The sequence below is a fragment of the Kribbella sp. VKM Ac-2571 genome, from assembly GCF_004362255.1.
Lineage (GTDB): Bacteria > Actinomycetota > Actinomycetes > Propionibacteriales > Kribbellaceae > Kribbella > Kribbella pratensis.
This window is the reverse complement of sequence record NZ_SNWS01000016.1, coordinates 168175-223092: the sequence shown is the minus strand read 5'-3', so window position 1 is coordinate 223092 and position 54918 is coordinate 168175. Positions and strand designations below refer to the sequence as shown.

The window sequence follows — 54918 nt, the reverse complement described above, 5'->3', positions numbered from 1 at the left end:
AGATCTACCCACTCCTGCGACCAGTCCCCGGCAACGCCGAACACCAACTGCAAGCAGCCGCATGACCACTTGACAAACATAGGGGCATCCAGGCGCCCGCCATGTCACCGAACTCCGGCGTCGCGCTGGTCTCGAGCGCGACCTTCACCTCGCTGCCGGTGCCGTCGAGCAGCGCCGCCCAGTCCGCGTGCAGCACGGCCGGTGACTGCTCGACCAGGATGTCGATCGCGTCCGCGGGCGCCGAGGTCATCTGCTCGACCGCTTCCAGGTCCATGTGCAGTCCGCCGCCGGCGCCGTACCGCGAGAACCAGATGACCTCGACGTCGGGTACGCCGTTGCAGGCGGAGACCAGGCGGTCCGGGAGCACGCCCGGTGGCAGGTCGACCACGATGTCGTCGACGGCGGTGCCGTTCTCCCGCCGGTGCTCGACGATCTCGATCGCGTGGATGTCGGCGTCCACCTCACCGAGGGCCGTCGCCACCACGCCCAGCGAACCGGGCCGGTCGGGGATGATCAAGCGCAGCAGGAACACCGAACGATCATCTCCCAGCCGATCACCATGCGCGTAACGCCTTGTCGCGGCCCATGTTACAGAGCGGTAGGACACGACACGCCCGCCCGTCTCATCCGGCCTCGTCCACCGGGGAAACAAGACTGTCACGGCGGCCCACTAGGATGACTGGGGCGCGGCGGAAAACGCTGCGGAAGTCCTGCGAACCATTGGATCAGTTCATGCCATCGATTACCCGCGAAGAGGTCGCCCACCTGGCGCGACTGGCGCGGATCGAGCTCTCCGACGAAGAGCTCGACCACCTTGCGCCGCAGCTCGACCAGATCATCACCTTGGTCGGGCAGGTCAGCCAGGTGGCGGCGGACGACATCCCGCCGACCTCGCACGCCCTGCCGCTGACCAACGTGATGCGCCCGGACGAGAACGTCCCGTGCCTCACCCCCGAGCAGGCGCTGTCCGGCGCGCCCGCCGCGGAAGAGCAGCGATTCCGGGTGCCGCGGATCCTGGAGGAGGACTGATCATGTCGGATCTGACCAGGAAGACCGCCGCGGAGCTCGCGGAGCTGATGGCGGCCGGGCAGGCGAGCTCGGTGGAGATCACGCAGGCCCACCTCGACCGGATCGGCGCCGTCGACGGTGCCGTGCACGCGTTCCTGCACGTCGACACCGAGGGCGCATTGGCGCAGGCCAAGGCGGTCGACGACAAGCGCGCCGCGGGCGAGCAGCTGTCCCCGTTGGCCGGCGTACCGCTCGCGCTGAAGGACGTGCTCACCCAGGAGGGCGTGCCGACCACGGCCGGTTCGAAGATCCTCGAGGGCTGGAAGCCGCCGTACGACTCGACGGTCGTGAAGCGGCTGAAGGCGGCCGGGATCGTGATCCTCGGCAAGACCAACATGGACGAGTTCGCGATGGGCTCCTCCACCGAGAACTCGGCGTACGGCACCACCCACAACCCGTGGGACCTGGCCCGGATCCCGGGCGGTTCCGGCGGCGGTTCGTCGGCCGCGATCTCGGCGTACGAGGCGCCGCTCGCGATCGGCACCGACACCGGCGGCTCGATCCGGCAACCCGGCGCGTTCACCGGCACGGTCGGTGTGAAGCCGACGTACGGCGGCACCTCGCGGTACGGACTGATCGCGCTGGCGTCCTCGCTGGACACGCCCGGTCCGTGTGCGCGCACGACCCTGGACGCGGCGCTGCTGCACGAGGCGATCGCCGGTTACGACCCGATGGACTCGACCTCGATCAACCAGCCGGTCCCGGCTGTCGTCGATGCGGCCCGCAACGGTGATGTCGCCGGTCTGCGGATCGGTGTCGTGAAGGAGCTCGGCGGTGAGGGGTACCAGCCGGGGGTCGAGGCCCGCTTCCACGAGGCGGTCGAGCTGCTCACCAAGCTCGGCGCCGAGGTGGTCGAGGTCTCCTGCCCGCACTTCGAGTACGCGCTGCCGGCGTACTACCTGATCCTGCCGAGCGAGGCCTCGTCCAACCTGGCCAAGTTCGACGCGATGCGATACGGGCTGCGGGTCGGCGACGACGGCACCAACAGCGCGGAGACGGTGACGAGCCTGACCCGCGAGGCCGGTTTCGGCGCCGAGGTGAAGCGCCGCATCATCCTCGGCACGCACGCGCTCTCGAGCGGGTACTACGACGCGTACTACGGCCAGGCGCAGAAGGTGCGGACGCTGATCGCCCGCGACTTCGCCAAGGCCTACGAGCAGGTCGACGTCCTGGTCTCGCCGGCCACGCCGACGACCGCGTTCGCGATCGGCGACCGGATCGACGACCCGATCGCGATGTACAAGAACGACCTGTGCACGATTCCGTCCAACCTGGCCGGTAACGCGGCCGCGTCGTTCCCGTGCGGCCTCGCCGACGAGGACGGCCTGCCGGTCGGCTTCCACGTGATGGCGCCGGTGATGCGCGACGACCTGCTCTACACGGTCGGCGCCGCGCTGGAGTCCGCGCTGGCCGAGCAGTGGGGCGGCGTACTGATGACCAAGGCTCCGGAGCTGGAGGTGACCCGATGACCATCGCTGCCGAGATCATGCCGATCGACAAGGCGCTGGCGACCTACGACCCGGTGCTGGGCCTCGAGGTCCACGTCGAGCTGAACACGAAGTCGAAGATGTTCTGCGGCTGCCCGACCGAGTTCGGCGCGCCGCCGAACACTCAGACCTGCCCGGTCTGCCTCGGTCTGCCGGGCGCGCTGCCGGTGGTGAACGCGAAGGCCGTCGAGTCCGCGATCAAGATCGGCCTGGCGCTGAACTGCGAGATCGCCGAGTGGTGCCGGTTCGCCCGGAAGAACTACTTCTACCCGGACATGCCGAAGAACTTCCAGACCTCGCAGTACGACGAGCCGATCGCGTTCAACGGGTGGACCGAGGTCGTCGTCGACGGCGAGACGTACCGGATCGAGATCGAGCGCGCGCACATGGAGGAGGACACCGGCAAGTCGACGCACGTCGGTGGTGCCACCGGCCGGATCCACGGCGCCTCGCACTCGCTGGTCGACTACAACCGGGCCGGGATCCCGCTGATCGAGATCGTCACCAAGACGATCGAGGTGCCGGGGGAGAAGGCCGCCGCGGTGGCGCGGGCGTACGTGAGCATGCTGCGCGACCTGCTGCTCGCGCTCGGCGTGTCCGACGTCCGGATGGACCAGGGTTCGCTGCGGTGTGACGCCAACGTGTCGCTGAAGCCGCACGGCTCGACTGTCCTCGGCACGCGGACCGAGACCAAGAACGTGAACTCGTTCCGCTCGGTCGAGCGCGCCGTGACGTACGAGATCACCCGGCAGGCGGCTGTCCTGGCGTCCGGCGGCAAGGTCCTGCAAGAGACCCGGCACTGGCACGAGGACACCGGCATCACCACGTCCGGCCGGGAGAAGTCCGACGCCGACGACTACCGGTACTTCCCGGAGCCCGACCTGGTCCCGGTTGCGCCGTCGCGCGAGTGGGTCGAGGAGCTGCGCGCGACGCTGCCCGAGGCTCCTTCGGTACGTCGGGTGCGGCTGCAGCAGGACTGGGGTTTCACCGACCTCGAGATGCGCGACGTCATCAACGGGAACGCGCTCGAGCCGATCGTGGCGACCGTTGAGCTCGGCGTCACGCCGGCCGCCGCGAAGAAGTGGTGGTTGGGTGAGCTCGCCCGTTCGGCGAACGAGTCCGGTCAGGACCTGGATGCCCTGGGGGTCGGTCCGGCCGAGGTCGCCGAGGTGCAGAAGCTCGTCGACGACGGCACGCTGAACGACAAGCTCGCGCGGCAGGTGTTCGAGGGTCTGCTCGCCGGTGAGGGTACGCCGGCGGAGATCATCGAGAAGCGCGGTCTGGCGCTGGTGTCGGACGACTCGGCGCTGCTCGAGGCGATCGACCGCGCGATCGCGGCGAACCCGGACGTGGTCGAGAAGGTCAACTCCGGGAAGCCGGCCGCGGCCGGTGCACTGATCGGCGCGGTGATGAAGGACATGCGCGGCCAGGCCGACGCCGCCAAGGTCCGCCAACTCCTGAACGAGAAGCTGGGTATCTGACTGATCGAGGGGGTGCGGGTCGCCGCACCCCCTCGCTGTCAGGCTGCGTCCTTCTCCGGACGCGCGTGCCGTTCGGGGTGCGGGGCGTCGGCGATTACTCCGCGGTCTACTCGGCCGTCGTCCACGTCCGCGGCGTCGGCGAGCAGGGTTTGGGCAACGGTCAGCTCCTCGGCCGGGCAGCGGACCTCGTAGTGGGTCGGCAGGATCTCGGTGCTGACCAGGTCGGGACGATTACGCACGAGTCCGCGGAACAAACCCCACAAGCCTCCGACGAGTACGCCGTACACGAAGCCCCAGACCACGACCGCCAGACCGGTCAGCGTGGTTTCCGCGACCAGGGTGATGAAGACGGCCGCGAGCACACCGAACAAGGCGCCCCGCACCGCGCTCGTCGCGGTCAGCCGGGCGACCGGGATCGCTCTGCGTCTGGTGGCCTGCCGGAGCCCGGCGCCGACGATCTCCAGGTTCGCCGCGTTCATCCCGTAGCTACTGAGATATTCGACTGTGCGCTGAGCATCGTCGAATCTGCTCACCGCTGCGATCACACTGCTGGGGACGCCAGACACCTGGCCGGTCGGCATACCGATCTCCTCCTCAGGTCATTGTTCTTCAACAAGTACCAGACGACCGAAGAGCGCAAACCGTTGACAGTTCACGAAGTGCTGATCGTCACCCGGAGAATCCGGTCGTCGCCGTCGCGGGTGCCGCCGCGGCCGTCGGTGTTCGACGTCGTGACCCACAACGAGCCGTCCGGTGCGAGTTCGACCGTGCGCAGCCGTCCGTACTTGTTGGTGAAGAACGCCTGCGGCTCGCCAACTCGTTTGCCTCCGGCAACGGGAATGGCCCAGAGCCGCTGGCCGCGCAGCGACGCCATGAAGATGTACCCCTTGGCGAACGCGATCCCGGACGGCGACGCCTCGGCCGTGTGCCATTGCGCGATCGGGTCGGTCATCCCGTCCAGCTGGCTGATTCCTTCGGCGGCCGGCCAGCCGTAGTTCGAGCCGGGGGTGATGGCGTTGAGCTCGTCCCAGGTGTTCTGCCCGAACTCGGAGGCGTACAACTGGTTCCCGTCGAACGCGAGGCCCTGGACGTTGCGATGGCCCTTGGTGATCCAGACCCGGCCGTCCGGATTGCCCGGGGCGGCCTTGCCCTCGGTGGTGATCCGCAGGATCTTCCCGCCCAGCGAGTCGTCGTCCTGCGAGTTGGGCCGGTCCGACCCGTCGCCGGTCCCGGCGTACAGGAACCCGTCCGGCCCGAACCGCAGCCGCCCGCCGTTGTGGATCGCCGCCGCCGGAATCCCGTCCAGGATCACCTGCTGGTCCGACAACTTCTCGTCCTGGTAGGTGATCCGCGCGATCCGGTTGTCGTCCCCGCCCGAGTAGTAGGCGTAGATGTACGGCTTCCCCGGATACCCCGGATCCACTGCCAGCCCGAGCAGCCCACCCTCTGACGAGTTCTTCACCCCCTCGACCGTCCCGACCTCGGACACCTGCCCGCCGGCGATTCGCTGGATCTTCCCCGAGTCCCGCTCGGCCACCAACGCGCTCTTGTCCGGCAGGAACGCCAACCCCCAAGGCACCTCGATCCCCGTCGCCACGGTCGAGGCCACCGTCAGCTTGAGCGCGGCGGCCCCCGGCGGCACGGACGCCGTACCCGAGCTGGCCGGCGCAGGCGCCGTACTCGCGCCCGTCGGCGAGTCGTCCGAGCACCCCGTCACCAACGCCAACGCCGCAACCGCCACCACAGCCCGACCGCGCACGCCCGTCTCCTCCGCTAGCCCTGCCCCCAAGCTACTGCGCGGTCCAACCTGAGCTCAGCTTCCCCAGTCGGGGCGGAGAGGGAAGTGGGCGTTGGCGTCGTCGTCGAGTTTTACGGCGAGGACCTGGTGGAGTTGGGTGTTGTTGCGTTCGAAGCCGACGCGGCAGGCGGCCAGGTAGAGGCCCCAGATCTTGGCGGTCGGGTAGCCGACCTCGGCCACGGCCTCGTCCCAGTTCGCGACCAGGTTGGCGGACCAGCCGGCCAGGGTGAGGGCGTAGTGCTCGCGGAGGTTCTCCTCGTGGCGGACCTCGAAGCCGGCGTCCTGGGCCTCGGCGATGATCCGGCCGGAGCCGATCAGCTCGCCGTCGGGGAAGATGTAGCGGTCGATGAACGCGCCGGTCGAGCGGAACCGGTTGTCCGGCCGCGTGATGCTGTGGTTGAGCAGCCGGCCGCCCGGCTTCAGCCGGTCGAGCAGGAAACCGAAGTACGACGGGTAGTTGCGGACGCCGATGTGTTCGGTCAGGCCGATCGAGCTGATCGCGTCGAAGTCGCGCTCGGCGACGTCGCGGTAGTCGAGGAACCGCACCTCGGCGCGGTCCTCCAGGCCGTCCCGCTTGATCGCCTGGGTCGCCCACTCCGCCTGGGCCGCGGACAACGTGACGCCGAGCACCTGGACGCCGTACTCGCGGGCCGCGTGCCGGACCATGCCTCCCCAGCCGCAGCCGACGTCGAGGAGCCGCTGCCCCGCTCGCAGGTCGAGTTTGCGGGCGACAAGGTCGTACTTCTCGGCCTGCGCCTCGTCGAGCGTGGCATCGGCCGCCGGGTAGACCGCACACGTGTAGGTCATCGACGGTCCGAGGATCAACTCGTAGAACCGGTTCGACACGTCGTAGTGGTGGTGGATCGCTGCCTTGTCCCGCGCCTTCGAGTGCCGCAGTCCCTCGAAGGTACGACGCCATTTCGGCAGGTGTTCCTGCGGCGGCGGAGGCGGCGGCTTCAGGTGACTCCAGCCGAGCCCGCGGACGATGCGCAGCGCTTCGCTGGGGCTCGGACGCTGGAAATGGACGTGGTTCAGCATCATCCGCATCAGGTCGTACGGGTTGCCCGGATGCACACCGGTGATCTCCAGATCACCCATCACGTAGGCCCGAACCAGACCGAGGTCGCCGGGCGCGGTCAGCACGTACGACAGTCCCCGCTCGGAAGCGAGGTGCATGTGCACGGGTGAATCTTCCGGTCCGGTCGCGCTGCCGTCGTACGCCGTGAACCGGAACGGCAGCCCGTCCGGAGTCACCGCCGTGAGGGCTTCGGCGATCGATACGTGGGTCGCTAGCGTCGTCATCGGCGCGTCACCGCCTTTTCGTAGAGCCCGGTGAGCCGGGCGTCCGGGTCGTAGCGTTTCTTCACCTTGTCCAGCGCTGCGACGTTGTAGAGCCGGTTGAAGGTGTCACGGTCGTAATAGGCGTCGGAGTACAGGGACTTGTGGCCGCCGAAGTCGGTGACGGCTTGCTCGATCCGCCGGTTGACGTCGCCGTCGGCCGCGCCGGGGGCGATCGGGACGGTGCCCCAGAAGCCGACGTTCACGTAGGTCTCGCCGGGCTGCAGCGGATAGAGCGGCCAGGACTGGGATCCCCTGAGGCGGAGCGGGCACAGCCACACCGGCCGCATGCCCACCTGAGTGTCGAACCAACGCAGGAAGTCAGCCAGCCGGGCGACCGGGATCTCCACGTCCTGCACCACGCGTTCGCGGTCCGGTTGGCCGCGGCGGCGGTTCAGCCGGGCGGCGACGTGGTGCCGGTTCTCGAACCCGACGATCTTGTGGAACACGTCGCTGCGGCGCCAGCGCTTCGGCCACAACCGGCGTACGACGGGATGCTGTGCACCGAACGCCGCGGAACACCAGAACCAGTCGGTGTCCCAGCGCCAGAGGTAGTCGTGCGCGGTGAGGAAGTCCTTCGGGCGCTGCTGGATCGAGCGGTAGTAGATCTGCTGACCGGTGTAGTCGCTGGTCCGCACCGCGGCGTCGCTGTTCCGGCCGAGGGTCAGGTACGCCTCCGAGGGGCTGAACGCGACACCGTCGACGAAGTGCACCGGCTCACCGTCGTATGTGCCGGAGGCAACGATCTCGTCGATCGCCGGGGCCAGCGCGTCGAGGCCGAGCCGGACGTGCCGGAGGGCGACGTACGGCGAGATGCGGTCGAGCTCGATGCGCAACCGGGTCGCGTACCCGAGCGTGCCGTACGAGTTCGGGAACATCCGGAACAGATCGGCGTGCTCGCCCTCGGGACGTGCCGTGACCAACGAGCCGGCGCCGGTGAGGATGTCCAGTTCGAGCACGGACTCGTGCGGGAGGCCGGCGCGGAACGACGACGACTCGATACCGAGCCCGGTCACCGCGCCGCCGAGCGTGATCGTCTTGAGCTGCGGCACGACCATCGGCGTCAGCCCGAGCGGGAGGGTGGCCGCGACCAGGTTCTCGTACGTGCACATGCCCTGCACGTCGGCCGTCCGCGCGACCGGGTCCACGCTGATCACGCCGGTCAGCTTCGACACGTCCAGCCCCGGACGCTGGATCTCGGTGCGCGGCCGGAAGAGGTTCGAGCTGCGCTTCGCCAGCCGGACGGGCTCGCCCGGTGGGATCAGCTCGTACGACTCCCGAAGGCGCCCGACGGCCTGATCATGCGCGACCACCACCGCCGTGTCCGATGTCGAAGGCACCAAACCAGAGTACGACGGTGCCGCCTCCTCAGGCACGGGAGTTCAAAGTGTCCACGACCCCGAGTAGGTTCTGGTGCATGGCTGACGTGGTGAAGGCATGGCTCCCGTGGGAGGATCCGGACGGGTTCCTCGGCGGGGTGCCCAAGGGGTACGACGTGGATTTCTACTCCGGCGCCGAGCGGCCGCGGTCGCTCGACGAGGTGGAGTTCTACGTGCCCAGCTACATGGGCGGGGGCGACGTGTTCGACGTCATCCGGGACATGCCGGCGCTGAAGGTCGTGCAGCTGCAGACGGCCGGGTTCGAGCATGCGCAGTCGCGGATCGCCGACGGCGTCACCTTGTGCAACGCACGCGGCGTGCACGACGCGTCCACGGCCGAGCTGGCGGTCGGTCTGATCCTGGCGTCGTACCGGAATCTGCCGCGGGCCGTCCGTGACCAGGAGCAGCAGGTCTGGCCGGGGTCGTACGACGAGGTCGACGACTCGCTCGCCGACCGGACGGTGCTGATCCTCGGGTACGGCGCGATCGGCGAGGCGCTCGAGCGCCGGCTGACCGGATTCGAGTGCGACGTGATCCGGGTCGCCCGGCGGGCCCGCGACGGTGTGCATCCGACGAGTGAGCTGCCGGAGCTGTTGCCGCGCGCGGACGTCGTCGTACTGCTGACGCCGGCGACGCCGGAGACCGAGCGGATGGTCGACGCGAAGTTCCTGGCGAGCATGAAGGACGGTGCGCTGCTGGTGAACGTCGCGCGCGGTGTCGTCGTGGACACCGACGCGTTGCTGACCGAGCTCGGGACGCGGCGGATCCGGGCCGCGCTGGACGTCACGGATCCCGAGCCGTTGCCCGCCGGACATCCGCTGTGGTCTGCTCCGAACGTACTGATCAATCCGCATCGCGGCGGCGCGTCGACGGCGTTCGCGCCGCGGGTGGCCAGGCTGGTGCGCGCGCAACTGGAGCGCTACGCGTCCGGGGAACCGTTGATCAATGTGGTGGCGGGTCCGCCACGCTGAGCAGGCTGAAAGAGGAGGACAACGATGTCCGAGGCCGTACTGCTGATCGGAACCAAGAAAGGTCTCTGGATCGGCCGTAGTGACGCTGCCCGCGAGGAGTGGCGGCTCGACGGACCGGTGCCGGAGTTCGAGATGCAGGGCGTGTACGCCGTGGGCATCGACACCCGCGGCGACAGTGCCCACGGTGCCCACGGGGTCCGGCTGTTCGTCGGCGGCACGAGTGAGCACTGGGGCCCGGCGGTCTTCCACTCCGACGACCTCGGCGCGACCTGGGCCGAGCCGCCGGAGGGTTCGATCGGGTTCCCGGCCGACGCCGACGCCTCCCTCGAGCGGGTCTGGCAGATCCAGCCGGCACCCGCCGGCCAACCGGGCGTCGTGTACGCCGGGACGCAGCCGTCGGCGCTGTGGAAGTCGACCGACGGCGGCGTGACGTTCGAGCTGGTCACCGGCCTGTGGGACCACCCGCACCGCAAGGAGTGGGGCGCCGGATTCGGCGGCCAGGCGGTGCACACCGTGCTGCCGCATCCGACCGACGCCGACCGCGTGAGTGTCGCGATGTCGACCGGCGGGGTGTACCAGACCGCCGACGGCGGGAAGACCTGGTCGCCGCGGAACCAGGGCATCCAGGCGAGGTTCTTCCCGGACCCGTATCCGGAGTTCGGTCAGTGCGTCCACAAGCTGGCCGCGCACCCCGACGTCCCGGAGCGGATGTTCGCGCAGAACCACCACGGCGTGTACCGGTCCGACGACACCGGCGCGGTCTGGAAGTCGATCGCCGACGGCCTCCCCTCGGACTTCGGGTTCCCGATCGTGGTGCACCCGCACGAGCCCGAGACCGTGTACGTCTTCCCGCTGGTCGCGGACGCGAACCGGATTCCGACCGAGGCGCAGTGCCGGGTCTACCGCTCCCGCGACGCCGGCTCGACCTGGGAGCCGCTGGCCACCGGGTTGCCTGACGTCTCCTACGCCCCGGTGCTGCGGGACGCGATGACCGTCGACGCCGCCGATCCCGCCGGGGTGTACGTCGGCACGCGGGACGGCTGCGTCTATGCGAGCGCCGACGCCGGCGACAGCTGGACCGAGGTCGCGCGCCACCTTCCCGACGTACTGACAGTGCGTGCCGCGGTGGTCGGATGATCGCGGTCTGCCTACCCACCGTGCTACGCCCGTTCGCGGGCGGCGCCGAACGCGTGGAGGTCGAGGTGGACGGTTCGCCGACCGTCGCCTCGGTCTTCGCGGCGCTCGACTCCGACCACCCGGCGCTCCGCCGCCGCCTCACCGACGAGCAAGGCGCGGTCCGCCGGCACGTGAACATCTATCTCGGCAACGACAACATCCGCGACCTCTCCGGGCTCGAGACCAAGCTCACCGACGGGGACGAGCTCCTCATCCTCCCGAGCGTCGCCGGCGGCTGACGTCCGGCGCCGGCGAAAAGAAAAGACTGCCGTTCGGCGGCGGGCACGGTTAGCGTCGGGCGGCATGAGCAACGTCCTTCTCCTCACCGGCCCGTCGGGCTCGGGCAAGACGACCGTGGCCCGGATGGTCGCGACCGGCGCGCCGCGGCCGACGATGCACCTGACGACCGACGAGTTCTACCGCGGCATCCGCACCGGGTTCATCGCGCCGTACCTGCCGGGAGCGCACCGCCAGAACGAGGTCGTCGTTGACGCGATCGTCGCGACCGTGAGTGTGTACGCGCGCGGTGGGTACGACGTGGTCGTCGACGGCATCATCGGGCCGTGGTTCCTCGCCCCGTTCCGCGCGGCCGCCAAGGCGGGGGAGTGGACGATGTCGTACGTCGTCCTGCGTCCCGACCTCGGTACGACGTTGCAGCGCGGGCAGGACCGGCCCCACCCCGAGCTGACGGACGTCGACGCGCTCACCGGTCTGCACGGTGCGTTCGCGGACCTCGGCGCCCTCGAGTCGCACGCGATCGACACCAGTCGGCTCGATGTGGAGCGGACAGCTGCCAAGGTTCGCGAAGCCGTTGCCTCAGGTAACTATCTGCTCAGTGCCTGAACAGGCGGATCCCGGTTTCCGACCAGGTGATCCGGGCCGCCGCGCAGGCGGCCGCCACCTCGGGCGAGCGGATCGAACCGCCCGGTTCGGCAATGTGCGAAACGCCGTACCGCTGGGCCTCCACGACGTTGTCGGTGAACGGCAGCGCACCGTCGGAGACCATCGACACACCGGTGAGCGGATCGGCCGAACGGCGGGCCCACCAGAGCGCGGCCTTCTCACCGGCGAGCCGCGTACAGTCCACCCGCGACTGTTGCCCGGCGCCGATGCCGATCGTCATCCCGTCCTTCACCATCACGACCGTGTTCGACTGCGTGTAGCGGGCGACGATCATCCCCAGCACCACGTCGTCCGGAAGGTCGCGAGGCACCGGCAGCGCATCACGCTCCTGCGTCAGCCGCACACCGTAGAGTTCACGCACCTCCTCGGCCGGCGGCTCGAACTCCGGGTCCGCCTCCAGCACCAGGTAGGTCCCGCGCTTCTTCGCGGCGAGGATCTCCACCACGCCCTCGTCGTACCCGGGCGCGATGATCCCGTCCGACACCACCCGCTTCAGCACCATGGCCAACTCGAGATCCACCGGATGCGAGACCGCCACGAAATCGCCGTACGACGACTTCGGATCAGCGTCCCGCGCACGGGTGTACGCGGCTGCTACTGTCTCGCCGAGCGCGGCACCCGCCGGCGACACATGCTTGTACGACGCCGCAGCCGGTACGCCGAACCGCTCCGCAGCCTCCCGCACCAACTGCCATCCGGTCAGCGCATCGAGGACATTGATGTACGACGGCTCGCCGGCAACCACCGTGAACGGCGCATGGTCGATCGTGGCGGCTTGGTGCGGGTTCGTTCCATAGCGCAAACGCATGAGGACCTCCGACTAGATCGGAGGCGCCCAGGCGGACGACGCCCGTACGAACACTGTACGAACAGACCCGCTCCCCGGTGGTACTCCACCCTCGCCAGTCGCGGTGCGTCCAGCCTACTTCGTCGCGCGCACCACCAGCAGGCGTGATGCCTCGGTCAACGGTTCTCCGTGCCAGCCGCCCTCGATGACCACGTCCGAGAAGCCCGCTGCCAGCAGGTCAGCCGTGATCTCGTCGGCAGAGCGGAAGTACAGGACGTTGCGGTAGACCGCGTCGTGCCCGTCCTCGAAGACGTTGTGCGCGTCGAACGTCACGCGCCCGTTCGCGATCTCGATCAGCTCGAGCCACTCCTTCAGGTGCCCGGCCGCCGTGTCCCGTTCGCCGTACGTCGCCTCGCTCGTCCACTGCTCCCACGCCCGCGCCGCCGGATTGCGCGACTCGAAAGCGAGCACGCCACCGGGACGCAGCGCGGCCGCCAGCGCAGCGACCGCGGCCGCGTGCTCCGCGACGTGCATCATCGTGTTGCCGCTGCTGACCGCGAGATCCACATCACCGGTCGGCTCCACCGCCAGGTGGTCGCCGTCGATCCAGGTGACGGCGTCGGCGCCGGGCTGCCGGCGCGCGTACCCGAGCATGGTGGGACTCGGATCGATGCCGATCACGACGCGCCCGGGCGCGACCAGCGACCGGGTCAGCAGACCGGTTCCACAACCGAAGTCCAGGACCTTCGCGGTCCCCTCGGCCAAAGCACGGTAATAGTCGTGATCCTCACCGGACGGGTTGTCCAGGTCGTAGAGCTCCACCAACTGCTCGTCGCCGTACGGGTCATCGATCACCCACAGCACCTTACTGGGCGGCGGTCCAGGAATAGGGTGGGCGGCATGGTCGATGTGAAGCCCCGCAGCCGGACAGTCACCGACGGATTGGAAGCGACCGCCAGCAGAGGCATGCTGCGCGCGGTCGGAATGGGAGACGACGACTGGGCCAAGCCCCAGATCGGCGTCGCGTCGAGCTGGAACGAGATCACCCCGTGCAACCTGTCGCTGGACCGGCTCGCCAAGGCGGTCAAGGACGGCGTGCACGCGGCCGGCGGATACCCGCTCGAGTTCGGCACGATCAGCGTTTCGGACGGCATCTCGATGGGCCACGTCGGCATGCACTACTCGCTGGTCAGCCGCGAGATCATCGCGGACTCGGTCGAGACCGTGATGGAGGCCGAGCGGCTGGACGGTTCGGTCCTGCTGGCGGGCTGCGACAAGTCGCTGCCGGGCATGCTGATGGCCGCGGCCCGGCTCGATCTGGCGTCGGTGTTCCTGTACGCCGGTTCGATCATGCCGGGCAAGCTCGGCGACAAGGACGTCACGATCATCGACGCCTTCGAGGCGGTCGGCGCCTGTGTCCGCGGCCTGATCACCAAGGAGGAGGTCGACGCGGTCGAGCGCGCGATCTGCCCCGGCGAAGGTGCCTGCGGCGGCATGTACACCGCCAACACCATGGCGGCGTCCGCCGAAGCCCTCGGCATGTCGCTCCCGGGCTCGGCCGCCCCGCCCGCGGTGGACCGCCGCCGCGACGGGTACGCCCGCAGGTCCGGCGAGGCCGTCGTCGGGCTGCTGCGGAAGGGCATCACGGCCCGCCAGATCCTCACCAAGGAAGCGTTCGAGAACGCGATCGCCGTGGTGATGGCACTCGGCGGCTCGACGAACGCCGTACTCCATCTCCTCGCGATCGCCCGTGAGGCCGAGGTCGATCTGAGCCTCGACGACTTCAACCGGATCGGCGACCGGGTCCCGCATCTGGGTGATCTCAAGCCGTTCGGCCGCTATGTGATGACCGACGTCGACCGCGTCGGCGGCATCCCGGTGATCATGCGCGCGCTGCTCGACGCCGGCTTGCTGCACGGCGACTGCCTGACGGTGACCGGCAAGACGATGGCCGAGAACCTCGCCGACATCGCGCCACCGGACGTCGACGGCACCATCATCCGCGCGCTGGACAAGCCGATCCACGGCACCGGCGGCATCACGATCCTGCACGGCTCGCTCGCGCCCGAAGGCGCGGTGGTGAAGAGCGCCGGCTTCGACTCCGACGTCTTCGAAGGTACGGCGCGGGTGTTCGACGGCGAGCGTGGTGCGATGGACGCGGTCGGCTCGCTGAATCCCGGTGACGTGGTGGTGATCCGCTACGAAGGCCCGAAGGGCGGCCCCGGCATGCGCGAGATGCTCGCGGTCACCGGCGCCATCAAGGGTGCGGGCCTCGGCAAGGACGTCCTGCTGCTCACCGACGGCCGTTTCTCCGGCGGTACGACGGGACTCTGCGTGGGGCACGTGGCGCCGGAAGCCGTCGACGGCGGGCCGATCGCCTTCGTCCAGGACGGCGACCGGATCACCCTCGACGTGCAGCACCGCACCCTCGAACTCCACGTCGACCCCGAGGAACTCGAACGCCGCCGCGTGGGCTGGACCCCGAAGACCCCAGCCATCACCAAAGGCGTCCTCGGCAAGTACACCCGCCTGGTCCGCTCCGCCTCCGAAGGCGCTGTCTGCATCTAGGGACGGTCGTACCAAATGATGAGACACCGCGGCGTCCAACTTGACCGGGTCGCGGTCCGCGGGCGAATAATGCCTACATGCGATCGATTCTCCTCGTACTTGTGCGGCGCGCCGACTGACGCGACCACAGAGTCGAGCGCGCCCCCTTCAGCCCACCCGGCGGAGGGGGTTTTTTGTTGCCAATGCGACTATCTGCGACCCAGTAGTGCACCGGCGACAACCACGAGCGAGGATGGATCGGTCGCGAAGCAGTATCTGTTTCTTGGCATAACGTGACAGGACAAGGAAGGCACTCATGAGTGAGCAGCTGACCGGGGCACAGGCTCTGATCCGCGCACTGGAACATGCCGGAGTCGACACCGTCTTCGGCATCCCGGGCGGCGCGATCCTCCCGGCGTACGACCCGATGCTCGACTCGACCCAGATCCGCCACATCCTGGTACGTCACGAGCAGGGCGCCGGCCACGCCGCCCAGGGATACGCCGCCGCGTCCGGTAAGACCGGCGTGTGTATGGCGACCTCCGGGCCGGGCGCGACCAACCTGGTGACGCCGATCGCCGACGCGTACATGGACTCGGTGCCGATGGTCGCGATCACCGGTCAGGTGGCCGGGGCCGCGATCGGTACGGACGCCTTCCAGGAGGCGGACATCCGCGGCATCACGATGCCGATCACCAAGCACAACTTCCTGGTGACCGACCCCAACGACATCGCCACCACGATCGCCGAGGCGTTCCACATCGCCTCCACCGGCCGGCCGGGCCCGGTGCTGGTCGACGTGACCAAGGACGCGATGCAGACCACCGGCGTCGACTTCCAGTGGCCCACCGAGCTGTCGCTGCCCGGCTACCGGCCGGTGACCCGCCCGCACCCCAAGCAGGTGCGCGAGGCGGCCCGCCTGATCGTCGCCGCCGAGAAGCCCGTCCTGTACGTCGGCGGCGGCGTGATCCGCGCTCGGGCCAGCGCCGAGCTGAAGGAGCTCGCCGAGCTGCTCGGCATCCCGGTGGTGACCACGCTGATGGCCCGCGGCGCGCTCCCCGACACCCATGACCTGCACTTCGGCATGCCGGGGATGCACGGCTCCGTCTCGGCCGTCGGCGCCCTGCAGCGCTCCGACCTGCTGATCACCCTGGGCGCCCGCTTCGACGACCGCGTGACCGGCCGGCTCGACTCGTTCGCGCCGGACGCCAAGGTCATCCACGCCGACATCGACCCGGCCGAGATCGGCAAGAACCGGGCCGCCGACGTGCCGATCGTGGGTGACTGCAAGGAGGTCATCACCGACCTGATCGCGGCGCTCAGGACCGAGATCGCGAGCGCCGGCCGCACCCCGTCGTACGACGCCTGGCGCGGGCTGCTCGAATCGGTCCGCGCGAAGTACCCGGTGGCCTACGACGAACCCGAGGACGGCACGCTGTCCCCGCAGTACGTGATCGAGCGGATCGGCAAGATCGCCGGCCCGGACGCCGTCTACACCGCGGGCGTCGGCCAGCACCAGATGTGGTCCGCGCACTACCTGCCGTTCGAGAAGCCCGGCCACTGGCTGAACTCCGGCGGCCTCGGCACGATGGGGTACGCCGTGCCGGCCGCGATGGGCGCCAAGGTCGCGCGGCCGGACAAGACCGTGTGGGCGATCGACGGCGACGGCTGCTTCCAGATGACCAACCAGGAGCTCGTCACCTGCGCGCTCGAAGGCATCCCGATCAAGGTCGCCGTGATCAACAACCAGTCGCTGGGCATGGTCCGTCAGTGGCAGACGCTGTTCTACGACAAGCGCTACTCCAACACCGACCTGCACTCGGCCCGGATCCCGGACTTCGCGAAGCTCGCCGAGGCGATGGGCGGCGTCGGGCTGCGCTGCTCCGACAAGGACTCGGTCGACGCCACCATCGACAAGGCGATGTCGGTCACCGACCAGCCGGTCGTGGTCGACTTCGTCGTGCACCGCGACGCGATGGTGTGGCCGATGGTCGCCGCCGGCACCAGCAACGACGACATCCAGATCGCCCGCGACATGGCGCCGAAGTGGGACGGGGAGGAACTCTGATGAGTAAGCACACCCTGAGCATCCTGGTGGAGAACAAGCACGGTGTGCTGGCCCGCGTGGCTGCCCTGATCTCGCGGCGCGGGTTCAACATCGATTCCCTCGCGGTCGGTCCGACCGAGCATCCCGAGGTGTCCCGGATGACCATCGCGGTCAGCGTGGACGAGCAGCCTTTGGAGCAGATCACCAAGCAGCTCAACAAGCTGGTGAACGTGATCAAGATCGTCGAACTCGAACCCACGCAGACGGTTCAGCGTGAACTCCTGCTGGTGAAGGTCAAGGCGGACACCCTGACCCGCGGACAGGTGCTGGAGACCGTCCAGCTGTTCCGTGCGAAGGTGGTGGACGTGGCACCGGACGCGATCACGATCGAGGCGACCGGCAATCCCGAGAAACTCGAGGCCATGCTCCGGGTGCTGGAACCCTTCGGCGTCCGCGAGCTGGTGCAGTCCGGCATGGTGGCGATCGGCCGGGGCGGCCGCTCCATCTCCGACCGCACCCTGCGACCGGTCCCGGTGCCGCCGCCGCACGTGCAGACCGGACCCCCGAACGTGCAGGCGCGACCCGCCAACACCAGTGCCAGTACCAGTGCCAGTACCAGTGCCAGTAGCAGTGCCAGTGCCCAGGCCAGTACCCAGGCCGGTGCCGGCTCCGCGCACCACCCGGTGCCGGCCCCGCCGCCGGGCCGTACCGCCGCCGCCGTACCGAATCAACACTAAGGAGAAGTGCCCGAAGTGGCTGCTGAAATGTTCTACGACGACAACGCCGACCTGTCGGTGATCCAGGGCCGGCACGTAGCAGTGCTCGGCTACGGCTCCCAGGGCCACGCCCACGCGCTCTCGCTGCGCGACTCCGGCGTCGACGTCCGGGTCGGTCTGCCGGAGGGCTCGAAGAGCCGGGCCAAGGCCGAGGCGCAGGGTCTGCGGGTCGTCACGCCGGCCGAGGCGGTCGAGGAAGCCGACGTGATCGTCGTACTCGCCCCGGACCCCGCGCAGCGCAAGCTCTACAAGGAGGCCATCGAGCCGAACCTGGTCGACGGCGACGCGCTGGTCTTCGGTCACGGCTTCAACATCCGGTTCGGCTACATCAAGCCGCCGGCGGGTGTCGACGTGTTCATGGTCGCGCCGAAGGGCCCGGGTCACCTGGTCCGGCGCGAGTACTCCGAGGGTCGCGGCGTACCCGTGCTGGTAGCGGTGGAGCAGGACGCCACCGGCAAGGCGTGGGACCTGGCGCTCTCGTACGCCAAGGGCATCGGCGGTCTGCGGGCCGGCGGTATCAAGACCACCTTCACCGAGGAGACCGAGACCGACCTGTTCGGTGAGCAGGCCGTCCTCTGCGGTGGCGTGTCGGCGCTGATCCAGTCCGGCTTCGAGGTGCTGACCGAGGCCGGCTACCAGCCCGAGGTCGCGTACTTCGAGTGCCTGCACGAGCTCAAGCTGATCGTCGACCTGATCTACGAAGGCGGCATCGCCAAGCAGCGCTGGTCGGTGTCCGACACCGCCGAGTACGGCGACTACGTGTCCGGCCCGCGGATCATCGACGCGTCGGTGAAGGCCCGGATGAAGGAGGTGCTCGCGGACATCACCGACGGCACCTTCGCGGCGCGGTTCATCGCCGACCAGGACGCCGGCGCGCCGGAGTTCGCGGAGTTCCGCAAGAAGAGCCAGGAGCACCCGATCGAGGCCGTCGGCAAGGAGCTGCGCGGTCTGATGGCGTGGGTCAAGTCGCACGACGACGACTACGTCGAGGGCAGCGCAGCCCGCTGACGGACGACCTCGTAGGTGACTCGAGGGCCCGGACCATCCAGGTGGGTGGTCCGGGCCCTTTTGTTTGACACAATGTGTGACGGTTGTGGTCTGTACTGGTGATTCAGTGCTGGTGATCTGGGGGAGGGCGAGCGGTGGAGGACGGCAGGAGCGGACTTCCGCGGCCGCCGCGGCGGGTTCCGGCGGGGGCCGGCACGCTGACCCAACTGGAGGCTCCGACCCGGCCGACCGGACCCACGCCGCCACCGCGGGGCCCATGGATCTTCGGCCGAATCCTGGCCGGCCTCCTCGTCCTGATCGTGATCGTCGCTGCCGGCGCGAGTGCAGGCTGGTATGTCCGGCAGCAGCTCCTGCAGATCGACACGGACGCGGTCCTGCAGTCGGTGAGGCCGGCCGTCGTGCGCGTGCTGGCCACGACCTGTGGGGGCAGCGGCGAGGGGACCGGCGTCCTGATCGACGGCGGCCAGATCCTCACCGCCGCGTCGGTGGTCGGACAGCCGCTGGGCATGGTCGTGGTGCTGCCGGACGGCCGGATCCGCCGAGCCAACCTGATCGGCACCAGCACCGACGGTGTCGCCGTACTGCAGCCGATCGGGCAGCTCGAGGCCACGCCCGTGCAGCTCGCCGCCGCGAACTCCGACCCGAAGGCCGAGCGCGCCCTGGTCGGCTACACGGCGACCGGCAAACAGGTGATCAACCCGATCGGTTCGACGGCCGATCCCGAACCGCTCAGCACCGTGATGAACGCGGAGAAGCTCGGCGGCCCGGTCGTCGACAGGTCCGGGCGGCTCGACGGGCTCATCGTGGGTGACACAGTCCAGGCCAGCGCGATCGTCGATCTCGACACGCTGCGTCGGTACGTCGCGCCGACGCCGACCGGGCTCACGATCGACAGCACTGATGCGTGTGACCAGCAGTCCCGCGGCCCGCAACGCGCGGTCGTCCCCGAGTTACAGGTCGGACGCACGCCGCTGGCGAGCGAGGTCCAGAAGCTGCTCGGCGAGTACCTGACCCTCGAGAACAAGCGCGACTTCCCGGCGTTGCAGGCGCTCTACTCGAAACAGCTGGCCAAGACCTACACGGTGAAGAAGGATCAGCACAGCCACCAGACGACGTACTTCTTCGCCCCGAAGCTCAGCGAGGTCAGTTCGGACGGCAGCGGCGGCGCGTACGCCCGGCTGACGTTCAACGCCCTCTTCTCGCCGACGGCCACTGGTGCCGAGGGCAGGAACTGCAACCACCTGGACTACCGCTACCGCCTGATCCGCGACGGCGCCAAGCTCGTCATCGACACCGCCGTCTCGATGACGCCCTCGGTGCCGTGCGACACCGACTGACGGTGAGTGACCGGCATTCGGGTCCCCGCACACAGCGTGCAGCGGACGGGGTACCATCGAGGCAGCGGGCACAGCGCGGTGCTCTGTTCTTGATGAGCCCCTACCGCTTCTGCAGGAGATTCCTCCATGACTGACGTAACCCGGCCCGTCGTCCTGATCGCCGAAGAGCTCAGCCCGGCCACCGTCGAGGCACTCGGCCCCGACTTCGAGATCCGCCAGACCAACGGCGCCGACCGCGCCGAACTGCTCCCGGCCATCGCCGACGTCGACGCCATCCTGATCCGCAGCGCCACCAAGGTGGACGCCGAGGCCCTGGCCGCCGCGAAGAAGCTGAAGGTCGTCGCCCGCGCCGGGGTCGGCCTGGACAACGTGGACGTGAAGGCCGCCACCCAGGCCGGTGTGATGGTCGTGAACGCCCCGACCTCCAACATCACCAGCGCCGCCGAGCTGGCCGTCGCGCTGCTGCTCGCGTCCGCGCGCCGGGTCCCGGCCGCGAACGAGTCGCTCAAGAAGGGCGAGTGGAAGCGCAGCAAGTACTCGGGCGTCGAGCTGTTCGAGAAGACCGTCGGCATCGTCGGCCTCGGCAAGATCGGTGTCCTGGTCGCGCAGCGGCTGGCCGCCTTCGGCATGAACGTGATCGCCTACGACCCGTACGTGCAGGCCGGCCGGGCCGCGCAGATGGGCGTTCGGCTCGCCACCCTGGACGAGCTGCTGGCGACCAGTGACTTCATCTCGGTGCACCTCCCGAAGACCCCGGAGACCATCGGTCTGATCGGCGACGAGCAGCTGCACAAGGTCAAGCCCGAGGTCATCATCGTGAACGCGGCCCGTGGCGGCATCGTCGACGAGCAGGCGCTGTACAGCGCGCTCAAGGAAGGCCGGGTGGCCGGCGCCGGCCTGGACGTGTTCGCGTCCGAGCCGTGCACCGACTCGCCGCTGTTCGAGTTCGAGAACGTCGTCGTCACGCCGCACCTCGGCGCGTCCACCGACGAGGCGCAGGAGAAGGCCGGTATCGCGGTCGCCAAGTCGGTCCGGCTGGCGCTGTCGGGTGAGCTGGTCCCGGACGCGGTCAACGTCCAGGGCGGCGTGATCGCCGAGGACGTCCGCCCGGGCATCGGGCTGACCGAGAAGCTCGGCCGGATCTTCACCGCGCTGGCCGGCGGCGTCGCGCAGCAGCTCGACGTCGAGGTCCGCGGCGAGATCACGCAGTACGACGTGAAGGTGCTCGAGCTCGCCGCGCTGAAGGGCGTCTTCGCGGATGTCGTCGAGGACAACGTCTCGTACGTGAACGCGCCGCTGCTGGCGGCCGAGCGTGGCCTCGAGGTTCGGCTCGTCACCGACCACGACAGCCCCGAGCACCGCAACCTGATCACGCTCCGCGGCACACTCGCCGACGGCGCGCAGGTGTCGGTGTCCGGCACGCTGGTCGGCGTCCGGCAGTCGGAGCGGCTGGTCGAGATCGACGGGTACGACCTCGAGATCGAGCTCGCCGCCCACCTGGCGTTCCTCACCTACGAGGACCGGCCCGGTGCGGTCGGCCAGATCGGCCGGATCCTCGGCGACGCCGACGTCAACATCGCCGGCATGCAGGTCAGCCGCGACCGCAAGGGCGGCAAGGCGCTCGTCGCGCTGTCGGTCGACTCGAAGATCGTCCCGACGGTTCTCGACGACATCGCGGTCGCGGTTCAGGCGGACACCGCCCGCACCGTGGACCTCGAGGCCTGATTCACCCGAACGACTGATTTACTGGAGGCGGTCAGCCGCCCGCAGGCGCATGGCGGCTGACAAGGGCCCGAGCTCCATAGCTCGGGCCCGCCTCATGTCTAGTGGCGGGTGGCGAGCAGGACGGCGGCGTCGGGGGCGACCATTACCTCGACGGTGGTGAAGCGCCTGTCCATCAGCCATTCCTGGCGGAGCGTGTCGACGCGCCCCTCGTACATCGGTGGCCAGACGGCCGACGGCGTGAAGTCGTCGAGTACGACGAAGCCGCCGGGCTCGACCACGTCCGCGATGATGTCGCGGGCGGACAGCTTCGCCTCGCGGGCGTCCACGAACAGCAGTGCGAACGGGCCGCGTTCGATCAGCGCGGTCCAGTCGGCGGAGACGACCTCGATCCGCTCGTCGTCGGCAAACAGTTCCGCGACCACCTTCGCGAGCTGCGGATCGCTCTCCGCGGTAACGATCGACGTACTCTCGCCGGCGCCGCTGCGCAGCCACGCCGAGCCGACGCCGCAGCCGGTCCCGAGCTCACCGAGCAGGCCGGTCTTCGAGGCCGCGAGGGTGGCGAGCAGGCGGCCGGTCTCGTTCCTGGTGGAGCTGACGAATCCGCGCCGGCCGGACAGGCTGAGGGCCGCTGAAACCAGCGGCGGCAGTTCTGGAGGAGCACTCACCGGCTGAGAGTCGCACAGGTCCGGTCCAGTGACCGCACCCGGATCTCATATTCCGGGACAAGCTGCCCGCATGGTGGAGAAATAGTCGGATGTGCGAGTAAATTCGTGCGCATCCTGCCGCCCACGACATATTTGGGAGCAGCTGCATGTACGACATGTATCCGGCCAACTGGCCCTCGATCGACGCGCGCGAACGGAAGGCGACCCGGCGTCGCCGCACCGCGCGCCCGGCGAACGACGAGGTCAAGGCTGTCCAAGAGGCCATGAACCGCCGTGACAATGGGGGAGAACCCAAGAAGTGAGCGAGACGAAGAACTTCACGCTGGCCGTCGTCCCCGGTGACGGGATCGGACCCGAGGTGACCACCGAGGCACTCAAGGTCCTCGACGCGGTAGCCGCACAGCACGGCGTGACGTTCGAGCGGACCGAGTACGACCTCGGCGCGAAGCGCTGGCACGCCACCGGCGAGACGCTGCCGGACGCCGAGCTGGAGGAGATCCGCAAGCACGACGCGATCCTGCTCGGCGCGGTCGGGGACCCGAGCGTGCCGTCGGGCGTCCTCGAGCGCGGTCTGCTGCTCAAGCTCCGGTTCACCCTCGACCACTACGTGAACCTGCGGCCGTCGAAGATCTACCCGTCCGTCGGCTCGCCGCTGGCGAACCCGGGCGAGGTCGACTTCGTCGTCGTCCGCGAAGGCACCGAGGGCCCGTACGTCGGCAACGGCGGCGCGCTCCGGGTCGGTACGCCGGCCGAGATCGCCACCGAGGTGTCGGTGAACACGGCGTACGGCGTCGAGCGGGTCGTGCGGGACGCCTTCGCCCGCGCGCAGGCCCGCCCGCGCAAGAAGCTGACGCTGGTGCACAAGAACAACGTGCTCGTGCACGCCGGCCACCTGTGGACGCGGACCGTCGACAAGGTCGCCGAGGAATTCCCGGAGATCACCGTCGACTACCTGCACGTGGACGCCGCGACGATCTTCCTGGTCACCGACCCGGCCCGGTTCGACGTGATCGTCACCGACAACCTGTTCGGCGACATCATCACCGACCTGGCGGCCGCGATCAGCGGCGGGATCGGGCTGGCCGCGAGCGGCAACATCAACCCGGACCGGACCGCGCCGAGCATGTTCGAGCCGGTGCACGGCTCCGCGCCGGACATCGCGGGCCAGCAGAAGGCCGACCCGACCGCGGCGATCCTGTCCGCGGCGCTGCTGCTCGAGCACCTCGGTCTGACCGAGGCCGCGCGCGCGATCGAGGACGCCGTCACGGCCGACATCGAGGAGCGCACGGGCGCTGCCCGCAGTACGGCGGAGATCGGTGACGCGATCGCCAAGCGCGCGGCCGGCTGAAGAAGGTGGACGCTCGCATGACCACTTGGTCGAGAGGTACGGTGCGGCTATGCGTGAGCGAAGCGAGCGCACAGAAAACACTGCCGCCCACGGCGCTCAGGCCGGGGCCGAGCGAAGCGAGGTTTCGGCATGAGCGCCGATCTGCAGTTCACCGTTGAGCCAAACACCCAACCGGCCAGCGACGACCAGCGCGCCCAGATCCTGGCGAACCCGGGATTCGGGCAGTACTTCTCCGACCACATGGCGATCGCCACCTGGACGGCCGAGAAGGGCTGGCACGACGCACGGATCACCGCCTTCGGACCGCTGGAGCTGTCTCCCGCGACCTCGGTGTTCCACTACGCCCAGACGATTTTCGAAGGGATGAAGGCCTACCGGCATCCCGACGACTCGATCCACCTGTTCCGCCCCGAGGCGAACGCGATCCGGTTCCAGCGGTCCGCGCACCGGCTCGCGCTGCCGGAGCTGCCGGTCGCGGCGTTCCTCGACTCGCTGCACAAGCTGGTCGAGATCGACCGGGCCTGGGTTCCGGGTGGCGGCGAGACGTCGCTGTACCTGCGGCCGTTCATGTTCGGCTCGGACCCGTTCCTCGGCGTCCGCCCGTCGGCCCAGGTCACGTACTGCGCGATCGCGTCGCCGGCCGGGTCGTACTTCGCGAACGGCGTGAAGCCGGTCCGGATCTGGCTGAGCGAGGAGTACACCCGCGCGGCCCCCGGCGGCACCGGCGCGGCGAAGACCGGTGGTAACTACGCCTCCTCGCTGCTGGCCCAGGCCGAGGCGATCGAGCAGGGCTGCGACCAGGTTGCGTTCCTGGACGCGGTCGACAAGAAGTGGGTCGAGGAGCTCGGCGGGATGAACCTGTACTTCGTCCTCGACGACAACTCCGTCGTCACACCGGAGCTGTCCGGCACGATCCTCGAGGGCGTCACCCGGGACTCGATCCTGAAGCTGGTCACCGACCTCGGCTACCACGTCACCGAGCGCAAGGTCTCGATCGACGAGTGGCGTGAGGGCGCGGTCTCCGGCAAGGTGCGCGAGGTGTTCGCCTGCGGCACCGCCGCGGTCGTCACCCCGGTCGCCTCGCTGAAGTGGAAGGGCGGCGAGACCCAGATCGGCGACGGCAACGGCGGCCCGGTCACCGCAGCCGTCCGCACCGCCCTCCTCGACGTCCAGTACGGCCGGGCGGCAGACCCGCACGGCTGGATGACCCGCATCTCCTGAAGCAGGTGACGAAGGCCCGACGATCTATCGCCGGGCCTTCGTCATGACCGGAGCCTGGTCTGGAACCAGCCGATGTGGTTGATGACGGCCAGCAGCAACCACAGTCCTAGCGCGAGGATCGGCGCCCCGGTCCAGCTGATGTCGGTGTGTCGACTCCCATCCGGCTTCAGCAGCATGATCACGATCGTGTCCACGAGCCCGGCGTACGCACAGATGAAGGCGGCAAGCCTCGTCGGCGTCGCCAGTGCGACCAGAACAAGGACGACGTACGCGATGAACAAGAGGTTGGCGGCGCTGCCGAGGATCGTGGCGTCGCGGGCCATGCCGAATCCGGTGTACAGGTGGGGGCTGCTGCGGCTGTACTCCCGGGTCAGCCAGGTCGGCGTGAGCGTGACCAGCACCGCAAGCGCGGTGGAGTAACCCAGCAGCTGGAACCGCAGCCGTTGCAGGGGATCCCGTTCGCCCTGCGGTGGCAACGGAGCCTTCAGGACGTTCAGGTCGACCTGGTCGTCGGGCTCACTCACTTGATGGTTCCTATCTCTCCGGCGGATGTTTCACAGGATCTTTTCAGGTCTGGGGGCTGGACCGGTGGTCGCTGTGCACAGGTTCGGTTCGGTAGGGTCTGGCGGCATGAGCGGCTTCCCGGATGACGTCGAGGGGTACTACGCGGAGCTGGCCGAGCGTCGGGGATGGTCCGCCGAGACGTCCGCCGCGATCCGGGCGACGGTCGAGCTGATTAGGGATCTGGACCGTGGGACGGCGTCGCGGACGTACGGCGCTGCTGTCGACGACTACGGCACCGACTGGCTCTACGAGGCGGTCTGGCACGAGCGGGAGTGGGTCGTCGTCCGCCAGCTGGGGATGGGGGAGGACGGCGAGGTACGACGGTACTGGTGGCAGCGCCTCGAGGACGACGAGGGGATGCTCACCGACCAGTCCCTCGACCGCGAGGAGTGGGGCCTGCGCCCGCTCACCCGCGAAGACTTCTACACCGCCTGGGACGATCCAGGCTGGTCCCTCAGTGCCTGATCTTTGGGCCTGAACTCCAGTACGCCTCCGCGTACTGAATGTTCGTGATGCGAGACGGGGGCGTCATGGTCCGGACATTGTGTGGCAGACTGCGAAACGTCATGAAGCACTATCGGGTGATTATTTCCTAGGCGCGCTCGGCAAGCTGTACCCGAGCGCGCAGACCTCTCGCACCTTGCGGGAGGTTTTTTGTTTGCCCGTATCGACGCCGCACATCCTCCGGAAGGCCGACCCCCATGACTATCTCGGACGATTTCCACGTGTACGACACCACTCTGCGCGACGGAGCGCAGCAGGAGGGTCTGGCGCTGTCCGTGGCCGACAAGATCGCCATCGCGCAGTACCTGGACGAGCTAGGGGTCGGCTTCATCGAGGGTGGCTGGCCGGGCGCCGTACCCAAGGACACCGAGTTCTTCGAGCGGGCGAAGACCGAGCTGCACCTGCGGCACGCGACGTTCGCGGCCTTCGGTGCGACCTGCAAGCCGGAGGCCGTGGCCGCCGACGACCCGCAGGTCGCGGCGCTGCGGGAGTCCGGCGCCGGCGTCGTCACACTCGTTGCCAAGAGCCACGACGCGCACGTCGAACGGGCTTTGCGGACGACGCTCGACGAGAACCTCCGGATGGTCGCCGACACCGTCCGGCACCTACGGGAGAACGGCCAGCGAGTCTTCCTCGACACCGAACATTTCTTCGACGGCTACCGGGCGAACCGCGCGTACGCGCTCGAGGTCGTACGAGTAGCCACCGAGGCCGGCGCCGACGTCGTCGCCCTGTGCGACACCAACGGCGGCACGTTGCCCCGGGAGCTCCAGGACGTCGTCCGCGACGTACTCGAATCGACCGGAGCCAGGCTCGGCATCCACTGTCACAACGACGCCGGCTGCGCGGTGGCGAACACGATCGCCGCCGTCGAGGCCGGCGTCACGCACGTCCAGGGCACGATCAACGGGTACGGCGAACGCACCGGTAACGCCGACCTGCTGGCGATCGTCGCCAACCTCGAACTCAAGCGTGACCTGAAGCTGCTCCCGGAGGGCAAGCTCGCCGAGTCGTTCCGGCTCGCGCACGCGATCGCCGAGGTGACGAACGTGCCGCCGTCGACCCGGCAGCCGTACGTCGGAGTGTCCGCGTTCGCCCACAAGGCGGGCCTGCACGCCAGCGCGATCAAGGTGGACCCGGATCTCTACCAGCACACGGATCCGGCGAAGGTCGGCAACGACATGCGGATGCTGGTGTCCGAGATGGCGGGCCGGGCGAGCGTCGAGCTGAAGGGTCGGGAGCTCGGGTTCGACCTCGGCAGGGACCGCGAGCTGGTCAGCCGGGTGACCGATCGAGTGAAGGAGATGGAGGCGCGCGGATACACGTTCGAGGCCGCGGACGCGTCGTTCTCGCTGCTGCTGACCGAAGAGGTGACCGGCGAGCGGGCGTCCTTCTTCGACGTCGAGTCCTGGCGCGTGATCACCGAGTCGCGCGCCGACGGCGAGGCCGTGTCGGAGTCGACGGTGAAGCTGGTCGCGGGCGGCGAGCGGGAGATCGTCACGGGCGAGGGCAACGGCCCGGTCAACGCGCTCGACCACGCACTGCGGACCGCGATCGAGCGCGCGTACCCGGTGGTGAACAAGTTCGAGCTGGTCGACTACAAGGTCCGCATCCTCGACCAGGGACACGGGACCGACGCGGTGATCAGAGTGCTGATCGAGACCGCTGACGGCGAGGGCTCGTGGGTGACGGTCGGGGTCGGCCACAACATCGTCGAGGCGTCCTGGGAGGCCCTGGTCGACGGCTACACGTTCGGCCTCCTGCGCCACAAGGAGGTCGTGCGATGAGTCTCCTCGCCGTCGAGCGAACGATGACGGTCTTCACCGCCGAGGTGGTCGAGACGACCGGTCTGCTGGCGCGGATCGCCGTACTGCTCAATCCGTACGACGTCCGCGAGCTCGCCCTGTCGCTGGACCGGGGCGAGCTGCGGGTCGTCGTCGAGGGCAACGGTTTCGACGCCGGGCGGGTCGCCGCCCGCCTGAACAAGGTGATCGGCGTCCTCGACGTCACGTACTCCTGAGCAGGTCGAGCGCCAGCGCGGCGGTCCACGAGAAGTCCCGGGCCCCGCGCGCTTGCCCGCCGAAGGGATCGACGTTCCTGACCCAACGCTCGTACGACGTTGTCGGTGAAGCCGATCGACAACCTGCTGCTCGACCCGGGCCGGATCCAGGCGATCGGGCGGTCCCAGCCGAAGGTGTTCATGCCCCAGTGGTTGACCACGCCGAGGTCCGGGCGACCAGCGTCGCCGGGAACGGGTACACGCCGAGGAACAGCGCGCTCACCTCGCGCCGCCCAGTGAACCTCAGCCGGCTCACGGCGTACGCGCCCGGGATGGCGACGCTGTCGCCCTACTGCCCGGTGCGCCGCATTCCACCGCGGACGTGATCGGCAAGACCGTCGAGCTCGCCGACGCCTTCCGTAAGCACGACCTTCCGGTTGTCCTCGTCCGGGTCAGCTTCGCCGCCGACGGTGGCGACCGGCTGCCCGGCCGGACTGAGCAGCCGGCCCGCTCCGGGGGAGGGACGCCGCCGGCCGGGGCGGACCAGATCGGGGATCAGTTGGCCGGTCATGCCGAGGACATCGTCGTGACGAAACGCAACTGGGGCGCGTTCCACGGCACCGACCTCGATGTGCAGCTGCGTCGGCGCGGCATCACGCAGATCGTGCTGACCGGCGTGGCCACCAGTATCGGCGTGGAGTCGACCGCGCGAGCGGCGTACGAGCACGGCTACCACGTCACCCTCGCCACCGACGCGATGACCGACCTGTCCGCCTCCGCCCACGAGAACTCGCTCAACTGGATCTTCCCGCGCCTGGGCGAGACCGCTCGGCAGCAGACATCCTCACGCTCCTCGGCTGAGCGCGGTTAGATTTCGGCGGACTTGCACGACCCAGGTCGCGGTCACGCAGTCGACTTCATCCGCAAGCACGACCCGACGAACTGACGGGTCTGATCGAGCTGGCGGGAGGCCCGCGGGGCGGCGAGTTGCGCCGCGGGCCTCCCGGTCGGTGATGGGCCTGTGGCGGGCCCGGATCGGGTCAGTCCCAGCTGAGGCCGCTGGAGGACTGGTACTCGATGACGCGGGTTTCGAAGAAGTTCTTCTCCTTCTTCAGGTCCATCACCTCTGACATCCATCCGAAGGGGTTCCGCGTTTCACCGAAAATCGGTTCGATACCGATTTGTTCTGCTCTGCGGTCCGTGACGAAGTGCATGTACTGCTCGCAGAGGTCTGCGGTCAGGCCGAGCATGCCGTTGGGCATGGTCGCACGGCCGTAGGCGACTTCGAGCTCGCACGCCTCGGTGAGCATCTGCCGGACCTCGGCCTGGAACGCCGTCGTCCACAGGTGCGGGTTCTCCTGTTTGATCTGGTTGATGCAGTCGATTCCGAAGTTCAGGTGGATCGACTCATCGCGCAGGATGTACTGGTACTGCTCGGCGATCCCGACCATCTTGTTCCGCCGGCCGAGCGACAGGATCTGGGCGAAGCCGGTGTAGAACCACATCCCCTCGAACACCACATAGAACGCGATGAGGTCGCGGAGGAACGCCGTGTCCGCTTCCGGCGTACCGGTGCGGAAATCCGGGTCTTCCAAATGTTGTGTGTACTTCAGGGCCCACGCGTCCTTGTCGGAGATCGACGGCACCTCGCGGTACATGTTGAACAGCTCGCCCTCGTCGAGACCGAGCGACGTGCAGATGTACTGGAAGGTGTGCGTGTGCACGGCCTCCTCGAACGCCTGGCGGAGCAGGTACTGCCGGCACTCAGGGTTGCTCAGCTGGCGGTAGACGGCGAGGACGATGTTGTTCGCGACCAGGGACTCCGCGGTGGCGAAGAACCCGAGGTTCCGCTTCAGCATCAGGCGCTCGTCGTCGGTCAGACCGTCACATGACTTCCACAGCGAGATATCGGCCTGCATCGAGACCTCGGTGGGCATCCAGTGGTTGTTGCAGGCGGCAAGGTATTTCTCCCAGGCCCACGTGTACTTCAAGGGCAGCAGTTGGTTCACGTCCGCGCGCGAGTTGATCATCGCCTTGTCGGCGACGTCGACGCGCGCGGCACCGATCGAAAGGGCGCTCACTGGCAGGCCTCGCAGTCAGGGTCGTCGATCGAGCAGACCGCTCCGGTAGGTTCAGGGACGGCTACGGGTACGGCGTTGAGCCGGCCGTCGGTGCCCTTCAGTGTGGATTTCTCGACATGGGTCGCTGACTGGGAACGCAGGTAATAAGTCGTCTTGAGGCCATAACGCCAAGCTGACCGGTAAAGCTCGTCGAGCGCCCGGCCGGACGGCTTCGCCATGTAGAGGTTCAGCGACTGCGCCTGGTCGATCCACTTCTGCCGCCGCGACGCGGCCTTCACCAGCCAGAGTGGGTCGATCTCGAACGCCGTCGCGTACAGCTCGCGCAGATCTGTGGGGATCCGCTCGATCCCCGCGACCACGCCGTCGTGGTACTTCAGGTCCGACACCATCACCTCGTCCCACAACCCGCGCGCCTTCAGATCGGCGACCAGGTACGGGTTGGCGACGGTGAACTCGCCCGACATGTTCGACTTCACGAACAGGTTGCTGTACGTCGGCTCGATCGACTGGCTCACGCCGCAGATGTTGGAGATCGTCGCGGTCGGCGCGATCGCCATCACGTTGGAGTTCCGCATGCCGTCACGCAGGACCTTCGCGCGCAGACCGTCCCAGTCGAGCTGGGTACCGCGGTCGACGATCATGTCACTGTCGCGCGCGGTGTGCAGCAGGTCGAGCGAGTCGATCGGCAGGATCCCGAGGCTCCACAGCGATCCGTCGTACGACGAGTACCGGCCGCGCTCGGCCGCGAGCTCACTGGACGCCTCGATCGCGTGGTAGCTGATCTGCTCCATCGAGCGGTCCGCGAACTCGACCGCGGCGTCGGACGCGTACGGGATCCGCAACGTGAACAACGCGTCGGCGAACCCCATCAGGCCGAGGCCGACCGGGCGGTGCCGCTGGTTGGCCCGCTCCGATTCCGGAGTGGTGTAGAAGTTCACGTCGATCACGTTGTCGAGCATTCGCACCGCGGTCTTCACGGTGTCGCGGAGCAGGTCCGCGTCCAGACCGTCATCGGTCAGATGGGCGACCAGGTTGACCGAGCCGAGGTTGCAGACCGCCGTCTCCTCGCTGGTCGTGTTCAGCGTGATCTCGGTGCACAGGTTCGACGAGTGGACGACGCCGTCGTGCTGCTGCGGCGAGCGCAGATTGCAGGCGTCCTTGAACGTGATCCACGGGTGCCCGGTCTCGAACAACACGGTCAGCATCCGCCGCCACAGGTCAACAGCCTTGACCCGCTTGAACACCCGGATCTCACCACGATCCGCAGCCGCCTCGTATTTCACGTACGCCTCGGCGAACGCAGCGCCGCACAGATCGTGCAGATCCGGCACCTCGTCGGGGGAGAACAACGTCCACTCCGCACCGGCCTCCACGCGCTGCAGAAACAGATCCGGCACCCAGTTGGCCGTGTTCATGTCATGCGTACGCCGCCGCTCGTCGCCGGTGTTCTTCCGCAGATCGAGAAACTCCTCGACGTCGATATGCCACGTCTCTAGATACGCACACACCGCACCTTTACGTTTTCCTCCGTTGTGAGCCAAGCCGGCGACAGTCATGTAGGACTCGTCGACGTCGACCTCGAGGTCATGGACGACCGGAACCGCCGGGATCGCGCGGACCTCGCGTACGCGAGAGAAGACCATGCCTTGGTGCGAGATCCAGTTGAGCTTCCGGATCGGGGTGACTCCGAACAGTTCGGCGATTCCCGGGACAGCGGGAATGCGGACATCGAATGTGTGTACAGGTTTCGAGAAGGCGATCTCCGATCCGTCCGAGCGTCGGCCAACGTGTTCGCCTTCCCGCAGTCGGTACTGTCCTGCCGTCGGAACTCCGAGCCGAAGCATCTGATAGCGCAGACCTGCGGCGAGACCTTTGGAGGTGCTGGTGAAGTAGATCTCCTTTCCGCATGAGATCCCGCCGTCGGTCTCGAGGAGACCGCGGACGAGTTCGCGCGTCTGACTTAGCGGAAGGTGCGCGAATCGAGGCGCGATGCGTTTCGAGTGGGCCTCGTCGTACAGATCGTCGCGTGTGAACGGAAGGGTTGCCTCGCCTGGCCCTGTTATGCGGCCGGTGATCGGGTCGCGCCGGGGACCGCGTCCGGAGGCCCAGCGGACCTGCGCGTATGTGTCTCCACGGCCCGTTTCCCAGAAGTGGATCCCTCGTGCTGCGAGGTAAGCGCGAACGAAGTGCAGATGCGTGTCACGCTCCGGATTGCCGGACACGCCCCACTCGCTACTGTCGTTAGATGCGTGGCCATCGCCGAGCAGGATGCCGTACAGGCGGGCGTCATCGTCGGTCAGCCCACGCACCGGCGCGATCTCCTCAGGCACCACCTGGCCTATGTAGTCACCCCGACTGAGCATCCCTGCTTCGACCCAGCCGGGCGTGACCTTCCCCTTGCTGATCCATTGGAGCGTGCGCTCGTTGCTCTGCTCCATCGGAACGCCCTGCATTGCATAGAACGGATGCCCGGAGGTGACGATTAGCGGGTCGATCGAGTGCTTGACGTCGACCTCCACCATCGGACCGTCTTGGTCGTACGTGAATGTCTTCGTTACTTCGCGATATCGACCACTCGCACCGAGAACCAGATCGCCGACCTTGACGTCACGGATTTGTGTGGGGCCTGTTGCGGTGTACAGGAGAGTCTCAGGTGCGAAGCACTGATTCACAGCAACGGCGGTGTCGTTGGCGATCTTCAGGAACGGTACGACGCCCTGGGACTCGCCGTTCGTGCCGCGGATGTGGGCGCCGATGCCGCGCACCGGGGTCCAGTCGTTGCCGAGGCCGCCGGAGTACTTGGCGAGCAGGGCGTTGTTGCGGATGCCGGTGAAGATGCCGGACAGGTCGTCCTCGACAGTGGTCAGGAAGCACGACGACAGCTGCGGCCGGGTGGTGCCGGAGTTGAACAGCGTCGGTGTCGACGACATGAAGCGAAACGAGCTGAGCAGTTCGTAGAACGCGATCGCCCGCGCCTCGCGGTCGTCCTCGCGCAGCGCCATGCCCATCGCGACCCGCAGGAAGAACGCCTGCGGCAACTCGTACCGCACCTTGTCGAGGTGCAGCAGGTACCGGTCGTAGAGCGTCTGCAGGCTGAGGAACGTGAAGCTCAGATCGGCCTCGGGCTTGATCGCCGCGGCGAGCCGGTCGAGATCGAAGCGGCCGAGCTCGGGGTCGAGCTGCCCGGCCTCGATGCCGAGTTGGATGTAGCGCGGGAAGTAGTCGAGGTACGCCGTGGTCATGTCGGCCTGACTCGCCTGCCGCGGCTCGCTGTGGACGCGGCCCAGCGCCTCGCGACGGATCTGGTCCAGCAGCAGGCGGGACGCGGCGAAGCTGTACTGCGGCTCGGTCTCGACGTACGACCGCGCGGCCATCACCAGCGCGAGCTCGACCTCGTGCTGCACGATGCCGTCGTAGCAGGCGCCGAGGGTTTCGTTCAGGATGAGTTCGGGGTCGACCGCGTCGAGACCGGTGGCGGCTTCGGCGACGATCACGCGGAGCCGGTCGACGTCGAGCGGGGACCGGCTGCCGTCGGCCGCGCGGACGGTCAGCGCCGGCTTCTCGGTGACGCCGGCCGGGTCGGCGGGGGTGCGGGCCTTGGTCCGCTCCTCGCGGTACAGCACGTAGGCGCGGGCGACCTGGTGCTCGCCGGCGCGCATCAGCGCCAGCTCGACCTGGTCCTGGATGTCCTCGACCTGCACGCTGCGGCGCGTGTCACCGCGGCTGGTCAGGGTCGTGACGACCCGGCCGGTCAGGTCGGCGACCAGGTCACGGACCCGGTGGGTGGTCCCCGCGTCGGCGCCCTCGACGGCGAGGAACGCCTTCGTCACGGCGACGGAGATCTTGGTGGCGTCGAACGGCGTACTGCTGCCGTCGCGGCGGATGACGGTGAGCTCGGTTCGAACCTCCCCCGTTGAGGAAGCAGGAGGTGAGGAAGCAACAGATGAGGAAGCAATGGTCACAGGTGTGCGCTCCAGAAGAGTTCGGGGACCCGGGACCACGCGAGCGGGCGCATGACGGGACCGGCGGCACCGGCCGGGAACACTGCCGTCACGCCCGGCGACCCACCCGCGAGATCTCGGACCGCGTGCACCGGCGGTACACGCGCCGGTGGCAGGCGACCACAACATGTTGTGTTGCCGATCGCTACGATCCACCAGTGGTAGTGATGCTAGGCGGATCGCTCTAGATCTTGTGGTAGCGCCACGCCGCGTGTCGCACATCTTGTGGTCCTCGCCCTCGAATCACGCGGCGACCGCATAGAGGTCCTGGAGCGTCATGATCTCCGAGCCGTGATGGATCAGCTCGCGATTCAGTCGCAGGACGACATGGCCGAACGGCTCGGCGGCGTCCAGTTCGTTGGCCTGACTGAGGCCGATCGTCATCGCGGCGTCCTCGTCCAGGCCGGCGATCGCGTCCTGCCAGGCCTCGACCCAGTAGGTCAGCCAGGCGACCGCGTCCCGGGCGTTGCCGTGCAGCGTGATGTCGGCCCGCCCCTGCCGGCTCTCGCCGAACGTCCACTCCCAGCGCTCGAAGAACATCTCGGTCAGATGTGCGATCAGCCAGGCGATCGTCCGCGGTCCGCGATGGTCCGGCTCGTCCGGCCACTGCGCGACCCACTCGCCCGATCCGAGCGGCCGGAATCGCCCCGTGTAGTGCCGCCGTACGACGGTGAGTGCCTCACTGCTCGGCCGCCAGAAGTACTGCTCGTCGGTCAACTGGGCGAGCCGCCCGGACAGCACCATCCAGCTGAAACCGAGCTGGCCGCGGACCATCGCCATCGCCGACGGCCGGTGCAGGATGTCCCAGTCGAACGCCTCCGGCATCACAACTCCCCTGTACGATCGAACATGTGTTCGAATTCTTGCTCGATCGCGACCGGAAAGTCAAACCCCCTAGCGTGTCGGTTCTGGCCTCGCGGGGACCGGTCTGCTAGGCGCCTGGATCCGCGTGTCCGCGGCCGGGCTCGCGAAGCGACGCTCCAGCAACGTGAAGGCGTCGATCAGTTCGGGCGCCTCGTAGACGCGGTTCCGGCGCCCGTCGGTGATCTCGCGAAGGATGCCTGTCTCGACCAGCCGGGCGAGACCCTGGTTCGCGGCCTGCTGGGACCGGTCGATGAGCTGTGCCGCGGCCGCGAGGGTCAGGACCGGTGCGGCAGGCAGTGCCTCGATCAGGAGTTCGGCCGCGGAGCCGGCGCGGACCGGCGCCGCGCGTTCCCGCCATTCGGCCTTGAGGTCTGCGGCGCTCCGTTCGAAGCGCGCGGCTTCGGCGGTCGCGTGCGTGCAGGCCTTCGCGAACATCCGCAGCCACGGGTTCGCGGCCGCGCGGGCCTTCGCGGTCGTCGCGCGTCCGACGTACCGGAAGGCGGTCAGTGTCTCGACGTACTCCGCGGCGTGGGTCGCGAGCGAGAGCGAGACCGGTGGCACGGTGCGCGTGATCAGGCCGTCGGCGCGCAGGATCAGGTGGATCAGCGCGCGCCCGGTCCGGCCGTTGCCGTCGGCGAACGGGTGGATCGTCTCGAACTGCGCGTGCGCGATCGCGGCCTTCGCCAGCACCGGCAGCCCGGACTCGCGGACGAACGTCATCAGGTCCGCCAGTAGCTCGGGGATGAGCTGCGCCGGCGGCGGCACGTAGTACGCCTCGGCGGGTGAGCGACCGCCGATCCAGTTCTGCAGGTAGCGGATCTCGCCGCCGTACTCCGGGTGCGGCGACTGCGCCATCAACCGGCGATGCGCCTCGAGCAGATGGTCGACCTCGAGCTTCTCCCCGGCCTGGACGGACTCGGTCACCCACGTCATCGCGTCGACCGCGCCGAGCACTTCCTCGGCGGTCACGTCGCTGGTGCGATCTCGCAGTACGTCGGCCTTCAGCAACCTGCGCGCGCCGACGACGAGTCCCTCGATGTGCGACGAACCGACCGCTTCGGCGCGCAGCAGCAACCGCGCCAGCGCCTCGCTGTTCGTCAGCACGGCGGCAGTCGCGTCCAGGCGGGCCAGATCGCCGGCGGCGTCCTCGAGCACTGCGAGTACGTCGTCGGACAGGTCGAACGCACGCCCGACCAGCGGGTCGGGGAAATACAGCTCGTACGACCCGCCCAGGCGCTCCGCCCGGGTGAACCCGTCGGGGTGCCCGGGCCAGCGGTGCAACTCAACCCTGGCCATACTCTTATTCAAGCTTATCCACAAACCTTGAACAAGGTCTGTGGATAAACAACCTGGATTGAACCCGGCGATGGAGAGACTGCTGGTTGTGACTCTCGACGCTGAGACGCAGCAGATGGTGGCCGCCAACCAGGCCGACTGGAACGCACGGGCGCCGCTGCACGCGGCGAGCGAGTTCTACGACCGGCCCGCGGAGTTCTGGTTCGCCGACTACGAGTGGGAGGACCTCGGTCCGCTCGACGGTCGCGACGTACTGCATCTGCAGTGTCACCTGGGAACCGAGACGATCGAGTTCGCGCGGCGGGGTGCGCGGACCAGCGGACTCGACCTGTCCGAGAAGTCGCTGGAGGCCGCGCGGCGGATCGCGGTGGAGGCTGGCGTCGAGGTCGACTACGTGCACGCCAATGTGTACGACGCCTTGGACGCGGTCGACGGACGGCAGTTCGACATCGTCTACACCGGCAAGGGCGCGCTCTGTTACCTGCCCGAGCTGAAGCAGTGGGCCGAGGTCGTCCGCGACCTGCTCAAGCCCGGCGGCGTCCTCTACATCGTCGAGTTCCACCCGCTGCTCAACGCGCTCCGCGAGGTCTCGCTGCCCGGCGAGTCCGAAGACCTGGTTCTTCGCGCCGACTACCTGGAGGGTCGCGGCCCGATCGCTCACGACTCCACCGTCACCTACACCGGCGACGAAGTCCCCGGCCGGCAGACCAGCTACGAATGGCGCCACGGCCTCGGCGAAATCACCACGACACTCGCCGACGCAGGCTTCCAACTCACCAGCCTCCGCGAGTCCGAGGTACTCCCATGGCCCCGCTGGCCCTCGATGCAACAAACCCCCAACGGCTGGTGGCGCCTCCCGGACACCGCGCCTCGTATCCCACTTCTCTTCGCCTTGAAGGTCACGAAGCCATGAGCCGCGCAGAACGCGAGCAGGACCTCATCACCTACTACTCCAACGAGATCCAGGATCGTGTCGAGCGTGACCTCCCCGAGCCGCGAGTGACCCGGCGTACGGCGTACCTCGACCAACTGCGCGCCGAAGGCCGCAACACGGTCCTCGAGCTCGGCTGCGGTCCCGGCCGCGACGGAGAAGCGATCGCGGCGGCCGGGTTCAGCTACACCGGTGTGGACCTGTCGCCGGCCAGTGTGGAGGCCTGCCGGGAGCTGGGGCTTCACGCCGAGGTGGCGTCGGTGCTCGACCTGCCGTTCGACGACGCGACGTTCGATGCAGGCTGGACGATGAGCACGTTGCTGCACGTCGCCGACGAAGATCTCGACCAAGCGCTGCAGGAGATCATCCGGGTACTGCGCCCAGGAGCGCCACTGGCTGTCGGACTCTGGGGTGACGTCAGCGCACACGAACACGTCTGGGAGGACGGCAAGGGCTACGGTCCCGGCCGGTTCTTCAGCATCCGCAGCGACGAGGGACTGCGCGAGGTCCTCGGCCGGTACGGCGCGGTGGAGCAGTGGACGACCTGGGACGACGACCGCGTCATGCACTACCAGTGGGCAGTGCTGCGAGTCAGCGCTTCCTAGGCCCGCGGATTGCGACGTACAGCAAGGAAACGCCGAGGGCCGCGACGATCGGGCCGACGGTCGCCCACAGGGTGCTGCCGGTCATCGAGCTGCCTTTGAGGTACCCGAGGCCTTGCAGCGTCCAGACCCCACCGATCGCGACGAGCAGTACGGCGAACGCGATGGCGACGATCTTTCCCATGCAGGGAGGTTAGCGGAGCAGCTCGTCGCAGAGGGCGACCAGCTTCGCGCGGAGTGGGCGGGCGCGGTCGGCGAAGGTGCGTTGGGCGGCGGTGTACTCCGCTTTGCCTTCAGGGGTTTCGATCTGCACGGGGGAGTAGCCGAGGGGGGCCAGGTCGTACGGCGATGCGCGCATGTCGAGGGTGCGGATGTCGCGGGCGAGCTCGAAGCACTCCAGGAGCAGTGAGCTGGGCGTGAAGGGCATCAGCTTGGTCGCCCACTTGTAGAGATCCATGTTCGCATGCAAGCAGCCGCCTTGTTCCAACGCGGGCTGGGACTCGCGGTCGGGCTGGAGGGTGTTCAGGGGACGAGCAGGCGTCGTGAAGAAGCGGAACGCGTCGAAGTGCGAACAGCTGATCTTGTGCGATTCCACGACCTGATCGGTGCCCTCGGCACCTAGCCGGAGCGACCAGGCGGCATGCCGTACGTCGGGAGTCCGATAGACCATCGCCCACTCGTGCAGACCGAAGCAGCCGAACTGGGCCGGCCGGTCGAGCGTCGATGCGAGCAGCCGGCGGATCCACGTGATGCTGTCCGCGCGGCGTTCGATCTCGGCCGGATCGAGCGTGGCAGTCCCGTCGACGACGACGTACCCGCGCCGATCGCGATACGACGCAGCGTCTTCCAGGCGGATCCCAGGACCCGGGTGCCAGACGCGGAGCTGGTTCGGCCGCGTCGGGTAGTAGGTGAAGAGGAAGTCCTCGACCGGATGCGCTTCCCGGCGGCGCCGCCGTTCCAGGTGGTCCGCCAGCAGTACGTCGACGCGCGCGGCGTGATCCTCGGCGTACGACGACCACTCGGCGAAGGGCAGCGTGATGCTCATAGGTCCAGGGCGAACGCGTACAGCTCGAGGCCGGGGATGGGGGACCAGTCGCGTTCAGGCAGGCGGACGAAGCCGAGGCGCTCGTAGATCCGGTGCGCCGTGGTCATGTAGACGGCGCTGCTCAGGACGAGTCGCCGGTGCCCGAGCTCACGCGTTCGCGAGATGCAGCGCTCGGTCAGCGCGGTCCCGATCCCCAGGCCCCGCGCGCGGGCCGCGACGCCGAGCATCCGGAACTCGCCCTCGTCGTCCCGGCCGATCTCGCGGTAGACCGAGCCGACAGGACAGTAAGTAACAGAGCCCAGCAGACCGGACGAGTCAGCCGCGACCCACAGTTCCGCTTTCGCGGCCCGGTCCGCGGCTGCACGGAGCGTCATCGCGTACTCACCGCGAACGAAACCGTCGTGTGAGTACGCCTCCACGGTCAGCTCGCCAACCGTGTCGTACTCGGCGGGAACGGCCAGGCGGATCTCAACAGTCACCAGCTAACTGTCTCACTCCGCACCCCCGGTAGGCTCGGCCCGTGCGTATCGCCAGATTCTCCGTGGACGACGAGCCGAAGTACGGCGTCGTCGAGACCGACGACCCCGAAGGCCTCGTCGGTACTGTCAACGTCCTCGACTCGGACCCGCTCTACCGGTCGGCGCAGTTCACCGGGGAGAAGCTGCAGCTCGCGGACGTCCGCCTGCTCGCGCCGGTGATCCCGCGCAGCAAGGTGGTCTGCGTCGGCCGCAACTACGCGGCGCACGCCGCGGAGCTCGGCAACGACGTACCGACAGCGCCGCTGATCTTCCTGAAGCCGAACACGAGCGTGATCGGCCCGCGGGACGGCATCGTCTACCCGGAGCAGACCAATGATCTGCACTTCGAGGGCGAGCTCGCGATCGTGATCGGCCGGATCTGCCGGGACCTGCCCAAGGAGCGGGTCAACGAGGTGATCTTCGGCTACACGGTCGCGAACGACGTGACCGCGCGCGACCTGCAGAAGAGCGACGGGCAGTGGGCCCGGGCCAAGGGCTTCGACACGTTCTGCCCGCTCGGTCCGTGGATCAGCACCGAGCTCGACGTGTCCGACCTGCGGGTCAGCACCGAGCTGAACGGCGAGCCCAAGCAGGACGGGCGGACGTCGGAGTTCATCTTCGACATCCCCGAGGTGCTGGCCTACATCACCTCCTTCACCACGCTGCTGCCCGGTGACGTGGTGCTGACCGGCACCCCGGCCGGCGTTGGCCCGATGCTGCCCGGTGACGAGGTCTCGGTCAGCATCGAAGGAATCGGAACCCTGACGAACAAGGTGATCGTGCGTGACTGACGCCGTACTGGGCGATCTGGAACCGAGTGCCGTCAGGGTCCGCTTCCCGCCGTCCCCGACCGGCATGCTGACCGTCGGCAACATCCGCAGCGCCCTGTTCAACTGGGCCTTCGCCCGGCATTTCGGCGGCACGCTGGTGCTCCGCATCGAGGACACCGACACCTCCCGGAACACCGAGGAGGGCTACCGGTACACGTACGACGCGCTGCGCTGGCTCGGCCTGAACTGGGACGAGGGCCCCGAGGCCGGCGGCGATTTCGGCCCGTACCTGCAGTCCGAGCGGATGGACATCTACGCCGACGTCGTCGCGAAGCTGATGGCCGCCGGCAAGGCGTACCACTGCTACTGCTCGCAGGAGGAGCTCGACCAGCGCCGCGAGGAGGCCCGCACCGCCGGACAGCACAGCGGGTACGACGGCCACTGCCGCAACCTCTCGCCCGAGCAGGTCCAGGCGTACGTCGACGAAGGCCGGCGGACCGTGGTGCGGCTGCGGATGCCGGACCACCCGATCGTGTTCGACGACCTGGTCCGCGGCGAGATCACGTTCCTCCCGGAGAACCTCGGCGACTACGTCCTGGTCCGGGCGAACGGCTACCCGCTCTACCCGCTGGTGAATCCGGTCGACGACGCGCTGATGGAGATCACCCACATCCTCCGCGGTGAGGACCTGCTGCCGTCGACGCCGCGGCAGATCGCGCTGTACGAGGCGCTGGCGGAGATCGGCGTCGGCAGCGGCCGGACGCCGCGGTTCGGGCACCTGCCGATGGTGATGGGCGAGGGCAACAAGCGGCTGTCCAAGCGGGACAAGGGATCGGGGCTGACGGAGTACGTCGAGCGCGGGTTCCTGCCCGAGGGGCTGCTGAACTACCTGGCGCTGCTGGGCTGGTCGATCGCCGAGGACCGGGACGTGTTCACGATGGCGGAGATGGTCGAGGCGTTCGACATCCGCAAGGTGAACTCGAACGCGGCCCGCTTCGACCCGAAGAAGTGCGAGGCGATCAACGCCGCGCACATGCGGCTGCTTCCGCAGGAGGAGTTCGCGCAGCGGATGATCCCGTTCCTGGCCGCGGCCGGCGTGCTGGCGGAGCAGCCGTCCGAGGAGCAGCTCGCGGTACTGCGGGCCGCCGTACCGCTCGTGCAGGAGCGGATGAACACGCTGTCGGAGTCCGACGAGATGCTCGGGTTCCTGTTCGTCGACGAGGACGCGTTCAGGGTCGATCCGGACGCTGCCGCGAAGGTGCTGACCGGCGACGCGCACGCCGTACTGGACGCGGCCGCCAAGGCGCTGGCCGACCTGGAGGACACCGAGTGGACGACCGAGGCGATCGAGGCCGCGCTGCGGGCATCGCTGATCGACGGGCTCGGCCTGAAGCCGAAGAACGCGTTCGGTCCGGTCCGGGTGGCGATCTCCGGCCGCCGGATCTCGCCGCCGCTGTTCGAGTCACTGGAACTGCTCGGGCGGGAGAAGTCCCTGCACCGGCTCGAGCGCGCTCGCCGTACGACGTGATGAGCAAGCAGACCACGCCGTACCAGCGGCTCCTCGACAACGACATCACGCCACGCGCGTTCGTCGTACTGGGTTCGTTCACGATCCTGGTCGGCTGGATGATCGCCGGCGTCGTGATCCAAGGCGTGCAACTCGCGATCCACAAGGACGCGGAGGGGACGATGTCTTGGTTCGGGTTGCTGGGCGTCAACCTGACCCTGATCTCCTTGATCCCGTTGTCGGTGTTGGTCGCCCGTGCGCTGAACAAGCAGACTCCGGGCCTGCTGTCGTCGGTGGTCGGCCGGCTGCGGTGGCGTCCGCTGGCCTGGTTCGCCCTGGTCTCGGTCGGGCTCGAGTTGGTGGCGTTCGCGATCATCCAGGTCGGCAACGTCCCGCTCGCCACCGGTGAACGCCACGGCGGCGGTGTGGCGCCGGATGCGATCGCGGTCATCGCGATCACGCTGCTGACCTCGCCGATCCAGGCCGCGGGGGAGGAGTACTTCTTCCGCGGGTACCTGCTGCAGGCCGTCGGGTCGTTCGTGCGGAGCTCGCTGGTGGTCGTGATCGTCACTGGGGTGCTGTTCACCGCGGCGCACGGGATCTGGCCGTGGCAGAGCCCGGCGCTGTTCGTCGACCGGCTCGTGTTCGGTCTGGTCGCAGGGCTGCTCGTCATCCGGACCGGCGGTCTGGAGGCCGGCATCGCGTCGCACGCGGCGAACAACGTGGTGACGTTCGTGTTCGCGGCGCTGACCAACACCGTCGGGGCGAGCTTCGGCGTGAAGGACGCGCCCTGGCCGCTGGTGACGATCGACGTGGTGAAGTTCGTGGCGTTCGGCGCGATCGCGTGGTGGATGTCCGGGCGGATGAAACTGGCCAACTCCTCCGAGCTGCCGTTGACCGCGCTGCCGGTCGCCGGCCCGGGACGGGTGTGACGGGAGTGACAACCCGCCGCGAGGGGCCCGTTTTGCTGTCCGGTCCCTGCCTCGGGTAAGCTCTCCGAGCCGGGTTGATGAGGGCGGAAACAAACTCTCGACCCAGTGAAATGCCTTTGGGGTATGGGGTAATTGGCAGCCCGTCTGATTCTGGTTCAGTTAGTCTAGGTTCGAGTCCTAGTACCCCAGCGGATTGGACCGCGCCGGTGAAAATCGGTACAGTTCAACCTCGTTGCCCGGGCCGCCAGGTCCGGATGACACACCTCTGGCCCCGTTGTGTAGCGGCCTAGCACGCCGCCCTCTCAAGGCGGTAGCGCGGGTTCGAATCCCGTCGGGGCTACCAGAGTCGAGCGCCTCCCATCACTCGGTGGGAGGCGCTCGTGCGTTCGGGACCGGAGCGCCGCGGGTCTCCGGAAGTTTTCTCGCACCAGGCGCCAACTATGTTCCGGAAAGCTGCGCGGATCCTGGACATCTCGAGATCTAAGCGCTTAGAGTCTAAGCGCTTAGACCTCTCCTGCCTGGAAAGGGGATCGCTGTGCGGCGAAACCTCTTCGCTCTTCCGGCCGTGGCGGTTGCCACGGCCCTGCTGCTGGCCGGTTGCGGCGGTTCCCCCGACGACTCGTCCGGTGCCGGCGCGACGGCCGACCCCGGTCCGGAGACCGGGACCATCACGTTCACGGGTACCGACAACGCCGAGACGTACCAGCCCGTGATCAAGGCGTTCGAGGCGAAGAACCCCGGGATCAAGGTGACCTACACCCAGATCCCGTTCGACCAGTTCAACGCGACCATGCAGCAGCGGCTGAGCGCGAAGGACGCCGGGATCGACGTCTACACGGTCGACGAACCGCGGGTCTCACAGCTCGCCGCGAAGGGTTTCCTCACCGATCTCAGCGACGTCGACGCCAAGGTGAAGACGTCCTTCAGCACTACGGCGTACAAGACCAACCACTTCCGCGACAAGCTGTGGTCGTTGCCGATGTGGAACTCGACGCAGTTCCTCTTCTACAACAAGACCGCGCTCGCCAAGGCCAAGGTGACGCCGCCGACCGCGGACCCGGAGCAGCGCTGGACCTGGGAGCAGGTCGAGGCCGCCGGCCGGAAGGCGATGCAGTCGGGCGGCACGAAGTACGGGCTGTTCCTGGAGCAGCCCGAGGCGTACTACCAGCTGCAGCCACTGGCCGAGTCGCTCGGCGGCGGATCCGGCATCGAGGGCGACGACGCACTCACTCCGGCGGTCGAGACCGACGGCTGGAAGAAGGCGATGCAGTGGTACGGCGCTACGTTCGCGAGCGGACTGTCGCCGCGCGGCATCGGCGGGTTCCAGACCGGCCCGGTGTTCGCGGCCGGTGACGTCGCGTTCTTCGTCGGCGGTCCGTGGGACCTGAAGATCTTCGGCAGCTCGAAGGTCGACTGGGGCGTCGCCCCGATGCCGTACTTCCAGGGCGGCAAGCCGGTCACGCCGACCGGTTCGTGGTCGGTCGGCATCAACCCGGCGTCGAAGCAGCAGGGGATGGCGCGCAAGTTCGTCGAGTTCGCGACGCTGGACCCGGCCGGCAACCTGGCCACCACGAGTACGACGACGATCATCCCGGCGAACCTCGAGGCGCAGCAGCAGTACACACCGCAGATGGACAAGTTCTCCGGCGCCAAGACGGCCGGTGCCGCCGCGATCACGACGTACGAGAGTGAGCACACCGCGGTGTCGCGGCCGGTGAGTGTCGGGTACATCCAGTTCGAGGAAGTCATGGGCAAGGCGTTCGCGGACATCCGCAACGGGACCAACTCGGACGCGCGGTTGCAGGAGGCGACCCGGCAGCTCACTGACGCCTGGCGGTCCATCAAATGAGGCCAATCAAGTGAGGCAGCGGCAGGGGCTGATCGCCCTCGCCTTCCTGGCGCCCGCGCTGGTGTGTCTCGCCGTACTGCGGATCGTCCCGGCGATCTCGGCCGTGGTCGAGAGCTTCTACACCGAGAGCCTGCTGCGCGGCGGGCGGGTGTTCGCGGGCCTGGGCAACTACACGGATCTGCTGTCGAACAAGGACTTCCGGCAGTCGGTCGGCGTGACGCTGCTGTTCACCGTGCTGGTGAACCCGATCCAGGTCGCGGTCTCGTTCCTGCTCGCGGTCCTCTTCACCCAGCGGGCCGCGGGTGCGAAGCTCTGGCGCACGCTGGTCATCCTGCCGATAGCCACCCCGCCTGCGGTGTCGGCAGTGATCTGGAGCGTCATCTACCGGCCGGACGGCCTCGCGAACGGCGTCCTCGAACGGCTCGGCCTGCCCGCGCAGCCGTTCCTCACCTCGCCGAGCCAGGTGCTGCCGTCGCTGATCGTCCTGCTGTCGTGGATCGGCGTCGGGTACTGGATGCTGTTCCTGATCGCGGGCATCCAGGAGGTGCCGGAAGAGGTCCGCGAAGCCGCGCTCCTCGACGGCGCGGGTCCGTGGCGCCGGATGGTGTCCGTCGTCCTTCCGCTGGTACGTCGTCCGCTGGCGTTCGTCCTGGTTGCCGACACGGTGTCGAACCTGCTCGTGTTCGCGCCGGTGCAGATCCTCACCAAGGGTGGCCCGAACGGCAACAGCAACCTGCTGATGTACGACGTCTACAGCCGCGCGTACGCGATCGGCGACATTCACGTCGCCCAGGCCGAGGTCGTCATCCTGGTCGCGCTCACGCTGGCGATCGTGGCCGGGCAGTTCCGGCTGCTGCGAGGTGACGAGTGAAGCGCGTCAGCCTCTCGGTGCTCGGCGGCGTCGTCGGCATCCTGTTCTTCCTGCCCTTGCTGTGGGTCGTGACGAACTCGCTGCGCCCCGGCTCGGAGACGTTCGCCAACCTCAATCCGCTGTCCTGGCAGACGTTCCTCGAGCTGCGTCCCACTCTCACCAACTACTCCGCCCTACTGAACAGCGCGATCGGCCGCGCGACGCTCAACTCGATCCTGGTCAGCGCGGCCACGGTCGTCATCGGTCTCGCGGTCTGCGCGACCGCGGCGTTCGGGCTGGCGGCGTTCCAGTTCCGCGGGCGTGGGCTGGTCTTCGGCATCGTCGTACTGAGCTTTCTGGTGCCGTTCGACGCGATCGCGATCCCGCTGTCGACGATGTTCCGGGATTGGCACCTGACCAACACGTTCGCGGGTCTGGTGCTGCCGGGGATCGGTAACGGGATGGCGATCTTCCTGCTGCGGCAGTTCTTCCTCGGCATCCCGGCCGAGCTGGTCGAGGCCGGGCGCCTCGACGGGTTGGGGTGGTTCGGAGTGTTCCGCTGGATCTACCTGCCGCTGTCGAAGCCCGCGTTGATCGGCGCCGGCTTGATGCTGTTCCTCTTCCAGTGGCAGGCGTACGTCTGGCCGCTGCTGATCGGCACTGACGCGAAGCACATCCTCGGCCCGGTCGCGCTGTCCAACCTGCAGGGCCAGAACTTCACCGACTACGGTCTCGTATTCGCGGGCGCCGTGGTCCTCACCCTCATCCCGCTGGTCGTCATCGCCGGCTTCCAGCGGTACTTCGTCCAGTCCGTGTCGAGTACCGGGCTCAAGTAAGGGAGATTCGTGCGATCCATCATTCTCGATACCGATATCGGCTCCGACGTCGACGACGCGATGGCGCTCGCCCAGCTCCTGGGCAGCCCGGAGCTCGACCTCGTCGAGGTGCACACCGTGTACGGCGACACCCGGCTACGGGCCCAGCTCGCCAGGCGGTACGGCGTACTTGCGGGCCGCGACCTGCACGTCGTACCCGGTGAGGCCGAGGCGTTGTCGGGGCGAGAGGTCTGGTGGGCCGGGCACGAAGGCACGCTGCACAACGACCTGGAGCAGGAGACGATCAGCGCGGACAGCGCACCGGAACGGCTGGTCGCCCGGCTCCGCGAGCAACCTGGTGAGCTCGACGTCGCCGCGATCGGCCCGCTGACGAACGTGGCGGCCGCACTGGCCCTCGAACCGCAGGCGGCCTACTGGATCCGGCATCTGTGGGTGATGGGCGGGTCGTTCGGCGACGACGTGTGCGAGCACAACTTCAAGTCCGACGACGTGGCTGCGCGGGCCGTGCTGAGCGCGGGGATTCCGACCACGATCACTGGGCTGGAGATCACCCAGCAGGTCACGATCGAGGCGGCCCGCTTGCAGCGGATCCGCGCCGCCGGACCGCTCGGTGCCGCGCTCGGGGCGGATATCGAGCAGTGGTGGGCGTACTGGAACGAGACGTGGAACGTGCCGCACGATCCGGTGGCGGTGCTCGCGATGAGTCGCCCGGAACTGTTCACGTTCTCCAAGCTCGGACGAGTGTCGATCGAGGTCGGGGGAGAGCGGGCGGGGCACAGTACGTTCGCGCCCCATGCGGACGGCACCGTGCGGATCGTCACCGCGCTGGAGGCCGAGCAGGTGGCCGAGGAGATCACGACGCGGATCGTGGCAGCCGGGACGGCATACCCTGTCGCTCGTGGGGAGATCGATGGCGACCGCACGTGACGTCGCGGAACGCGCCGGCACGTCCACGGCGGTCGTCAGCTACGTCTTCAACAACGGCCCCCGGCCCGTGTCGGCGGAGACCCGCCGGCGCGTGCTGGAGGCCGCGGCGGAGCTGGAGTACCGGCCGAACATCCTCGCCCGGGCGCTGAGCGCGGGACGCACGTACTCGCTCGGGCTGCTCATACCGCAGATCCGCAACCCGTACTTCGCCACGCTCGCCGAGCATCTGGAGAACTACGCGCGCCAGCACGACCACCTGCTACTGATCGGCGACTCGGCCGGCGACCCGGAACAGGAGTCGGCCCACATCGGCTCGTTCATCGAACGCAAGGTCGACGGCGTCGTCCTCGTCTCGCTGCTCGTCGCCCCGGCGATCCAGCGCTTCGCGACCGCCGGCGTACCGGTCGTCGCTCTGCATCCCGTCCCCGACGGCGTGACGGTCTCCACGCTCTCGATCGATTACGTCGCGGGCGCCGAGGCGTCGGCGGATCATCTGCTGTCACACGGCTACCGGACCCTCGGTGTCGTCACGGGCCCCGAGGATTCACCCGGTACGGCGGAACACCGCAGGGGCATCGAACTCGCATTGAAGGCGCATTCGCAAGCCTCGGCCCGGTACGTCGCCGCGCCCGTGTCGCGGTTCGCCGCGCGGGACGCCGTACGGCCGTGGTTCGCGCGGAAGCGGCCGCCGCGGGCGATCTACTGCTCGACGGACGAGCAGGCGTTCGGCGTACTGTTCGCGGCCTGGGAAGCCGGGCTGCAGGTGCCGGACGACGTGGCTGTGATGGGGTTCGACGGCACCAGCGAGTGCACAGTGACGATCCCGCCACTCGCGAGCGTCCGCCAGCCGATCGAGGAAACCGCCCGCCGGGCCGTCGAACTGTTGCTGGACCGCACCAATCCACCGGCAGCCCGCCACGTCCTCGACTACGAGTTGGTTCCCAGCACCTCCTGCGGCTGCACCGAATCCGAGTAGCCTGAAGGAATGGCCGTCGAGTTCAACCACACCATCGTGAACTGCACCGACAAAGATGCCTCGGCCCGGTTCCTGGCCTACATCCTCGGAGTCGGCGAACCGAGCAGTTACGGGCCGTTCGCCGTCGTACAGCTCGCGAACGGCACGACGCTCGACTTCGCCGAGGCCCAGGGGCAGCCGCACCGGCAGCATTACGCATTCCTCGTGAGCGAGGAGGAGTTCGACCAGATCCACGCCCGGATCGTCGACCGCGGACTGACGTACTGGGCCGACCCCTTCCACCGCAGCGAAGGCGAGATCAACACCAACGACGGTGGCCGCGGCCTGTACTGGGACGACCCCGACGGCCACAACCTCGAGATCCTCACCGTGCCGTACGGCGGCTGGCAGTAACTACTCCGAGGCGCGGCGGAGGGCTTCGGAGAGGCGTTCGGCGGCTGCCATGACGGCAGGGGCGTGCATGCGGCCGGGCTGGCGGGACAGACGTTCGATCGGGCCGGACACCGACACGGCCGCGATCACCTTGCCGCTGGGGGAGCGGACCGGGGCGGAAACAGACGCGACGCCCTGCTCCCTTTCGCCGACCGAGTGCGCCCAGCCGCGACGCCGTACGCCGGCCAGCGCGGCAGCGTTGAACGAGGCGTTGTGCAGACCGCGGTGCATCCGCTCCGGGTCTTCCCACGCAAGCAGTATTTGAGCGGCCGACCCGGCCGCCATGGTCAGCTGGCTGCCCACGGGGACGGTGTCACGCAGACCGGACGGACGCTCGGCAGCGGCGACGCACACCCGGTACTCACCCTGGCGGCGGAACAGCTGCGCCGACTCACCGGTGATGTCCCGCAGTCGCGCCAGCACCGGACCGGCGGTCGCGAGCAACCGGTCCTCACCTGCCGCCGAGGCCAACTCGCTGAGTCGCGGCCCGAGAACGAAGCGTCCCTGCATGTCGCGGCCGACCAGGCGGTGGTGCTCGAGCGCGACCGCCAGCCGGTGGGCCGTCGGACGGGCCAGGCCCGTGGCCGCCACCAGACCGGCCAGGGTCGCCGGCCCGGACTCCAGGGCGGACAGTACGAGGGCTGCTTTGTCGAGAACACCGACTCCGCTAGAGTTGTCCATGAGACGATATTGCCGTCTCGAATCGTGGAACGCAAGTCGCTTCAGCTGCCCAATCGAGAGCACTGTGAGCGAGAGCACTTCACCACACACATCCTCGAAGGAGAGTCTGATGGGTAGGACGTTGTCGGAAAAGGTCTGGGATGCGCATGTCGTGCGCCATGCCGACGGAGAGCCCGACCTCCTGTACATCGACCTCCACCTGGTGCACGAGGTGACCAGTCCGCAGGCCTTCGACGGCCTCCGGCTGGCCGGCCGTCAGGTCCGGCGGCCGGATCTGACGATCGCGACCGAGGACCACAACGTCCCGACGTTCGACGTGGACAAGCCGATCGCCGACCCGGTGTCGCGGACGCAGGTGGACACGCTGCGCAAGAACGCCGAGGAGTTCGGCATCCGGATCCACACCCTCGGCGACCCGGACCAGGGCGTCGTGCACGTGATCGGCCCGCAGCTCGGCCTGACCCAGCCCGGGATGACCGTGGTCTGCGGTGACAGCCACACCTCCACGCATGGCGCGTTCGGGGCGATTGCCTTCGGCATCGGTACCAGCGAGGTCGAGCACGTGCTCGCCACCCAGACGCTGATGCAGGCCCGCCCGAAGACGATGGCCGTCACGGTCGACGGCGTACTGCCCGACGGCGTCTCGGCCAAGGACCTGGTGCTCTCGCTGATCGCGAAGGTCGGCACCGGCGGCGGCCAGGGCTACATCGTCGAGTACCGCGGCGAGGCGATCCGGGCGCTGAGCATGGAAGCCCGGATGACGATCTGCAACATGTCGATCGAGTGGGGCGCGAAGGCCGGCATGATCGCGCCGGACGAGACCACCTTCGCGTACCTGAAGGACAAGCCGCACGCGCCGCAGGGTGTCGACTGGGAAGCCGCCGTCGAGTACTGGAAGAGCCTGGCCACCGACGAGGACGCGAGCTTCGACCGCGAGGTCGTGCTGCGCGCCGAGGACATCGCGCCGTTCGTCACCTGGGGCACCAACCCCGGTCAGGGCGTCCCGCTGTCCGCGACCGTGCCGTCGCCGGACGACTTCGACAACGAGAACGACAAGGTCGCCGCCGAGCGTGCCCTGGAGTACATGGGCCTCACCGCCGGTACGCCGTTGCGCGAGATCCACGTGGACACGGTGTTCCTGGGGTCCTGCACCAACGGCCGGATCGAGGACCTCCGCGCCGCGGCCGGCGTACTGGCCGGGCGGAAGGTTGCCGAGGGCACCCGGATGCTGGTGGTCCCGGGCTCCGGCCGGGTCCGGTTGCAGGCCGAGGCCGAAGGCCTGGACACCATCTTCAAGGACGCCGGCGCCGAGTGGCGGGGCGCCGGATGCTCGATGTGCCTGGGCATGAACCCGGACCAGCTGGCCCCGGGCGAGCGCAGCGCCTCGACCTCGAACCGCAACTTCGAAGGCCGCCAGGGCAAGGGCGGCCGCACCCACCTGGTGTCGCCGCTGGTCGCCGCCGCGACCGCCGTCACCGGCACCCTGGCCGCACCGGCCGACCTGCCGCCCGTCGCCGCACCTGCGAACGCCTGAGGAGCAACGGAATCATGGATGCCTTCACCCAGCACATCGGTACGGCGGCCCCGCTGCGCCGCAGCAACGTCGACACCGACCAGATCATCCCGGCCGTGTACCTGAAGCGGGTCACCCGGACCGGCTTCGAGGACGGGCTGTTCGCGGCCTGGCGCAACGATCCTTCGTTCGTCCTCAACCAGCCGGAGTACGACGGTGTCTCGGTCCTCGTGGCGGGACCGGACTTCGGCACCGGATCGTCCCGGGAGCACGCGGTCTGGGCACTGCTCGACTACGGGTTCCGGGTCGTCGTGTCGTCGCGGTTCGGCGACATCTTCCGCGGCAACTCGGGCAAGGCCGGTCTGCTCGCGGCCCTCGTGACGCAGGACGTCGTGGAGCAGCTGTGGACCGTGATCGAGGCCGACCCGGGGACCAAGGTCACGGTCGACCTGGAGAACAAGACGATCTCGGCCGGTGACGTCTCGGCGCCCTTCGAGATCGACGACTACACGCGGTACCGGCTGCTGAACGGTCTGGACGACGTCGGCATCACCTTGTCGCACGCGGACGACATCGCTGCCTACGAAGCGACCCGCCCGTCCTTCAAGCCGGCCACCCTGCCCGCAAAGGCCTGAACTCCCACCAGAGTTATCGCCCCCGTAACGTTCTGCGGGGCGGGGGCGATAACTCCGGTGTTACCCTTCTGGGGTTGCCGAGAACGTGTCAGAACAAGGCTTGCGAGACCGAGGAGGTGAGGCGCTGATGAACAGCGATCCCTCCAGACATACGGGTCTCGCTCGACCTTCGGGGGCCTCCTTCTTCTAGAAGTCGCAGAGTCGCCAGCAGTTGTGGGGTCGAGCAGACGTGCGCGCTCATCACTCACCCGCACCACACTGCTCCTGGAGGACTCATGTCCGACCTGCGCCTGCGTTCGCTCCGCGCGTTCAGCCGCACCTCGTCACTGCGCGCCGCCGCCCGTAAGCACGCCGCATCCGTTGCCGCGACCGCGATCGAGCCGGCCGAGAAGCCGTCCCGCGATCCGCAGAAGCCCAAGGGGCACAGCGTCGTCGACAGCGCGATCTACTGCGGCGGCAACCGGATCGCGTCCCCGCACTCGCTCGCGGAGACGTACGCGGCGCTGCACGCGTCGCCGCAGAGCCTGGCCTGGATCGGCCTGTACCGGCCGGACCGCCGCGAACTCGCCTCGCTGGCACAGGAGTTCGACCTGCACGAGTTGGCGATCGAGGACGCCAACGAGGCGCATCAGCGACCGAAGCTGGAGCGGTACGGCGACACGTTGTTCGTCGTACTGAAGGCCGCGCGGTACCGGGACGCGACCGAGGAGGTCGAGTTCGGTGAGGTGCACGTCTTCGTCGGCCCGGACTTCGTGGTGACGGTCCGGCACGCCGAAGCGCCCAATCTGGCCGCGGTACGGCGTCGTGTCGAGCGCGACCCCGAACTCCTCGGCCGCGGCGCCGAAGCGGTGCTGTACGCGATCATGGACAAGGTCGTCGACGGGTACGCGCCGGTGGTCGCCGGTCTGGAGAACGACATCGACGAGATCGAGACCGAGGTGTTCCGCGGTGACCCGAAGGTGTCGCGGCGCATCTACGAGCTGTCCCGTGAGGTGATCGAGTTCCAGCGCGCGACCCGGCCGCTGGTCGGCATGCTCGAGCAGCTCCGCGGCGGATTCCAGAAGTACGGCGTCGACGAGGAACTGCAACGTTCACTGCGGGACGTGGCCGACCACGTCACCGAAGTGGTGGAGAAGGTCGACGGCTTCCGGGAGTTGCTGCGCGACATCCTGACCGTGAACGCGACCCTGGTGGCCCAGCAGCAGAACGAGGAGATGAAGAGCCTCGCGATCGCCAGCAGCGAGCAGAACGAAGAGGTGAAGCGGATCTCTGCCTGGGCGGCGATCCTGTTCGCCCCGACGCTGATCGGCACCGTCTACGGCATGAACTTCGACAAGATGCCGGAGCTGCACTGGGAGTACGGATACCCCTTCGCGATCGGCCTGATGGCCTTGGTGTGTGGAGGTCTGCACCAGATCTTCAAGCGCCGCGGCTGGCTCTGAAACCCTGCTGACAGCACCGAATCGGGCCGAATCGGGCCAAATTGTGGCACGAATCGCCTAAAACAAGGCCGAATTGCCGCGTTGGTGTTTGTGAACGGCGTGTTGAGTCCATAACGTTCCTGTGAGATCGAGCGCTGTGCTCGACGCCTACGTTCACGGAGGGAAGCAGTGAACAAGAGCCAGTTGGTCGAAGCGCTCGCAGTGCACTTCGACGGAAACCGCCGCCAGGCCCAGCACGCGTTGGAGTCGGTGATCGACACCGTCCAGCGTGAGCTGACCAAGAAGGGCGGCAAGGTCGCCATCACCGGTTTCGGTGCCTTCGAGGCCATCGAGCGTGGTGCGCGCATCGTGCGCAACCCGCGGACCGGTGAGACCAAGCGCGCCAAGAAGACCACGGTTCCGAAGTTCCGCGCGGGTGCGGAGCTGAAGGCCGTTGTCTCCGGTGCCAAGAAGCTGCCGAAGCTGGTAGCCCCGAAGCCGGCCGCGACCGCCACCAAGGCGGCTGCCCCGGCGAAGAAGGCCGCTCCGGCCAAGGCCGCTGCGACGAAGACCGCTGCTGCGAAGAAGACGGTCGCGAAGAAGGCCCCGGCCAAGACGGTTGCCAAGAAGGCTCCGGCGAAGACCGTTGCCAAGAAGGCCTCGGCGAAGAAGGCCCCGGCCAAGACCGTTGCGAAGAAGGCGCCGGCCAAGAAGGCCCCCGCCAAGAAGACCGCGGCGAAGCGCACCGCTCGCTGATCTTCACGCACTGCGGCAAACCGCACAACAGCGAAGGCCGGTCATCCCACTCCAGGGTTGACCGGCCTTCGCCGTGTCCCGAGAAGTGTCCCGAGAAGTGTCGGGAGAAGTATCCGGAGATGCTTGCGGCAACTACACAGCGGTGCCGAACTCCACCTTGGTGATCGCCAGTCCCGCACCCGAACCAGTGGTCTCGATCCGCACCCGCTGGCCCACCCGCAGATGGCGGACCGGGGTGTCCGAGACGGCGTGCACGGTGAACGGCAGCTCGATCCCGGTGTCCGTCAGCACCGCACCGGAGAACGTCTCGCCGTCGTAGCGGCTCACAGTTGCCTGCATGTCAGCAGGCTAGACCCTCGGTCCCGGTCGCGGCACCGAGCACCAGCGACATCACGTCCGCGGTCGCCGGACCCACTCCCAGTTGTACGGCGTGCGCGAGATCGGCGGCCGTGTCGACGTCACGGCGTACCGACTCGATCGCGGTCAGCTCGATCGGCATCGCCCCGGACGCCTGGTGCGCCAGGGCGGAACCCACGCCGAAGCGCGGATCCAGCGCCACCCCGGGCGCCGCGGCGAGCAACGTCGTACCGGTGCCGGGCTGGTCGATCACGAACGAGCGCGGCGCCGTACAGGCCGCGAGAACGGCGGTAAGTTCGGCCGGGCGCAGGGCGGGAAGATCAGCCGAGAGGGCTGCGATTGCGTTGCCTCCGAACTCGGCAGCGGCCACAGTGGCTCCATGCAGCAAGGCTTCGTTGAGACCGGCGGCGGGCAGGTCCGGGACCACGTGTGCTCCGGCGGCGGTCACGTCCGCGGCGACCAGCGGGTCGTCGGTGACCACCAGGACGGCCTGCACCAGGGGAGAGCCGAGAGCGGCCGCAGTAGTGTCGACAGCGAACGCGCGGGCCAGTTCGGGACGGTGCTGAGGGTAGGCCGCAGCGAGCCGGCTCTTCGCGATCGCCGTACGCTTCACCGGGATCACCAGAGTCCAGGGAGCGACCTGTAGGTCTGCCATCAGGCAGGATTCTCCCATGACCGACGGCCAGCACGAGCACCAGGAGGCAGCTGTGGACGCGAGGCAGGCGGACCCACGGCCGCCGCGTGGATTCTGGTTCGGGGTGATCGTCGCGATCGTCAAGCCGTTCATGATCGTGTTCACCAAGTGCCGGTTCACCGGACGGGAGAACATGCCCCGCACCGGCGGCGTGGTGTACGTGCCGAACCACATCTCGCACTTCGACCCGGTGCTGCTCGGGTACTTCATCTGGGAGTGCCGGCGGATCCCGCGGTTCCTCGGAAAAGCGTCGGTGTTCAAGATCCCGGTGCTCGGCAAGATCATCAGCGGTGCCGGGCAGATCCCGGTGTACCG

55 protein-coding genes, 2 tRNA genes, 1 pseudogene and 1 riboswitch (1 of these 59 only partly in view) are annotated in these 54918 nt (G+C 68.3%); of the genes and pseudogenes, 39 read left to right on the top strand and 19 right to left on the bottom strand.

Annotated features, from left to right (window positions below; all coding sequences use genetic code 11):
- Window positions 1-4: 4 nt before the first annotated feature.
- Window positions 5-532 (bottom strand): amino acid-binding protein, encoded by a 528-nt coding sequence (locus EV651_RS31155; RefSeq protein ID WP_238157298.1) that lies wholly within the window; start codon window positions 530-532, stop codon window positions 5-7.
- Between the two features lie 200 nt (window positions 533-732).
- On the opposite strand from EV651_RS31155, the gene gatC reads away from it, so the two are divergent.
- Genes gatC through gatB form a run of 3 tightly spaced genes read left to right on the top strand, consistent with a single transcriptional unit; the run spans window position 733 to window position 4036 of the window.
- Window positions 733-1029 carry an Asp-tRNA(Asn)/Glu-tRNA(Gln) amidotransferase subunit GatC gene (gene gatC / locus EV651_RS31150; protein ID WP_133788821.1) on the top strand — a complete coding sequence of 99 codons (297 nt, stop codon included), beginning with the start codon at window positions 733-735 and terminating at the stop codon, window positions 1027-1029.
- Between the two features lie 2 nt (window positions 1030-1031).
- On the top strand, window positions 1032-2537 hold the full coding sequence (gatA, locus tag EV651_RS31145; protein WP_133788820.1) for an Asp-tRNA(Asn)/Glu-tRNA(Gln) amidotransferase subunit GatA: 1506 nt from the start codon (window positions 1032-1034) through the stop codon (window positions 2535-2537).
- Window positions 2534-4036 carry an Asp-tRNA(Asn)/Glu-tRNA(Gln) amidotransferase subunit GatB gene (gene gatB, locus EV651_RS31140; protein WP_133788819.1) on the top strand — a complete coding sequence of 501 codons (1503 nt, stop codon included), beginning with the start codon at window positions 2534-2536 and terminating at the stop codon, window positions 4034-4036. Before gatA ends, gatB begins: the two co-directional genes overlap by 4 nt.
- Before the next feature lie 38 nt (window positions 4037-4074).
- Here gatB and EV651_RS31135 read toward each other — a convergent pair whose 3' ends face one another.
- From EV651_RS31135 to EV651_RS31120, 4 genes are all read right to left on the bottom strand, one after another.
- Window positions 4075-4569, bottom strand: a complete 495-nt coding sequence (locus EV651_RS31135; protein ID WP_133788818.1) for a hypothetical protein — start codon at window positions 4567-4569, stop codon at window positions 4075-4077.
- A gap of 119 nt (window positions 4570-4688) precedes the next feature.
- Complete coding sequence (locus tag EV651_RS31130) at window positions 4689-5795, bottom strand: sorbosone dehydrogenase family protein (RefSeq protein WP_133788817.1); 1107 nt, start codon at window positions 5793-5795, stop codon at window positions 4689-4691.
- 54 nt (window positions 5796-5849) lie between these two features.
- Complete coding sequence (locus EV651_RS31125; protein ID WP_133788816.1) at window positions 5850-7136, bottom strand: cyclopropane-fatty-acyl-phospholipid synthase family protein; 1287 nt, start codon at window positions 7134-7136, stop codon at window positions 5850-5852.
- Entirely contained in the window at window positions 7133-8512 is a 1380-nt protein-coding gene (locus EV651_RS31120) for an FAD-binding oxidoreductase (protein ID WP_238157297.1), read from the bottom strand. The genes EV651_RS31125 and EV651_RS31120 overlap by 4 nt, the downstream gene beginning before the upstream one ends.
- Window positions 8513-8589: 77 nt before the next feature.
- Between EV651_RS31120 and EV651_RS31115 the strand changes: the two genes are divergently transcribed.
- The 4 genes from EV651_RS31115 to EV651_RS31100 all read left to right on the top strand — a co-directional run bounded on the left by EV651_RS31115 (window position 8590) and on the right by EV651_RS31100 (window position 11541).
- The gene (locus EV651_RS31115; protein ID WP_133788815.1) at window positions 8590-9522 is read left to right on the top strand and encodes a 2-hydroxyacid dehydrogenase; all 933 of its coding nucleotides are present in this window, start codon (window positions 8590-8592) and stop codon (window positions 9520-9522) included.
- Between the two features lie 24 nt (window positions 9523-9546).
- Window positions 9547-10659: an exo-alpha-sialidase gene (locus tag EV651_RS31110; RefSeq protein ID WP_133788814.1), complete on the top strand. Its 1113-nt coding sequence runs from the start codon at window positions 9547-9549 to the stop codon at window positions 10657-10659.
- Window positions 10656-10937, top strand: coding sequence for a ubiquitin-like small modifier protein 1 (locus tag EV651_RS31105; protein ID WP_133788813.1), 282 nt, complete (start codon window positions 10656-10658; stop codon window positions 10935-10937). The genes EV651_RS31110 and EV651_RS31105 overlap by 4 nt, the downstream gene beginning before the upstream one ends.
- Before the next feature lie 64 nt (window positions 10938-11001).
- A complete protein-coding gene (locus tag EV651_RS31100) occupies window positions 11002-11541 on the top strand; it encodes an AAA family ATPase (RefSeq protein WP_133788812.1) in 540 nt (179 codons plus the stop codon).
- On the opposite strand, the gene EV651_RS31095 is transcribed toward EV651_RS31100, so the two are convergent.
- On the bottom strand, window positions 11531-12409 hold the full coding sequence (locus tag EV651_RS31095; protein ID WP_133788811.1) for a 5-aminoimidazole-4-carboxamide ribonucleotide transformylase: 879 nt from the start codon (window positions 12407-12409) through the stop codon (window positions 11531-11533). The two genes, EV651_RS31100 and EV651_RS31095, sit on opposite strands and share 11 nt — an antisense overlap.
- Window positions 12410-12427: 18 nt before the next feature.
- Window positions 12428-12521, bottom strand: a riboswitch (ZMP/ZTP riboswitch).
- Window positions 12522-12523: 2 nt separating this feature from the next.
- Window positions 12524-13243, bottom strand: coding sequence for a trans-aconitate 2-methyltransferase (locus tag EV651_RS31090; protein ID WP_133788810.1), 720 nt, complete (start codon window positions 13241-13243; stop codon window positions 12524-12526).
- Between the two features lie 45 nt (window positions 13244-13288).
- Between EV651_RS31090 and ilvD the strand changes: the two genes are divergently transcribed.
- The 6 genes and pseudogenes from ilvD to serA all read left to right on the top strand — a co-directional run bounded on the left by ilvD (window position 13289) and on the right by serA (window position 21828).
- A complete protein-coding gene (gene ilvD, locus EV651_RS31085) occupies window positions 13289-14956 on the top strand; it encodes a dihydroxy-acid dehydratase (protein WP_133788809.1) in 1668 nt (555 codons plus the stop codon).
- A 295-nt stretch (window positions 14957-15251) separates the two neighbouring features.
- Entirely contained in the window at window positions 15252-17003 is a 1752-nt protein-coding gene (locus tag EV651_RS31080) for an acetolactate synthase large subunit (RefSeq protein ID WP_133788808.1), read from the top strand.
- Window positions 17003-17506: pseudogene (gene ilvN, locus EV651_RS31075) on the top strand (acetolactate synthase small subunit); the annotation flags it as partial. The gene EV651_RS31080 and the pseudogene ilvN, both read left to right, overlap by 1 nt.
- A gap of 240 nt (window positions 17507-17746) precedes the next feature.
- Window positions 17747-18766, top strand: coding sequence for a ketol-acid reductoisomerase (gene ilvC, locus EV651_RS31070; protein ID WP_133788844.1), 1020 nt, complete (start codon window positions 17747-17749; stop codon window positions 18764-18766).
- Window positions 18767-18900: 134 nt separating this feature from the next.
- Window positions 18901-20103: a trypsin-like peptidase domain-containing protein gene (locus EV651_RS31065; RefSeq protein ID WP_133788806.1), complete on the top strand. Its 1203-nt coding sequence runs from the start codon at window positions 18901-18903 to the stop codon at window positions 20101-20103.
- A gap of 126 nt (window positions 20104-20229) precedes the next feature.
- Entirely contained in the window at window positions 20230-21828 is a 1599-nt protein-coding gene (serA, locus tag EV651_RS31060) for a phosphoglycerate dehydrogenase (RefSeq protein ID WP_133788805.1), read from the top strand.
- Window positions 21829-21926: 98 nt separating this feature from the next.
- Here serA and EV651_RS31055 read toward each other — a convergent pair whose 3' ends face one another.
- A complete protein-coding gene (locus tag EV651_RS31055) occupies window positions 21927-22493 on the bottom strand; it encodes an O-methyltransferase (protein WP_133788804.1) in 567 nt (188 codons plus the stop codon).
- Between the two features lie 146 nt (window positions 22494-22639).
- Here EV651_RS31055 and EV651_RS41625 point away from each other — a divergent pair, with 146 nt between their 5' ends.
- The 3 genes from EV651_RS41625 to EV651_RS31045 all read left to right on the top strand — a co-directional run bounded on the left by EV651_RS41625 (window position 22640) and on the right by EV651_RS31045 (window position 25062).
- Window positions 22640-22795, top strand: a complete 156-nt coding sequence (locus tag EV651_RS41625) for a hypothetical protein (protein WP_166658847.1) — start codon at window positions 22640-22642, stop codon at window positions 22793-22795.
- Window positions 22792-23841: a 3-isopropylmalate dehydrogenase gene (locus tag EV651_RS31050; RefSeq protein ID WP_133788803.1), complete on the top strand. Its 1050-nt coding sequence runs from the start codon at window positions 22792-22794 to the stop codon at window positions 23839-23841. Before EV651_RS41625 ends, EV651_RS31050 begins: the two co-directional genes overlap by 4 nt.
- A 129-nt stretch (window positions 23842-23970) precedes the next feature.
- A complete protein-coding gene (locus tag EV651_RS31045) occupies window positions 23971-25062 on the top strand; it encodes a branched-chain amino acid aminotransferase (protein WP_133788802.1) in 1092 nt (363 codons plus the stop codon).
- 41 nt (window positions 25063-25103) lie between these two features.
- Here the strand turns inward: EV651_RS31045 and EV651_RS31040 are convergent, their stop codons facing one another.
- Window positions 25104-25586 carry a hypothetical protein gene (locus EV651_RS31040; protein ID WP_133788801.1) on the bottom strand — a complete coding sequence of 161 codons (483 nt, stop codon included), beginning with the start codon at window positions 25584-25586 and terminating at the stop codon, window positions 25104-25106.
- Window positions 25587-25692: 106 nt separating this feature from the next.
- Here EV651_RS31040 and EV651_RS31035 point away from each other — a divergent pair, with 106 nt between their 5' ends.
- From EV651_RS31035 to EV651_RS31015, 5 genes are all read left to right on the top strand, one after another.
- Entirely contained in the window at window positions 25693-26091 is a 399-nt protein-coding gene (locus tag EV651_RS31035) for a hypothetical protein (RefSeq protein WP_133788800.1), read from the top strand.
- Between the two features lie 236 nt (window positions 26092-26327).
- Complete coding sequence (gene cimA / locus EV651_RS31030; RefSeq protein WP_133788799.1) at window positions 26328-27917, top strand: citramalate synthase; 1590 nt, start codon at window positions 26328-26330, stop codon at window positions 27915-27917.
- Window positions 27914-28150, top strand: a complete 237-nt coding sequence (locus tag EV651_RS31025; protein WP_133788798.1) for a hypothetical protein — start codon at window positions 27914-27916, stop codon at window positions 28148-28150. Before cimA ends, EV651_RS31025 begins: the two co-directional genes overlap by 4 nt.
- Before the next feature lie 188 nt (window positions 28151-28338).
- Window positions 28339-28515, top strand: a complete 177-nt coding sequence (locus EV651_RS42030) for a hypothetical protein (RefSeq protein WP_202870587.1) — start codon at window positions 28339-28341, stop codon at window positions 28513-28515.
- Window positions 28512-29000: an isochorismatase family protein gene (locus EV651_RS31015; RefSeq protein ID WP_238157296.1), complete on the top strand. Its 489-nt coding sequence runs from the start codon at window positions 28512-28514 to the stop codon at window positions 28998-29000. The genes EV651_RS42030 and EV651_RS31015 overlap by 4 nt, the downstream gene beginning before the upstream one ends.
- Before the next feature lie 169 nt (window positions 29001-29169).
- Here EV651_RS31015 and EV651_RS31010 read toward each other — a convergent pair whose 3' ends face one another.
- The 4 genes from EV651_RS31010 to EV651_RS30995 form a co-directional block, all read right to left on the bottom strand.
- Window positions 29170-30216, bottom strand: coding sequence for a ribonucleotide-diphosphate reductase subunit beta (locus EV651_RS31010; protein ID WP_370353652.1), 1047 nt, complete (start codon window positions 30214-30216; stop codon window positions 29170-29172).
- A complete protein-coding gene (locus EV651_RS42660) occupies window positions 30207-34172 on the bottom strand; it encodes a ribonucleoside-diphosphate reductase subunit alpha (RefSeq protein ID WP_370353639.1) in 3966 nt (1321 codons plus the stop codon). Before EV651_RS42660 ends, EV651_RS31010 begins: the two co-directional genes overlap by 10 nt.
- 282 nt (window positions 34173-34454) lie before the next feature.
- The gene (locus EV651_RS31000) at window positions 34455-35036 is read right to left on the bottom strand and encodes a DinB family protein (protein WP_133788795.1); all 582 of its coding nucleotides are present in this window, start codon (window positions 35034-35036) and stop codon (window positions 34455-34457) included.
- Window positions 35037-35105: 69 nt separating this feature from the next.
- A complete protein-coding gene (locus EV651_RS30995) occupies window positions 35106-36371 on the bottom strand; it encodes a Fic family protein (RefSeq protein WP_133788794.1) in 1266 nt (421 codons plus the stop codon).
- 88 nt (window positions 36372-36459) lie between these two features.
- Here EV651_RS30995 and EV651_RS30990 point away from each other — a divergent pair, with 88 nt between their 5' ends.
- Entirely contained in the window at window positions 36460-37284 is an 825-nt protein-coding gene (locus tag EV651_RS30990) for a class I SAM-dependent methyltransferase (RefSeq protein WP_133788793.1), read from the top strand.
- Window positions 37281-37907, top strand: a complete 627-nt coding sequence (locus EV651_RS30985) for a class I SAM-dependent methyltransferase (RefSeq protein WP_166658846.1) — start codon at window positions 37281-37283, stop codon at window positions 37905-37907. The genes EV651_RS30990 and EV651_RS30985 overlap by 4 nt, the downstream gene beginning before the upstream one ends.
- Here the strand turns inward: EV651_RS30985 and EV651_RS30980 are convergent.
- The 3 genes from EV651_RS30980 to EV651_RS30970 are packed head-to-tail and all read right to left on the bottom strand — an operon-like array spanning window position 37894 to window position 39428.
- Window positions 37894-38088, bottom strand: a complete 195-nt coding sequence (locus EV651_RS30980) for a hypothetical protein (protein WP_131346816.1) — start codon at window positions 38086-38088, stop codon at window positions 37894-37896. The two genes, EV651_RS30985 and EV651_RS30980, sit on opposite strands and share 14 nt — an antisense overlap.
- A 9-nt stretch (window positions 38089-38097) precedes the next feature.
- The gene (locus EV651_RS30975) at window positions 38098-38949 is read right to left on the bottom strand and encodes a 3-methyladenine DNA glycosylase (RefSeq protein ID WP_133788791.1); all 852 of its coding nucleotides are present in this window, start codon (window positions 38947-38949) and stop codon (window positions 38098-38100) included.
- Window positions 38946-39428 (bottom strand): GNAT family N-acetyltransferase, encoded by a 483-nt coding sequence (locus EV651_RS30970; RefSeq protein WP_238157294.1) that lies wholly within the window; start codon window positions 39426-39428, stop codon window positions 38946-38948. Before EV651_RS30970 ends, EV651_RS30975 begins: the two co-directional genes overlap by 4 nt.
- A 41-nt stretch (window positions 39429-39469) precedes the next feature.
- Here EV651_RS30970 and EV651_RS30965 point away from each other — a divergent pair, with 41 nt between their 5' ends.
- The 11 genes from EV651_RS30965 to EV651_RS30915 all read left to right on the top strand — a co-directional run bounded on the left by EV651_RS30965 (window position 39470) and on the right by EV651_RS30915 (window position 48507).
- Window positions 39470-40258, top strand: a complete 789-nt coding sequence (locus EV651_RS30965) for a fumarylacetoacetate hydrolase family protein (protein ID WP_133788789.1) — start codon at window positions 39470-39472, stop codon at window positions 40256-40258.
- Window positions 40251-41765 carry a glutamate--tRNA ligase gene (gene gltX / locus EV651_RS30960; protein WP_133788788.1) on the top strand — a complete coding sequence of 505 codons (1515 nt, stop codon included), beginning with the start codon at window positions 40251-40253 and terminating at the stop codon, window positions 41763-41765. The genes EV651_RS30965 and gltX overlap by 8 nt, the downstream gene beginning before the upstream one ends.
- Entirely contained in the window at window positions 41765-42676 is a 912-nt protein-coding gene (locus tag EV651_RS30955) for a CPBP family intramembrane glutamic endopeptidase (RefSeq protein ID WP_133788787.1), read from the top strand. Before gltX ends, EV651_RS30955 begins: the two co-directional genes overlap by 1 nt.
- Window positions 42677-42793: 117 nt before the next feature.
- A tRNA-Gln gene (locus EV651_RS30950) sits at window positions 42794-42865 on the top strand.
- Window positions 42866-42943: 78 nt separating this feature from the next.
- A tRNA-Glu gene (locus EV651_RS30945) sits at window positions 42944-43019 on the top strand.
- Window positions 43020-43211: 192 nt separating this feature from the next.
- Window positions 43212-44525 carry a sugar ABC transporter substrate-binding protein gene (locus EV651_RS30940; RefSeq protein WP_166658845.1) on the top strand — a complete coding sequence of 438 codons (1314 nt, stop codon included), beginning with the start codon at window positions 43212-43214 and terminating at the stop codon, window positions 44523-44525.
- Between the two features lie 10 nt (window positions 44526-44535).
- Window positions 44536-45396 carry a carbohydrate ABC transporter permease gene (locus tag EV651_RS30935; protein WP_202870586.1) on the top strand — a complete coding sequence of 287 codons (861 nt, stop codon included), beginning with the start codon at window positions 44536-44538 and terminating at the stop codon, window positions 45394-45396.
- Complete coding sequence (locus EV651_RS30930; RefSeq protein WP_133788785.1) at window positions 45393-46211, top strand: carbohydrate ABC transporter permease; 819 nt, start codon at window positions 45393-45395, stop codon at window positions 46209-46211. The genes EV651_RS30935 and EV651_RS30930 overlap by 4 nt, the downstream gene beginning before the upstream one ends.
- A gap of 9 nt (window positions 46212-46220) precedes the next feature.
- Complete coding sequence (locus EV651_RS30925; protein ID WP_238157293.1) at window positions 46221-47138, top strand: nucleoside hydrolase; 918 nt, start codon at window positions 46221-46223, stop codon at window positions 47136-47138.
- Complete coding sequence (locus tag EV651_RS30920; RefSeq protein ID WP_166658844.1) at window positions 47122-48114, top strand: LacI family DNA-binding transcriptional regulator; 993 nt, start codon at window positions 47122-47124, stop codon at window positions 48112-48114. The genes EV651_RS30925 and EV651_RS30920 overlap by 17 nt, the downstream gene beginning before the upstream one ends.
- A 9-nt stretch (window positions 48115-48123) precedes the next feature.
- A complete protein-coding gene (locus tag EV651_RS30915; protein WP_133788783.1) occupies window positions 48124-48507 on the top strand; it encodes a VOC family protein in 384 nt (127 codons plus the stop codon).
- Here the strand turns inward: EV651_RS30915 and EV651_RS30910 are convergent, their stop codons facing one another.
- On the bottom strand, window positions 48508-49227 hold the full coding sequence (locus tag EV651_RS30910) for an IclR family transcriptional regulator (RefSeq protein ID WP_130387568.1): 720 nt from the start codon (window positions 49225-49227) through the stop codon (window positions 48508-48510). It abuts the gene before it with no gap.
- A gap of 109 nt (window positions 49228-49336) precedes the next feature.
- Between EV651_RS30910 and leuC the strand changes: the two genes are divergently transcribed.
- From leuC to EV651_RS30890, 4 genes are all read left to right on the top strand, one after another.
- Complete coding sequence (gene leuC / locus EV651_RS30905) at window positions 49337-50761, top strand: 3-isopropylmalate dehydratase large subunit (protein ID WP_133788782.1); 1425 nt, start codon at window positions 49337-49339, stop codon at window positions 50759-50761.
- Between the two features lie 14 nt (window positions 50762-50775).
- Window positions 50776-51375, top strand: a complete 600-nt coding sequence (leuD, locus tag EV651_RS30900) for a 3-isopropylmalate dehydratase small subunit (protein ID WP_133788781.1) — start codon at window positions 50776-50778, stop codon at window positions 51373-51375.
- Between the two features lie 275 nt (window positions 51376-51650).
- Window positions 51651-52817 carry a magnesium/cobalt transporter CorA gene (gene corA / locus EV651_RS30895; protein ID WP_133788780.1) on the top strand — a complete coding sequence of 389 codons (1167 nt, stop codon included), beginning with the start codon at window positions 51651-51653 and terminating at the stop codon, window positions 52815-52817.
- Window positions 52818-52985: 168 nt separating this feature from the next.
- Window positions 52986-53552, top strand: a complete 567-nt coding sequence (locus EV651_RS30890; protein ID WP_133788779.1) for an HU family DNA-binding protein — start codon at window positions 52986-52988, stop codon at window positions 53550-53552.
- A 132-nt stretch (window positions 53553-53684) separates the two neighbouring features.
- Here EV651_RS30890 and EV651_RS42010 read toward each other — a convergent pair whose 3' ends face one another.
- Both EV651_RS42010 and cofC read right to left on the bottom strand, forming a co-directional pair.
- On the bottom strand, window positions 53685-53891 hold the full coding sequence (locus EV651_RS42010) for a hypothetical protein (protein ID WP_202870585.1): 207 nt from the start codon (window positions 53889-53891) through the stop codon (window positions 53685-53687).
- Window position 53892: 1 nt separating this feature from the next.
- Window positions 53893-54564, bottom strand: coding sequence for a 2-phospho-L-lactate guanylyltransferase (cofC, locus tag EV651_RS30885; RefSeq protein WP_134011130.1), 672 nt, complete (start codon window positions 54562-54564; stop codon window positions 53893-53895).
- Window positions 54565-54580: 16 nt separating this feature from the next.
- Between cofC and EV651_RS30880 the strand changes: the two genes are divergently transcribed.
- A protein-coding gene (locus EV651_RS30880) for a 1-acyl-sn-glycerol-3-phosphate acyltransferase (protein WP_133788778.1) crosses the window boundary here: on the top strand, window positions 54581-54918 show its 5' portion. Its footprint extends 457 nt past the window's final position; only the first 338 of its 795 coding nucleotides appear in the window; it begins with the start codon at window positions 54581-54583; its stop codon lies off the right edge, out of view.

Excerpts from the sequence above, each read along its gene's own strand:
- EV651_RS30910 (WP_130387568.1), bottom strand. The coding sequence starts at position 49,227 with ATGGACAACTCTAGCGGAGTCGGTGTTCTCGACAAAGCAGCCCTCGTA.
- EV651_RS30980 (WP_131346816.1), bottom strand. The coding sequence starts at position 38,088 with ATGGGAAAGATCGTCGCCATCGCGTTCGCCGTACTGCTCGTCGCGATC.
- ilvD (WP_133788809.1), top strand. The coding sequence starts at position 13,289 with ATGGTCGATGTGAAGCCCCGCAGCCGGACAGTCACCGACGGATTGGAA.
- EV651_RS42010 (WP_202870585.1), bottom strand. The coding sequence starts at position 53,891 with ATGCAGGCAACTGTGAGCCGCTACGACGGCGAGACGTTCTCCGGTGCG.
- EV651_RS31100 (WP_133788812.1), top strand. The coding sequence starts at position 11,002 with ATGAGCAACGTCCTTCTCCTCACCGGCCCGTCGGGCTCGGGCAAGACG.
- serA (WP_133788805.1), top strand. The coding sequence starts at position 20,230 with ATGACTGACGTAACCCGGCCCGTCGTCCTGATCGCCGAAGAGCTCAGC.
- EV651_RS30955 (WP_133788787.1), top strand. The coding sequence starts at position 41,765 with ATGAGCAAGCAGACCACGCCGTACCAGCGGCTCCTCGACAACGACATC.
- EV651_RS31105 (WP_133788813.1), top strand. The coding sequence starts at position 10,656 with ATGATCGCGGTCTGCCTACCCACCGTGCTACGCCCGTTCGCGGGCGGC.
- corA (WP_133788780.1), top strand. The coding sequence starts at position 51,651 with ATGTCCGACCTGCGCCTGCGTTCGCTCCGCGCGTTCAGCCGCACCTCG.
- EV651_RS41625 (WP_166658847.1), top strand. The coding sequence starts at position 22,640 with ATGTACGACATGTATCCGGCCAACTGGCCCTCGATCGACGCGCGCGAA.
- EV651_RS30995 (WP_133788794.1), bottom strand. The coding sequence starts at position 36,371 with ATGGCCAGGGTTGAGTTGCACCGCTGGCCCGGGCACCCCGACGGGTTC.
- ilvC (WP_133788844.1), top strand. The coding sequence starts at position 17,747 with ATGTTCTACGACGACAACGCCGACCTGTCGGTGATCCAGGGCCGGCAC.
- leuD (WP_133788781.1), top strand. The coding sequence starts at position 50,776 with ATGGATGCCTTCACCCAGCACATCGGTACGGCGGCCCCGCTGCGCCGC.
- EV651_RS30915 (WP_133788783.1), top strand. The coding sequence starts at position 48,124 with ATGGCCGTCGAGTTCAACCACACCATCGTGAACTGCACCGACAAAGAT.
- EV651_RS31045 (WP_133788802.1), top strand. The coding sequence starts at position 23,971 with ATGAGCGCCGATCTGCAGTTCACCGTTGAGCCAAACACCCAACCGGCC.
- gatA (WP_133788820.1), top strand. The coding sequence starts at position 1,032 with ATGTCGGATCTGACCAGGAAGACCGCCGCGGAGCTCGCGGAGCTGATG.
- gatC (WP_133788821.1), top strand. The coding sequence starts at position 733 with ATGCCATCGATTACCCGCGAAGAGGTCGCCCACCTGGCGCGACTGGCG.
- gatB (WP_133788819.1), top strand. The coding sequence starts at position 2,534 with ATGACCATCGCTGCCGAGATCATGCCGATCGACAAGGCGCTGGCGACC.
- EV651_RS31035 (WP_133788800.1), top strand. The coding sequence starts at position 25,693 with ATGAGCGGCTTCCCGGATGACGTCGAGGGGTACTACGCGGAGCTGGCC.
- cimA (WP_133788799.1), top strand. The coding sequence starts at position 26,328 with ATGACTATCTCGGACGATTTCCACGTGTACGACACCACTCTGCGCGAC.
- EV651_RS30920 (WP_166658844.1), top strand. The coding sequence starts at position 47,122 with ATGGCGACCGCACGTGACGTCGCGGAACGCGCCGGCACGTCCACGGCG.
- EV651_RS31095 (WP_133788811.1), bottom strand. The coding sequence starts at position 12,409 with ATGCGTTTGCGCTATGGAACGAACCCGCACCAAGCCGCCACGATCGAC.
- EV651_RS31000 (WP_133788795.1), bottom strand. The coding sequence starts at position 35,036 with ATGCCGGAGGCGTTCGACTGGGACATCCTGCACCGGCCGTCGGCGATG.
- EV651_RS31025 (WP_133788798.1), top strand. The coding sequence starts at position 27,914 with ATGAGTCTCCTCGCCGTCGAGCGAACGATGACGGTCTTCACCGCCGAG.
- EV651_RS31110 (WP_133788814.1), top strand. The coding sequence starts at position 9,547 with ATGTCCGAGGCCGTACTGCTGATCGGAACCAAGAAAGGTCTCTGGATC.
- leuC (WP_133788782.1), top strand. The coding sequence starts at position 49,337 with ATGGGTAGGACGTTGTCGGAAAAGGTCTGGGATGCGCATGTCGTGCGC.
- cofC (WP_134011130.1), bottom strand. The coding sequence starts at position 54,564 with ATGGCAGACCTACAGGTCGCTCCCTGGACTCTGGTGATCCCGGTGAAG.
- EV651_RS31080 (WP_133788808.1), top strand. The coding sequence starts at position 15,252 with ATGAGTGAGCAGCTGACCGGGGCACAGGCTCTGATCCGCGCACTGGAA.
- EV651_RS31115 (WP_133788815.1), top strand. The coding sequence starts at position 8,590 with ATGGCTGACGTGGTGAAGGCATGGCTCCCGTGGGAGGATCCGGACGGG.
- EV651_RS31125 (WP_133788816.1), bottom strand. The coding sequence starts at position 7,136 with ATGACGACGCTAGCGACCCACGTATCGATCGCCGAAGCCCTCACGGCG.
- EV651_RS30985 (WP_166658846.1), top strand. The coding sequence starts at position 37,281 with ATGAGCCGCGCAGAACGCGAGCAGGACCTCATCACCTACTACTCCAAC.
- EV651_RS30975 (WP_133788791.1), bottom strand. The coding sequence starts at position 38,949 with ATGAGCATCACGCTGCCCTTCGCCGAGTGGTCGTCGTACGCCGAGGAT.